This window comes from Salinivibrio sp. AR647 (assembly GCF_001995415.1).
Lineage (GTDB): Bacteria > Pseudomonadota > Gammaproteobacteria > Enterobacterales > Vibrionaceae > Salinivibrio > Salinivibrio costicola.
In genome coordinates this window covers 173015-230685 of the sequence record NZ_MUFE01000005.1, presented here as the reverse complement: position 1 = coordinate 230685, position 57671 = coordinate 173015, and the positions used below count along the sequence as shown (strand labels likewise).

43 protein-coding genes and 2 pseudogenes (2 of these 45 running past the window's edge) are annotated in these 57671 nt (G+C 47.9%); 22 read left to right on the top strand and 23 right to left on the bottom strand.

Features of this window, described 5'->3' with window-relative positions:
- Positions 1–539, bottom strand: partial view of an HAD-IA family hydrolase gene (locus tag BZG76_RS07810; protein ID WP_077460824.1) — the 5' portion only. 244 nt of this gene lie to the left of the window's left edge; the window shows 539 of its 783 coding nt (coding positions 1–539); the start codon lies at positions 537–539; its stop codon lies beyond the left edge, outside the window.
- A gap of 416 nt (positions 540–955) precedes the next feature.
- Here BZG76_RS07810 and BZG76_RS07805 point away from each other — a divergent pair, with 416 nt between their 5' ends.
- Entirely contained in the window at positions 956–3262 is a 2307-nt protein-coding gene (locus tag BZG76_RS07805) for a bifunctional diguanylate cyclase/phosphodiesterase (protein ID WP_198532310.1), read from the top strand.
- Here the strand turns inward: BZG76_RS07805 and BZG76_RS07800 are convergent.
- The 3 genes from BZG76_RS07800 to BZG76_RS07790 form a co-directional block, all read right to left on the bottom strand.
- Positions 3236–3862: a GNAT family N-acetyltransferase gene (locus tag BZG76_RS07800; RefSeq protein WP_077460822.1), complete on the bottom strand. Its 627-nt coding sequence runs from the start codon at positions 3860–3862 to the stop codon at positions 3236–3238. The genes BZG76_RS07805 and BZG76_RS07800 overlap by 27 nt on opposite strands.
- A 167-nt stretch (positions 3863–4029) precedes the next feature.
- A complete protein-coding gene (locus tag BZG76_RS07795; protein ID WP_077460821.1) occupies positions 4030–4908 on the bottom strand; it encodes a DMT family transporter in 879 nt (292 codons plus the stop codon).
- A 327-nt stretch (positions 4909–5235) separates the two neighbouring features.
- Complete coding sequence (locus BZG76_RS07790; RefSeq protein WP_021024047.1) at positions 5236–7215, bottom strand: replication initiator protein RctB domain-containing protein; 1980 nt, start codon at positions 7213–7215, stop codon at positions 5236–5238.
- Between the two features lie 1360 nt (positions 7216–8575).
- On the opposite strand from BZG76_RS07790, the gene BZG76_RS07785 reads away from it, so the two are divergent.
- The 4 genes from BZG76_RS07785 (at position 8576) to BZG76_RS07770 (ending at position 15112) form a co-directional block, all read left to right on the top strand.
- Positions 8576–9784 (top strand): ParA family protein, encoded by a 1209-nt coding sequence (locus BZG76_RS07785; protein WP_077460967.1) that lies wholly within the window; start codon positions 8576–8578, stop codon positions 9782–9784.
- A gap of 9 nt (positions 9785–9793) precedes the next feature.
- Positions 9794–10765, top strand: a complete 972-nt coding sequence (locus BZG76_RS07780; RefSeq protein WP_077460820.1) for a ParB/RepB/Spo0J family partition protein — start codon at positions 9794–9796, stop codon at positions 10763–10765.
- A gap of 102 nt (positions 10766–10867) precedes the next feature.
- The gene (locus BZG76_RS07775; protein ID WP_077460819.1) at positions 10868–12907 is read left to right on the top strand and encodes a GNAT family N-acetyltransferase; all 2040 of its coding nucleotides are present in this window, start codon (positions 10868–10870) and stop codon (positions 12905–12907) included.
- Between the two features lie 540 nt (positions 12908–13447).
- Positions 13448–15112: a DUF342 domain-containing protein gene (locus tag BZG76_RS07770; RefSeq protein ID WP_077460818.1), complete on the top strand. Its 1665-nt coding sequence runs from the start codon at positions 13448–13450 to the stop codon at positions 15110–15112.
- Positions 15113–15278: 166 nt separating this feature from the next.
- Here the strand turns inward: BZG76_RS07770 and BZG76_RS07765 are convergent, their stop codons facing one another.
- Both BZG76_RS07765 and BZG76_RS07760 read right to left on the bottom strand, forming a co-directional pair.
- Entirely contained in the window at positions 15279–17210 is a 1932-nt protein-coding gene (locus tag BZG76_RS07765; RefSeq protein ID WP_077460817.1) for a bifunctional diguanylate cyclase/phosphodiesterase, read from the bottom strand.
- 6 nt (positions 17211–17216) lie between these two features.
- Positions 17217–17882: a transglutaminase-like cysteine peptidase gene (locus BZG76_RS07760; RefSeq protein WP_077460816.1), complete on the bottom strand. Its 666-nt coding sequence runs from the start codon at positions 17880–17882 to the stop codon at positions 17217–17219.
- A 388-nt stretch (positions 17883–18270) separates the two neighbouring features.
- On the opposite strand from BZG76_RS07760, the gene pdxH reads away from it, so the two are divergent.
- Positions 18271–18909 (top strand): pyridoxamine 5'-phosphate oxidase, encoded by a 639-nt coding sequence (gene pdxH, locus BZG76_RS07755; RefSeq protein WP_077460815.1) that lies wholly within the window; start codon positions 18271–18273, stop codon positions 18907–18909.
- 59 nt (positions 18910–18968) lie between these two features.
- Here pdxH and BZG76_RS07750 read toward each other — a convergent pair whose 3' ends face one another.
- The 3 genes from BZG76_RS07750 to BZG76_RS07740 all read right to left on the bottom strand — a co-directional run bounded on the left by BZG76_RS07750 (position 18969) and on the right by BZG76_RS07740 (position 22387).
- Positions 18969–19685 carry a helix-turn-helix transcriptional regulator gene (locus BZG76_RS07750; RefSeq protein ID WP_077460814.1) on the bottom strand — a complete coding sequence of 239 codons (717 nt, stop codon included), beginning with the start codon at positions 19683–19685 and terminating at the stop codon, positions 18969–18971.
- Between the two features lie 498 nt (positions 19686–20183).
- The gene (locus BZG76_RS07745) at positions 20184–22037 is read right to left on the bottom strand and encodes an SUMF1/EgtB/PvdO family nonheme iron enzyme (protein ID WP_077460813.1); all 1854 of its coding nucleotides are present in this window, start codon (positions 22035–22037) and stop codon (positions 20184–20186) included.
- A 164-nt stretch (positions 22038–22201) separates the two neighbouring features.
- Complete coding sequence (locus tag BZG76_RS07740; RefSeq protein ID WP_077460812.1) at positions 22202–22387, bottom strand: hypothetical protein; 186 nt, start codon at positions 22385–22387, stop codon at positions 22202–22204.
- Positions 22388–22676: 289 nt separating this feature from the next.
- On the opposite strand from BZG76_RS07740, the gene BZG76_RS07735 reads away from it, so the two are divergent.
- The 4 genes from BZG76_RS07735 (at position 22677) to putP (ending at position 29091) form a co-directional block, all read left to right on the top strand.
- On the top strand, positions 22677–23450 hold the full coding sequence (locus BZG76_RS07735) for a helix-turn-helix transcriptional regulator (protein ID WP_077460811.1): 774 nt from the start codon (positions 22677–22679) through the stop codon (positions 23448–23450).
- A gap of 241 nt (positions 23451–23691) precedes the next feature.
- A complete protein-coding gene (putA, locus tag BZG76_RS07730; RefSeq protein WP_077460810.1) occupies positions 23692–26814 on the top strand; it encodes a bifunctional proline dehydrogenase/L-glutamate gamma-semialdehyde dehydrogenase PutA in 3123 nt (1040 codons plus the stop codon).
- A 22-nt stretch (positions 26815–26836) separates the two neighbouring features.
- Positions 26837–27547 (top strand): aldehyde dehydrogenase family protein, encoded by a 711-nt coding sequence (locus BZG76_RS07725; RefSeq protein WP_077460809.1) that lies wholly within the window; start codon positions 26837–26839, stop codon positions 27545–27547.
- A 47-nt stretch (positions 27548–27594) separates the two neighbouring features.
- On the top strand, positions 27595–29091 hold the full coding sequence (putP, locus tag BZG76_RS07720) for a sodium/proline symporter PutP (RefSeq protein ID WP_077460808.1): 1497 nt from the start codon (positions 27595–27597) through the stop codon (positions 29089–29091).
- Positions 29092–29175: 84 nt separating this feature from the next.
- Here the strand turns inward: putP and BZG76_RS07715 are convergent, their stop codons facing one another.
- On the bottom strand, positions 29176–32127 hold the full coding sequence (locus BZG76_RS07715) for a ligand-binding sensor domain-containing protein (protein WP_077460807.1): 2952 nt from the start codon (positions 32125–32127) through the stop codon (positions 29176–29178).
- 143 nt (positions 32128–32270) lie between these two features.
- Here BZG76_RS07715 and BZG76_RS07710 point away from each other — a divergent pair, with 143 nt between their 5' ends.
- Positions 32271–33005, top strand: a complete 735-nt coding sequence (locus tag BZG76_RS07710) for a GntR family transcriptional regulator (protein ID WP_108743660.1) — start codon at positions 32271–32273, stop codon at positions 33003–33005.
- Here the strand turns inward: BZG76_RS07710 and BZG76_RS07705 are convergent.
- The 6 genes from BZG76_RS07705 to BZG76_RS07680 all read right to left on the bottom strand — a co-directional run bounded on the left by BZG76_RS07705 (position 32985) and on the right by BZG76_RS07680 (position 36230).
- Positions 32985–33653, bottom strand: a complete 669-nt coding sequence (locus BZG76_RS07705) for an HAD-IA family hydrolase (RefSeq protein WP_077460806.1) — start codon at positions 33651–33653, stop codon at positions 32985–32987. The two genes, BZG76_RS07710 and BZG76_RS07705, sit on opposite strands and share 21 nt — an antisense overlap.
- A gap of 197 nt (positions 33654–33850) precedes the next feature.
- Positions 33851–34405, bottom strand: coding sequence for a DUF1415 domain-containing protein (locus BZG76_RS07700; RefSeq protein ID WP_077460805.1), 555 nt, complete (start codon positions 34403–34405; stop codon positions 33851–33853).
- 55 nt (positions 34406–34460) lie between these two features.
- Positions 34461–34928 carry a CreA family protein gene (locus tag BZG76_RS07695; protein WP_077460804.1) on the bottom strand — a complete coding sequence of 156 codons (468 nt, stop codon included), beginning with the start codon at positions 34926–34928 and terminating at the stop codon, positions 34461–34463.
- Between the two features lie 148 nt (positions 34929–35076).
- Positions 35077–35451, bottom strand: coding sequence for a hypothetical protein (locus BZG76_RS07690; protein ID WP_108743659.1), 375 nt, complete (start codon positions 35449–35451; stop codon positions 35077–35079).
- Between the two features lie 101 nt (positions 35452–35552).
- A complete protein-coding gene (locus tag BZG76_RS07685; RefSeq protein WP_077460803.1) occupies positions 35553–35798 on the bottom strand; it encodes a hypothetical protein in 246 nt (81 codons plus the stop codon).
- Positions 35799–35855: 57 nt separating this feature from the next.
- The gene (locus tag BZG76_RS07680; protein WP_077460802.1) at positions 35856–36230 is read right to left on the bottom strand and encodes a hypothetical protein; all 375 of its coding nucleotides are present in this window, start codon (positions 36228–36230) and stop codon (positions 35856–35858) included.
- Positions 36231–36603: 373 nt separating this feature from the next.
- Here BZG76_RS07680 and BZG76_RS07675 point away from each other — a divergent pair, with 373 nt between their 5' ends.
- The 10 genes and pseudogenes from BZG76_RS07675 (at position 36604) to BZG76_RS07630 (ending at position 47268) form a co-directional block, all read left to right on the top strand.
- A complete protein-coding gene (locus BZG76_RS07675) occupies positions 36604–37005 on the top strand; it encodes a GFA family protein (RefSeq protein ID WP_077460801.1) in 402 nt (133 codons plus the stop codon).
- A gap of 12 nt (positions 37006–37017) precedes the next feature.
- Positions 37018–37536 (top strand): GNAT family N-acetyltransferase, encoded by a 519-nt coding sequence (locus tag BZG76_RS07670; RefSeq protein ID WP_077460800.1) that lies wholly within the window; start codon positions 37018–37020, stop codon positions 37534–37536.
- Between the two features lie 185 nt (positions 37537–37721).
- Positions 37722–37979: a glutathione S-transferase N-terminal domain-containing protein gene (locus BZG76_RS07665; protein WP_077460799.1), complete on the top strand. Its 258-nt coding sequence runs from the start codon at positions 37722–37724 to the stop codon at positions 37977–37979.
- 647 nt (positions 37980–38626) lie between these two features.
- Complete coding sequence (locus BZG76_RS07660) at positions 38627–39145, top strand: Hcp family type VI secretion system effector (protein WP_077460798.1); 519 nt, start codon at positions 38627–38629, stop codon at positions 39143–39145.
- Between the two features lie 123 nt (positions 39146–39268).
- Positions 39269–40708 (top strand): annotated as a pseudogene (tssI, locus tag BZG76_RS07655) (type VI secretion system tip protein TssI/VgrG); the annotation flags it as partial.
- Positions 40707–41606: pseudogene (locus BZG76_RS07650) on the top strand (type VI secretion system Vgr family protein); the annotation flags it as partial. The pseudogenes tssI and BZG76_RS07650, both read left to right, overlap by 2 nt.
- Complete coding sequence (locus BZG76_RS07645; protein WP_077460796.1) at positions 41606–42496, top strand: DUF4123 domain-containing protein; 891 nt, start codon at positions 41606–41608, stop codon at positions 42494–42496. The pseudogene BZG76_RS07650 and the gene BZG76_RS07645, both read left to right, overlap by 1 nt.
- Positions 42493–45738 (top strand): T6SS effector BTH_I2691 family protein, encoded by a 3246-nt coding sequence (locus tag BZG76_RS07640; RefSeq protein WP_077460795.1) that lies wholly within the window; start codon positions 42493–42495, stop codon positions 45736–45738. Before BZG76_RS07645 ends, BZG76_RS07640 begins: the two co-directional genes overlap by 4 nt.
- Positions 45735–46469, top strand: coding sequence for a hypothetical protein (locus BZG76_RS07635; protein ID WP_077460794.1), 735 nt, complete (start codon positions 45735–45737; stop codon positions 46467–46469). Before BZG76_RS07640 ends, BZG76_RS07635 begins: the two co-directional genes overlap by 4 nt.
- Before the next feature lie 64 nt (positions 46470–46533).
- Positions 46534–47268 (top strand): hypothetical protein, encoded by a 735-nt coding sequence (locus BZG76_RS07630; protein WP_077460793.1) that lies wholly within the window; start codon positions 46534–46536, stop codon positions 47266–47268.
- Positions 47269–47305: 37 nt separating this feature from the next.
- On the opposite strand, the gene BZG76_RS07625 is transcribed toward BZG76_RS07630, so the two are convergent.
- From BZG76_RS07625 to BZG76_RS07600, 6 genes are all read right to left on the bottom strand, one after another.
- Positions 47306–49984, bottom strand: a complete 2679-nt coding sequence (locus BZG76_RS07625; RefSeq protein ID WP_077460792.1) for a bifunctional diguanylate cyclase/phosphodiesterase — start codon at positions 49982–49984, stop codon at positions 47306–47308.
- Between the two features lie 266 nt (positions 49985–50250).
- Positions 50251–51477 carry an OFA family MFS transporter gene (locus tag BZG76_RS07620; RefSeq protein ID WP_077460791.1) on the bottom strand — a complete coding sequence of 409 codons (1227 nt, stop codon included), beginning with the start codon at positions 51475–51477 and terminating at the stop codon, positions 50251–50253.
- 131 nt (positions 51478–51608) lie between these two features.
- Entirely contained in the window at positions 51609–52322 is a 714-nt protein-coding gene (locus BZG76_RS07615; RefSeq protein ID WP_077460790.1) for a LytR/AlgR family response regulator transcription factor, read from the bottom strand.
- Positions 52286–53956 carry a LytS/YhcK type 5TM receptor domain-containing protein gene (locus tag BZG76_RS07610; RefSeq protein ID WP_077460789.1) on the bottom strand — a complete coding sequence of 557 codons (1671 nt, stop codon included), beginning with the start codon at positions 53954–53956 and terminating at the stop codon, positions 52286–52288. The genes BZG76_RS07615 and BZG76_RS07610 overlap by 37 nt, the downstream gene beginning before the upstream one ends.
- A gap of 71 nt (positions 53957–54027) precedes the next feature.
- The gene (locus tag BZG76_RS07605; RefSeq protein WP_077460788.1) at positions 54028–54591 is read right to left on the bottom strand and encodes a PhnA domain-containing protein; all 564 of its coding nucleotides are present in this window, start codon (positions 54589–54591) and stop codon (positions 54028–54030) included.
- A 174-nt stretch (positions 54592–54765) separates the two neighbouring features.
- Positions 54766–56157 carry an L-cystine transporter gene (locus BZG76_RS07600; protein ID WP_077460787.1) on the bottom strand — a complete coding sequence of 464 codons (1392 nt, stop codon included), beginning with the start codon at positions 56155–56157 and terminating at the stop codon, positions 54766–54768.
- Positions 56158–56527: 370 nt separating this feature from the next.
- Here BZG76_RS07600 and BZG76_RS07595 point away from each other — a divergent pair, with 370 nt between their 5' ends.
- Entirely contained in the window at positions 56528–57484 is a 957-nt protein-coding gene (locus BZG76_RS07595) for an alpha/beta hydrolase (RefSeq protein WP_077460786.1), read from the top strand.
- Positions 57485–57581: 97 nt separating this feature from the next.
- Here the strand turns inward: BZG76_RS07595 and BZG76_RS07590 are convergent, their stop codons facing one another.
- A protein-coding gene (locus tag BZG76_RS07590) for a TldD/PmbA family protein (protein WP_077460785.1) crosses the window boundary here: on the bottom strand, positions 57582–57671 show its final stretch. 1263 nt of this gene lie beyond the right edge of the window; the window shows 90 of its 1353 coding nt (coding positions 1264–1353); its start codon lies beyond the right edge, outside the window — the gene reads right to left on this strand; it ends in the stop codon at positions 57582–57584.

The window sequence follows — 57671 nt, the reverse complement described above, 5'->3', positions numbered from 1 at the left end:
TCGCTGACCGAATCCCCCACCACCAGCAGTTCCAAGGGTGAAACGCCAAGTATGGCGGCCGCTTCGTAAATACCGTCCGGATCCGGCTTGCCAACAGACATTGCATCGGCACCCAATATCCGGGTGAAAAAATGCCCAACGCCAAGTGCTCGCAGTAAGCTGTTAGCATGCGCCGTTTGCATATCTGTGGTGCACACCATCGGGATGTGGCGCTGCGATAAGGTTTCAAGGCACGCAAGCACGCCCGGGTACAGTCGAGTTTTTGGCGGTTTACTGCCTAGGTATGAGGACAAAAAGAGCGCGCGCGCTTGGTTTAGCACGCGGGTCGATACGCGCCCGTCGATGTGTCGAGTTAACACGCGGTGGATCAATAAATCCGCCCCATCACCAATCCAATCTTTTATTGCATGAGGATCTTCATCAGGCAAGCTTAAGCCACGTAACATACCGCTAACCGCCTCATACAGATCGTCAAAAGGGTCTGCGAGTGTGCCGTCTAAGTCAAAGCATACCGCAGAGACGCTCTCTAACTTAACCATAAAAACCCCTTTTTATTCATAATTTTAATAAAATTAAAAAAGATAGAACTGGTTCATAAATCGAATCCAATGACGTTTCAACGTTAGCAGAGAAGCTAGCGTCGTCCTATCAAAATACGACGGATAATATTTGGGATCATGGAAAAGAAAATGGATAAATGACCGGTAAAGTACAAACTTCAGTGTTGAATCAAGCCACTAACATCGTGGTGATCAAAGTCACACTTTTAGATCTTGATTGGCGATGATACCGACGTTAAACCTGTATAAAAAACCGTCATATTTTTGACTTTTTATTTAAGGGTGTGGTGTATTATTACCTGATGGCTTTCACAAAAGTGACATACGTTTGCGTCGTGATTGTCATAATCGCGCCGTATCGTGTGGCACTCAGTAGTGACAGTCGATGTATTTTTATGCGATATCTGCCTAAGCAGCCTTTGTGGCGCTATCTCCTTGTGTTAGCCGTGGCAAGCGTCGCTAGCTGGTCAGTTTACACACTAGAAAATCAACGCCAGCAGAGTCGTTTCTCAGCCGAGGTTGAAAAATACCGTTATTCATTAGGTCAATCTTTTTCACAGCTCTATGAACTTCAGTTGTCAGCACAATTGTATTTGCAGCAAGAAAATGGGCCAACACGCGAAAAATTCCACGCTTTCATCGATAATCACACCCAAAAGCAATCTGGACTCAACAGCGTCATGTGGCTCCCTCGAGTTAATCGCGCTGAGTTAGCACAATTTGCGGCCCAACAAGATCAGTATCATCCTTTCCCTCCTTTAAACGAGCAGGTCTGTCGGTGGGTCATGCGTAGCGATACGTTTCCCGCTTTGTATGTGTCACCACAAGCCGCTGAAGAGGGCTATTTAGGCTGGCGAGCAGATTCTCAGTGTGACAATACCCAAACCATGGAGCGGGCATATTTTAATCGTCACCCTGAGGCGCGGCTTTTTCATGACGAGCAAGGCCACGGCATACGGTGGTTTGCACCAATTACTGAACGGGATGGAAAGCTACTCGGTTTTCTTTCTACCACCCTATATTTTGATAGATTTTTACCCGCGTTGTGGCAAAGCAAGACGCCTGGGCCTAGTGTCGGCATGGTCGCTCAGGAGGCATTTGGTCATCAATCTGTCTTTAGTACGCATTCATCAAGCACGCTCAATCAATGGTACAACAGCCATTCGTCGGCAATATCGATTCCTATTGCCGGTAGTGAGGAGGGATTACTCGTCACCTTTACCGATATTAGGGAGTTACACACGGATCTGATTTATGCCGGTGTGGTTGGTGTACTTGTTTTATCTCTCGGGCTATCGATTCTTGCTAGTTTTTGGTCCTATGCCAATCGCCTTTTACTGGCAAAACAGATAGTGAGTCAACAAACGCAACAGTTAACCCATCAAGCCCATCATGATAGCTTGACTGGACTTGCTAATCGCACTGCACTGGATAAAGCACTAAAGAGAGCCGTACATTCAATCAGTGCGGAACCTTCAGATAGCATCACATTATTATTTATTGATCTGGACAATTTTAAAGTCGTCAACGACTCACTCGGTCATGTAACTGGCGACACCTTACTCAAAAAGTTGGGGAAACGGCTTCAGAAAGCAGTAACAGACGATCGTGTTTATCGGTTTGGTGGTGATGAGTTTGTTGTACTGCTCCACGCTGATAGCTCCTTGGCCTTGGCGCAAACCAAAGCTAAGCAACTGGTTCAAACGCTAAGTACCCCCTATTACATCGAAAATCATGTGATAAATATATCTGCCAGTATCGGTATCGCTTCAGTCGGCCAATCAAATAAATCGGTGACTGATATTATCCAACAAGCCGATATTGCTATGTATCACGCAAAACAAACCCGTGAACGCGTGGCTATTTTTCAACCGGCGATGCTCGCAAAGGTCCAACAACGCTTTATTTTGGAGCAAGACTTAAAGAAAGGGCTCGAACATCATCAATTTCATCTTGTATACCAACCCATTTTTGATAGCCATAGCGAACAATTGAGTCATGCAGAAGCACTACTGCGATGGGAGCATCCCACGCTGGGCACAATATCACCGGCGGAGTTTATTCCAATAGCCGAAGAAACGGGTTATATCAATGAATTAGGTCAATGGGTATTGGAGCAAGTCGCTGAGGTGTTAGAGAATTGGCACTTGCGCTTACCTCCCGGGCAAAGCCCATCGATTACTGTGAATGTCTCGGCCAAACAGTGTCAATCTCCGACTTTTGCAGACGATATTGCCGCGTTAATTGCCGCCCATCGCTTTGATCCACATTGCCTTGGGCTCGAGATGACCGAGACTGCAGTGCTTGAACATTCTGACAACGTGCAGCGTAATTTGAAACGTATTCATGCACTTGGGATTTCGTTATATCTCGATGACTTCGGCACCGGCTATTCATCACTTTCTTTGCTAAGACAATATCCGTTTAATGTCATCAAAATGGATCGCAGTTTTATTATGGGCATTGACCAACCCCATGGAAAAGCGGCGCCTTTATGTCGAGGAATGATTGCGATGGCTCACGCGGTGGGACTGACTGTTGTCGCAGAAGGAGTAGAAACCAAACAGCAACTCTGTTGGCTACGCGAGCATCAATGCGACTACCTCCAAGGCTATGTGTTATCCCGCCCTATTGAACGCCAGGCAATTGAAACTTGGATTTCGCCCAATCTAAATTCATGTATTCGGCTGGTACGCAACTGATGCGGCCGATTGGAGAGAGGCTGTTTGGGCTGCCGTTTTTTGTTGCGCGACGGAGACCTGGCTTTGCAGCCATTCTTCACGTAAGACGCCATAGCGCAGTGAATCGTAATATTCACCTTGATAGTAGCGGACAGCACGTAAACGCCCTTCTTCGCGCATGCCTAGCGCTCTGGCGCACCGCATCATGCCAATATTCCCGGACCAGGTCGTTAGGCCTATGCGATTCACCGCGTGGCGGGCAAACAGTTGGTCTATCCATAGTGTCAGCGCTTGCCGCCCTGTTCCTTTTCCCCAACATGCGGGATCAAAGATGGTGATCCCCACTTCAAGCCATCGCGTGCGCTTGTCTTCCCAATAATAAGTGACGTAACCGACGGGCTTGTTATCAACGCAGATAACTTGAGCGGTATCTCCTGCAAGAAAACGCCGGAAAAGGCCAAACCGAAACGACCAATAGGATACCGGCTCAATAGGACTGTAAGGCGCGTCGTATTGCTTCCACGCACGGGAATGGTAGATATTATGCCAAAAATAGCGCGCTTCTTGACGCTGTGCTGCGCGAATACTCACCGCAGCGTGATGGGATAAGTCGACGTCCATGTAGGCTTATTGCTCTCCTGCTCCTTGTTACCATACGATCGGCGACGGCTCTGACACGTCAGAGCGACGCATGGTGGGGGTTACCCATAAAGGCATCCAGTTTAACTCAATTAACCACCACATTGGCTACCTCCGTCTCACTTTCTTTTTGAAAGTGTAGACGCTTATCAGCGTTGACGGACAGTTTGGCGCGTCGATTGCTGAGACAGCCCAACGCCCAATAAGACAAATCCTCCCCCGATAATATGATATGGCGTTAAGACTTCCCCTAGCCAGATGACGGCGATTATTGCCGTCATCACCGGTAATAGATTCATATACATTGCGGTGCGACTGGCCCCATTGAGCGCGATCGCCTGTAGCCAGATTGCCGGTGCCAGCACCGATGCGCCTAAGGCGGCAAATCCCACTAATGGGTAGGCTTCAGTCGCAATGTTTTGGCTGGGTGCTGCCAAAAGCACGGGGATCAGCATGATTACCGCGAATAAGGCCTGCACATAAACGGAGACCCAATTAGAAATCGCCATCGACCATCGTTTCAATAACACACAATACAGTGCATACGACGAGGCACAAATTAACATGAGCCCATCGCCAATGGTTGCCCCACTGGTCAACAACGTTAGTGGTTTTCCCATTGTCAGCATATAAATCAGCCCAGAGATAGATAACCCTGCACCGACAATGGCTCGCACTGTAAGTGGCTGAGACAGTAGTTGAATGCTCATAAAGAGACTGAGCATTGGGACCAAAGACATGATCAATGCCATATTCGTCGCTGTGGTGGTTTGCGCAGCAAAATAGGCGACAGACTGGTTTGTGACCATGCCAAGTAAGGCGAGTAAGGCAAGCCGCGGCGCGTAGGTTATCACCGCACGCCGCTGACGCCATAGGGTAGGTAGGCAAAAGGGAGTGAGCACCAAGATGGCAAAGAACCAACGGTAAAAGGCCATCGCACCAGGTGCAATGACCGCCACTGACATTTTGTTTACGATGGTATTCACCGACCAAATAAAAACCGCGGCAAATGGCAACAGAACCGGCATAACTGCCTCATTGAAACGCGAATCGCGTGTAATTAAAACAGGCAGTTTACAGTGTAAATAGAAGAATGAAACCAAGTCGATAGAAACAGTTAGGGGGGGGACTATGATAGGCGACCATGTCGAATGGGTTGTGCAAGCAATACAAGGTACAACTACGCGAAAAAACAATCGGAAAAAAAGCGGGCAAGGGCCCGCTCGGCAAGCATTTAGCCAAACGATGTCATGAAGACATCAAATAGGACAAAGGTATCTATCGGGAGCTATATTAACGCCAATCCGTGAATGCATGTCAGTTATGCGTCAAGCCTGTGCAAAATAACGGGGTTGTTAGCCACTCATTGCAATGTCATCTAACGCTCTAAGCACTTGCCCATCCAGGTGGCCGTCAAACACGCGTTGACACACTTTACGGCGCACCGCTAACCCTGAGATTAATTTCTCAATAGATAGGTGACGTTCCTGCTGTTGCTGATTAAAAAATTCAATCGTACGGCTGAGTGTTTCATAAGGCACCACTTGATCACCTACGCGTAACCAATCAAGCTTTTCTAGATAACCTTGACACTCTTCAGTGATCACTGAAGACGGATGCCCTGTCATTGCTGAGAGCGCGGTGATACTGCGTTGTAACGCCTCTTCTGAGGTATATTTAGAGAGAACGATGGTCAGCTCGTCAGCATTGATCTCAACCAGATGCTTGCGTTGCTTAACACGGCGCCCCAAACGGCCGCTGGTTTTCTCTTTGCGTTGGATAGGCTCAAACTCGCCATCGATGATCCCGGACAGTTGATCAAGGTCTTGGCTGGGTAAGATCTCGTTGCGCAATGGGTTTGGCATGGTTGGCGCTAGCGAGCGTTTACCTTCGTTATACATTTTAGCGCGGGAGTAACGGATCACTTCATCGACATTACATTTAATATCCATCCGGTAATCCGGATATTTTTTTTCATCGTCTTCGCGTGTCAGCGTTAGGTGATATCCCCAGAGGTTTACCGCAAAAATCGATTCAGTGACTTTGCCTTCTGCCAGTTTTCGAAGCTCTCTAATCAAATCACTCGAAAAACGTCGCCATTCAATGTTACGCGCCATTTTTTGGTTTAACTCGCTCAGTAGCATCGAATCTTCCAAACGACGTGACATACGGCTTCTGAAGAGCGAATAGAGCTGGAATACCAGTGTATGCTGACGCAAAATTTCAGGCGGGAACAAGAAGAAGTAATCACGCGTCATCAATTCTTCAAAAAACGACGGCTCCCACACCAGGATATACAGATTGGGTTTAATTTTAACTTCCCCATCTTCACCTTCTTTTGGTGCTTCCTCTGATGCGGTAATGGTCCGAGCTAAAAAGCGGAAGCGATCACTTTTAAACCCTTCAGGCATGTTTTCACTCAGCCAACGGCCGGTCAATTCGTGGAGTTGAAAATCCGTAAACTCGATTCTATCGATGCTTTCTCGGATTGCATCACGTGCCGGTCCACTGTCTTTTTTACCCCGTAGTTGCAAAATATCAGTGATGTAAATGGGGGTTTTATTGCCAATCGATTGGGTTTGTAGCTCGTAATTCGGTAAGTGGTGATCATGGTATTGCACGGTTAACGTAAATAATGCGAATAACGTCATCAGATCATCCACCGTCATGATCGACTTGGCTGATCGTGTCTCAATAATGGCTTTGGTCCCGCTGATCGCAACCATTGATTTTTGATAGGCTTTTTTTGTCCGTGGCGGCGCCAAAGCTTGATCAATGATCCCCGCCCAGCTTGTTGGAGAAACCAAAATCTGATCTTTTTCGCCAGGCATCATTGGGGGCGTTCCCAGTCCGTGCTCGCTCAGAAGTTGGCGGTTTACTTGCGTTTGTGCCAGCGCTTTAGAGCGTTTTTGTTTGACTTCATCTCGGCTTTTTTCTGTCATCAATCCCGCACTGCCAAGTGATGAAATGAGACGGCTTGGATTGACAAAGCGGTGGAGCATCGTTTTACCTGCCAGCCCTTCTTCAAAACGAACCGGCTGCTGAAGAAAAAGGCCTAATTGCACCGCCGCACGTAATCGTTGCTGAATGGCAGCACGTGTTAATTGACCGTCGGTGGCGTCAACAAGTTCTGTGGTAGAGACATAGCCATCTTGAGATGAAAACCCGCGCACTGAAATCAAATTGAGCAGTTCTAAGATGCTTTTGGTCACCCCTTTAAAATGCTCATATTGCGCAAGCCAGTCGACCAGTTGTCCATGCACTTCGAAGAGATGCCCGTCTTTGTGGGAACGAGGTGCTTTTATTAATATTTTTTCCGGTTTACTGGCACTCATGTCAGTTAAGATCCTTCATAGCAGGCGTACTCAAAGCGCATTATTCTTTAATGTTGAGGTGACGAAAGCCGTAAATCGATCACACTTCCAGGGAAATCCTAATAAAAATAGACCCAAAAAGAAAGATCTTTTTTATTGCATCTTTTAACTGATCTTTATGATTATTCTGATCTAATTTGATGATCTGATCTTATGATCCGGGCGATGAAAAATCTATAGGTGACTGATTTATAGGGATTATAAAATAAACCTTCTCGAAAGCATGATCAACAAAGCATTGGAGGCATGATCAACATACTTCACCAACGATGATCAAGTGAGGCCTGAACCAATGATCATCAGCGTATCGCATCAATGATCAAACAGTTACTGCATCAATGATCAAGTGTATTCCACACGTTATCCACAACCTCGGAATGCTTTTATTTGTTTGGATGGTGTTATCAGAGCCAAACAGCCGTGTTTTCATCATGGAACAATGATCAAGTGATGCGAATTTTGCTCAATCAGACGGAATGCTGCCTATGTTGTGAGCAATGTGGCGAGAAAGTCGTGTCTCGCCTGCTCAAGTTGAAATGACATTAACAGTATAATCGCCATCAGTCAGCATGTGTCCGGATGCGGAACAATGATCATGTATGATGATCTTGTTGTTCAAGAGTCAGCCCATTTCTCATCAGTCGTACGATCGGAAAAGAAAATCGCGACGGATCGTCCTGGATCCCTTGGTACGCCTGACATTGTCCGTAAATTAGCGGTTTGGATATATCGTTCCGGTTAAGATACTGGCACTATTCAATCAGAAATATAACTTGATCATCGTTCCCAGGCTTATTGAGACATTGCGGTTGAATTTGCTGGTGATTTCATCGCAATACGTACTTGATCATGCTTCCTATCTACTCATGTTATCAACGAAAGCATGATCAAGGCTATTGAATCCATCGCTTTATTTTCCTTGATCATGCTTTCGGGAAATAGGATCAAATGGCATTAATGTTCATCGCACATCGCCAAAATGTGTAATAGAGGGTCGATCCTACTGATGATATCGATGAAAAATGGTCAGTTTAATGTTGAAATATCGACAACCGTAAATTAGCCAACCAAATACAAGCTTCCGTATTTATTCGCCATTTACATTGTAAATAAGTGACACTGTGACATTTTAAATCTTACTATGATTGGCTCTGATAATATTGGTTGAGTTTGACATCAATGGTGGTGATATTCAGCCCCATCCTATAATTACAATTGTGAGCAGGATCTGTATTTGATTGGCATTTGTTCACCTTTTTATTGTCTTGGATGGATTATGCTGTACAATCGACAATTATTTCTCGTGATGGCGAAAAAGAATATGGATAGGGAAAAGACGATTGAGAACCTCCGCAATATCGCGGCGCAGACAAAACAAGTGCAGTCTGATCGTGTGGAGATTGTCATGGAAGAGCGACACGATCAGCTCTTTCCGCCCATGTCGAAAGCGTTAATGGAAACACGTTCAGGGCTTACGCGGCGCAAGCTTGATGAAGCGATCTCTCGCATGGAGCAAGACGGGCATCAATTTACCAAAAATAATGCCAATCATTACTCCATTACCCTGGATGAAGCGCATCAAATTATGGACGCCGCGAATGTTCCGACGTTTCATGAACGTAAAGGCAAGACGCACAAACCTTGGGTTGTGAACATTCAAAACCAAAAAGGGGGCACCGGCAAGTCTATGAGTGCGGTGCACTTAGCGGCTTGTATGGCGCTGAATCTTGAGAAACGTTATCGCATTTGCTTGATTGACTTAGATCCGCAAGGCTCGCTGCGATTATTCCTTAACCCACAAATCAGTTTGACGGAACAAGAAGGGATTTATTCTGCCGTTGATGTGATGTTGGACAATACGCCCCAGGCTGCTGACAAAGATTTCATGATGCGTAATGTCTTGCTGCCGACACAATATCCTAATTTGAAAACCATGGCTGCCTTTCCTGAAGACGCCATGTTTAATGCGGAGGCATGGCAAGCGTTAGCAACCAGCCAGTCGCTGAATGTGGTGGAGTTATTGCAAGAGAAGGTGATTGATCCAATCAGTGATGAGTTCGACATCATTATGATTGATACGGGACCTCATATCGATCCACTGGTTTGGAATGCGATGTATGCGTCTAACTCTTTAGTGATCCCCTGCGCCGCGAAGCGACTGGATTGGGCATCGACGGTGAACTTTTTCCAACATCTTCCCCAAGTGTATGAGATGTTTCCGGAAGACTGGCACGGATTAGAATTTGTGCGTTTAATGCCAACCATGTTTGAAGATGATAATAAAAAACAGATTTCTGTCTTAACTGAAATGAATTATCTTTTAGGTGAGCAGGTCATGATGGCGACGATTCCTCGAAGTCGCGCTTTTGAGACCTGTGCCGATACGTACAGCACGGTATTTGATTTGACGTCACAAGATTTTGAGGGCGGTAAAAAAACGTTATCAACGGCGCAAGATGCGGTGCATCGAGTCGGACTCGAACTCGAACGTGTGCTGCATAGCTACTGGTCTCAGCTCAATCAGGAGTAAAAAAGAAAAATGGCAATTAAAACCTCTGATTTAAATGCGCGCTTGTTTGCAAAGGCGGATAAACGCCGAGCAACAACATCACAAGAAGCGCAGAGCGCGGCGAGCGAGAGAGCGGCAGTGATCGAGTTAGCTGTGGCGGGTGAGCGTACCGTCGAGTTTGAACTTGTTAAAGTCCCAGCGTTAACGATCCGAGATAAAACAACAGTATTTGATAAAAATGCGCGTGAGCAGTCGTTTCTTAACGAATTGGCATTATCAGATATTCTGACCACCTTAAAAGAGCACGGACAACAATACCCGGCTGTTGGGCGGTGGCTTGATGACGGTCGTATCGAGGTCCTCGATGGCAGCAGGCGCCGTATGTCTTGTATTATTGCAGAGCAGGACTTTCTGGTATACGTCGCAAAAGGGATCAGCACGCGTCATGCTAAGTTTTTGTCGGATGTCGCGAATGCGCACAAACCTTTATCCTTGTATGAACGCGGTAAAGAAATGCAAGCCATGTTAGACAGCGGTGACGTCAGTGATCAAAAGGCACTGGCGAGCGCATGTCAGTGTAGTGAAGCATTAGTCAGTGGTGCATTAAAGGCAGCTGCCCTGCCCTTGCCACTTTTGCAAGCTTATCCCAGTGTCTCTGAATTGGGGCGCCCGACTATCGTCAAACTCCACCGTTTGTATTTTAGCCTTGATAGCCAATCGCAAGCGCAGTTGGTGGCCATGCTAGGTGAGACACCGTTATGGCAACAAGTTGATGCCCAAGGCGTGACACGCATTACGCGAGAAGTGACCCAGCGAATTGAGCAATATAAAGATGAGCTTGTGGCGCCGCAGCCGAGTGAAAAAGAACAAGCTCAAACCTTGTTAGAAGGACGCGCGTCTTATCGTCGTAAAGGCAATAATTTGAGTATCAATTTGAAAAAAGTGAGTGATCAAGATGCTGAGCAGATCTTGGCGCTGATAAAGGAACACTTTAACGGTTAACGCGTTCAAATCGAATAAAAAACGGCACGCCTTTGCGTGTCGTTTTTTTTTGCATGGTATCATCTTCTTTATCTGCTAAATCGACAAAACGGAACGCGTCCTATGGGGACATCAACGACCTCATCAACTCTGCAACAGTTTTTTGCAGATTTAATTCATTCCGCCACATTGCGTGCTCATCGACAATTGGTGTGTATCGATTATCCTCTCGATTTTATCGTGGCAGCCTTTGACGAGGCAGCTACCCCGCTGGTTATCGGTCATGCTGATGAAGGATTAAGTTGGCGTCAAGCGCGTCAAAAGCTGGGGCAAGAGTGCGGGCATATCGTGGTTGAGGTGGGCGCCGATTTTAATGCCGAAGCGTTTTGCGCTATTGCAGGCTGCTGTCGGGCGGGATCATTAATTCTTTTACGACTAGCGGCGCCAAAGGAGGCATTGCCGCCTTCTGTGCGGCGTTTAGTCAAACAGCTAGAGCTTAATGAATCGGTCGCCTTCTTTCTACGTCATCAGGTGCGCAGGCCCGCGGAGGTGTTGCCTTTGCCTGGCCAACATGAGGTGAGACAAGAGAATGCGATTGAGGCGGTCAAGAAAGTGGCCACGGGTCACCGGCGTCGTCCCTTGTTGTTAACGGCCGATCGTGGTCGTGGAAAATCGGCAGCGTTGGGAATCGCAGTGGCACAGTTAGTCATGAACAAACCACGAAAAATTTTGGTCAGCGCACCGACGCCCGCGCATGCCGCAACCTTATTTAGTCATATTAAGTCAAGTTTGGGTATGAATACCCAAGGTCAGGTAATTGATTATCAAGGCAGCGATATCCGCTATATTGCCCCCGATACCTTGTTACAAGAAACGCCGTTGGCGGACCTTCTTTTGATTGATGAAGCGGCGGCAATCCCATTGCCGATGTTGAGCCAATGCTTACATCAATATAGTCGCGTGGCCATTGCAACCACAGAGCATGGTTATGAAGGAACCGGACGTGCTTTTACGATAAGGCTGAAACAATTACTGGATGCAGAGCAACCACAATGGCGACCATTGAGACTAACTGCGCCAATGCGATGGGCGGATAACGATCCGGTTGAACGTGCGCTAAATGCATTATTCTTGCTCGATGTCGATCCGCCTGAGTTGCTGATCAGTGACGACCAAAGCCAACCCGTTAAGTTGGATAATATCGTCGTTCAGCGTTTATCTCCCGCACAGCTATTGAGTGATGAAGCCTTACTGCGTTCTTTATTTGCTTTGTTGCTGGCTGCGCATTATCAAACGTCGCCGAATGATTTAGCACGGTTACTTGATGACGATTCAATCATTGTTTGGGTGGGAAGCGTCGCGGGCGAGTTGGTCTCTGCGTGTGTGATCAATGAGGAATGCCGTCTTAGTGCCGACTTGAGCCGGGCGGTAGTTGCGGGGCAACGTCGCCTTAAAGGCCATCTTCTCAGCCAGTCGCTCGCTGCCCATCTCGGCGATCCAGCGATTTTGCACCAGAGCCTTTGGCGAGTTGAACGAATCGCGGTAGCCGAATCTTACCGATATCAAGGGTTAGGTCAGCAGCTTATTACTGCTGTGGCTCAGGAGGCAAGCAAGCTTGAGATGTCGTGTCTCGGGGTGAGTTTTGGTGCGACGGCTCGTCTTAGTCGATTCTGGTTGAAGCAGGGGTTTGAACCAATAAAACTTGGCTTGAAGCGCGATCAAGCCAGTGGTTGTTATTCTTTACAAATGGTAAAGCCAATCAAACGGCTAGCGTGGTTGCAAGACGGTGTCGCCTTGTTTCGTCATAGCTTACCAATTCAATGGATGACAACTCATCAGGCCATGGAGGTTGATATTGTTGGCGCTATGATGTGCTTCTTATCTGATAAGCCACTGGCAGGCTGTATAGACCAACAGATTAAAGGATTTATTGCCGGGGGCGTTGGCGTTGATGCGTCATTGGCAAGCCTACAAATGTGGTTACGTCAGCACGTTAAAGCCTTACCTTCGCATCCAGACGATAATGCGCTCTATGTATTGATCAGTCGGATTATTCTTGGCCATTCGTGGTCTACGGTATGTGCGCGGTACGGACTGACGGGTAAAAAACAAGCTGAAGCGATGATCCGTGACTATGTTATGCGCCATGACGTCAGTGAGTGAGTCAGGCCGTTTTGATAGAGCTATTGGTTCAATTTACAGTGTAAAGATAAGGAAGTGTCAAACGTATCAATTTACACTGTAAATTCACATAAGGCTGTTAATAGAAACATACCTGTTAATGCCAACATAGCTTTCACTACAAATACCACGCTCCACGTAAATACCACATTCCATGTAAATGCAGTGCTCCATGTAAATGCCGCGCTAAATGCAAACATAGCCGCCAATGAAACGAGGCTCGGATGAGATTTACAGTGTAAATCGTCCATCATAGAAACTGAGAAACTTACTAAGTAGTGATCAAATAAATCCTATCGTGCTCACGTTTTTACTAGAGATCCTGCTCCCAAAATGACTAAACCTGTATAATTTATTACAAATGAGACATTTGCCCTCAGCGATCTACGACGTAGGCTAACCTAATCGTTGTTAAGGTTGTGGTGAGGCGTGGCGTTTCGTTTTATGACGAGACGAAAACAATGTCATACGGTTGGATCATCATATCGATAAAGCCGTAAGGCGTTTTTGGCAGGGAGCGACATGCTAGACGATATCCTCCGAGTTTCTCAGGATGGGCAACGTGTGTATTTATCGGCCGGTAATACTCAGCACACGAGTGATCAACCGATAGAGAAAAAACAAATTAAGGATTGGTTGGTGCATCACCAGGCCGACGCCTTCTTTTGTTTCGACGATACGATAGAGTCGGCTTTAACCAAGCTGAATACGTCCAACGATGATAGCGAGTCAGAAGACTTTATTATCGCCGAGCGACGCGATGCCACAATAGAAGCCCGTATCGCAGATGATAAGATGACGGCCTATCTTATCGTTAATGGGGCGTGTGGTGGGCGAGGTCTTAAAGGTGATGATATTCTGTCGACACTGCGTGAAGCAAATATTGTTCGTGGTATCAAAAAACCAACCTTACAAAAACTGTTGTCTGCTTCTGGACGATTAAAACCCGGTGAATATCTGGATGTGCCCGTAGCCTTTGGCCGACAGCCAGTGGCAGGAGAAGATGCGCACATTGTCTACTTAATAGAAGACCCCGCCGATCGCGTCCGTCGTCCAAGAGAGCGAGAAGATGGGACGGTAGACATGCGCGACCTCGGTGAAATGGTCATGGTGAAGCAAGGTCAACCTCTCGCAAAACTCGTGCCCGAAACGGCAGGCTATGAAGGCTTTACCGTAACCGGTTCAGTGCTCTCAACGTCATCAGGTAAACCGATGACATTAGCGGCCCACGAGGGCAGCGCATTCAGTAATAAAGATCCTAATATTCTTATTGCGACCATGGCAGGTATCCCGCGTTTGCAAAATGACGGCGTTGCAGTTGACGATGCGCTGAGTTTAGATGTTGTCGATGTAGGCACCGGTCATGTCAATTTTGAAGGCAGCGTCGTCATTAAAGGCGATGTTGAAGTCGGCATGAAAGTGACAGCGTCGGGGACGGTGACAGTCGGCGGTGTGGTTGAGTCTGCCACGATTACCGCGGGAGCTGATATTATTGTTCAGAACGGTATTATTGGTCGACAAGTTGCTGCGGACTCAGACATCAACTGCATCTTAGTGGCTGATGGCAACATAGTGGCGAAATTTGCTCAATACGCGACCTTGTGCGCAAACAAAAACGTCGAGCTGACCTTGCATGCGATGCATTGTAATACGCAAGTGGGGCAGTCGCTTACGATAAGTGACACCACGAAGCGTAAAGGTACACTGGCAGGTGGGAAACATGAAGTCGGTGAAAAGCTTCAGGCGGTCATTGTGGGGGCCAGTGCGGGGGCACATACCTATATCCATTGTTTTCCGAGGTTACCTCTTCTCAAGCGGCAAATGGTTGAACTGAATAAAGATTGGGAAGATAAAACGGCGCAACTCGATAAAGTAAAAGCGGCGGAAGCGAAGCTAGAAGCGTTACCACCCGCCAAACGTGATGCGGCGATGGTCGAGCGCATTACCTCAACAAGAGATAACTTATTTGAAGCGCTTGATGAAATTGAGAAGGCGATAGAGGAAACAGATACCACGATAGAAGCGTCCTATCGTGCAGCCAGTATCACCGCCACTAAATCACTGCTAAATCGTGTACACTGCACCATTGGAGAAGAAAAACACAGTATAAACTCTGAGCATGGCCCTTCGGTTTTGTTTTATGATAATGCAGCGATAGAGCTGAAACCCTACCAGCAAAATAGCTAGCGTTGATTTACAGTGTAAACGCAATTTACAGTGTAAACCCAACGACGGTGTAACCCCAATTTACAGTGTAAATGTTTTATCTTCGGCGACGTATCGTTGCACAAAAAAATCGCGTTACTGAGGTAACGCGATTTTTGATTTGAACGCTTCGCATGCGTCTAACCCTTTAGTTCTCTTTGTCCGTATTACTGAAGATATACCCTTGGAAGCCATTAACGAACAGTTCAGAAAGATGAGCGAGCTGCGCTTCTGTCTCAACCCGTGTGGCAATGGTCGTGATATTTAGATTGTGCGCTGTACGACAAATGGAGGCCAGCACATTGTCTTGCGCATCGTCCTCAATATGGCTTGTATACGCGAAATCAATTTTAACGTAATCGGGCTTAAAGCGTTGCAGATAATCAAGCGATTGAAAATTACGACCGTAATTATCGACCCCGAATTGGAAGCCGGCTTGGCGAATTTGATCCGTGAGCAGACCGGTATGATCGGTATAGCGAACAAATGCCCCCTCTGGAATTTCAAAAAGTAGTTGGCCGGAAAGTCTACGGTGTTGATTCAAGATTGTTCCCAGCCAGCGAATAAAGGATGCGTTGGTTATACTACTCAAGGTCAAGTTCACGGCGAGAGGGCCAACACTTGGATCTTGGTCTAGAGTTTTAAGCACATGTGAAACGACGTGTTTATCTAGAATCTCGCCCATTTGAAGTTGTTCTACCGCCCCTAAGAAATGACCGGCGCCATAATAGTTGCCATCTTTTTCAATTGCTGAGAACACTTCCTGATGGAGGCGGTTGGACTGACTGTCAGTGGCTGACTGATATTTGAACACAAAGAGTTCTTTCGCGACGGCCTCATGAAGCAGTGCTTTCCATTGCTGTTTGCCCATCGCCGCATCACCAATAGAATGGTCGATTAAGGTCAAAGGGTGCTCAGGCGTATTTCGTGCCTGTGAGAGTGCGTTGTCAGCTTGTGACAGCAATACACTGGCCTTTTGGTTGCCGCCGCCATTGACCGCTAACCCGACAGCAACCTTGGGTTGTATCAGCTCTGATGGATCCGCTTGCATGTCGACGACTATGGCAATGACGCGTTCGCCTAATACAAGCAAATCCTCAGAATCGGTGTTGGGTGCCAATACGACAAACTCGTCTTTGCTCAACCTTGCCGCTGTCATGTTATCGTCGCTGATAATGGTGGTTGTTAAGTGGTTGGCGAACTGCTCTACGACAAGATCGCCGGCTTCAAACCCCTGGTTTTCATATGCGTCGCTGATAAGGTCTACTTTGATGAGCGCCATTCCACCAATGCCAGACTCTGTTAACCAAGAATTAAGTTGAGCGACATAAAAGCTACGGTTTCCAAGGCCTGAGACTGGGTCACGATAAGCGGCTTTTCGCAGGCGGTCTGCCTCGTTTGCTTGTTGTTCAAAATAACGCTTAAGTTGGTCTGTCATGACATTGATCGCATTAACGACCGTTTTGAGATCGGTCGTTGGTGGCAGCGGAATGGGATCGCCAAATTTGTTTTTTGCAATCTCGCCTGCTTTTGCGGTAATACGAGCAAGCGGTTTTAGGGATCGTTGCAGTTGCCAGCCGATTATTAATGAAGCAATAACAAAGATGATTGCCATGATTGTGCCGAGTTGAACAAAGGACTTCCATAGTTGTTTATAGGCGTAGCCAGGATGGGCAACGACTTCTACTTCAGCAAGTTGCATCCAGCCGCTGGTGATGGTTTGCTTTTCAGTGATGACGGGGAAAATATCTAGATTGATAAACCACTGCGGCACACCTTGGATTTGGACAGGATATTCTCGCGTAATCTCACTGTTATCAGACAACAAGGTAAGATTAACTTCACGATAGAATCCTCCATCAAAAAAAGCGTTTATCACTGATTCGGCTGCCACCTTATCATCCGATTCAAGGTAGGGTGCGAGCGCTAGCCCCATTGAGTTCACGGTATTGTTGACATCAGAGGTTTGTTGACTGAGTAAAAAATTCCGCGTGGTGTTGAGTTCTATACCGAAGACGCCCAGCACTATGCAGAAGAAAATCACCAGCATCCACGTAAATATTTGATTGAATAACGTCATCGGTGTTTACCTATCGTATTGTCTAATCGGTTTTTGCATTTCTAGCGACTCGACACGAGTGCGCAAATCATTCCAAAGGCCAAGCCTTGAGGCGTTGCCCGCTAGTTCACCTTGTCCACGCTCTTTCATTAACCATAATCGGCTACCATTAAAACTATAGATAGGTAACAGATCGCGGCGTAATGACGCGCGTTTAATCTCTGGATCTAAGTTGTCTAATAGCACCGGCTCGGAAGAAGGGGTTGGGTAATAAGCGACGACCATATGGAATTGGTCAAGGCGGATGGCTTTGACGTAAACAAGCCGCAACTTTTTATCATCGATTCCTAATTCTCGTAGCGAAAAATACTTAGCGATACTAAAATCTTCACAATCGCCAGCAGCAGCACCAAGAAATTCAAGCGGCGTTGCCCAGTAGTCTTTTTGGCCCCACAAGTCGATATCATCAACAAAATACAGTTGGTTGAAAAAATCATTGACGCGGTCGAGCTTATCGAGCTCTGATACATCTTGACTATTTTCGACCATATTCCGCCATGCGGTAACGCGTTTACCTGCACGATCACCGTAAAAGTTAGCGACTTTATCGACCCAGCGTGCTTCCTTTGTCGTCAGTCCAACCGTCCCAAATGAGATAAACAGGATCAGGACAATGATGTGCCATCGCTTCATTACTGATTGTCTCTCTCTTCTAAGGACTTAGTGACATCGCTTGATGCGTCGTTATGTCCAAACATAGTTTAATTTGACCAAGGTCTACTCAGTTTGCCATACCTTAAACATGAGTCATAGCAGTGCAAGATGGCTTTCTAAAAACGCAACTTACTGATATCAAAATAATGTCGAAAATACTGCGCCTCGATGGCCTTTTCCTCGTATCAGTGTGGGTACCTTCAAGTTTAGATGAGCGAGTCACTTTTCACCGTATTGCTAGGAACAGGGTGACTTTGGTTAAACCATAAAAAGTCGCCTGGTAGGCGCCATGTATAGATGAAAATCAACTTGTTAATCAGCGTTTTCCTGCGCAAAATAGTGGAAAGTAAATGAATGGGAGAGAGCAATGGATTTGTCCGATATTCGACGAGAATATACAAAAGGGGGATTGCGTCGCGACGACTTGCCGAGTACGCCAATAGATCTGTTTGAGCACTGGCTGCAGCAAGCGATTGATACTCAGGTGCCCGATCCGACCGCGATGACGATTGCGACTGTTGATGAGCATGGGCAGCCTTTTCAACGCATCGTGTTATTGAAAGATTTTAACCAAGATGGCTTTGTATTTTATACCAATCTAGGCAGTCGCAAAGCGCTACACCTCAAGGAAAATAGCCAAATTAGTTTGCATTTTCCCTGGCACTTTATCGAGCGGCAAGTCCACATTATGGGTGAAGCCGTGCCTTTGAGTAAAAAAGACGTTTTTAAATATTTTACGTCTCGTCCAAAGGAGAGCCAAATTGCGGCGTGGGCGAGTAAGCAGAGTGAACGATTGTCTGCGCGATCGGCGCTAGAGGGAAAATTTTTAGAGCTGAAAAAGCAGTTTGAGAAAGGTGAAGTGCCGGTCCCCACTTTTTGGGGCGGTTATCGTGTGATACCTAAGAGCATTGAGTTTTGGCAAGGCGGTGCGCATCGTTTGCATGATCGATTCTTGTATCAACGGCAAAAAGATGAAAGCTGGGACATTGAGCGCTTAGCACCGTAAACCTGCGGAAGAGGCCAATATAGCGATATATTGGCCTCTTTGTTTGTCGTTTTGTGTCATTAATCTCGAAGCACGATAGAGAGCTGTTGGGTTAACAGGCTTTCTGGTATTGCAGATCCAAACCCTTGCGCGAGTGCGCGTTCAAGTAGCGCCGCTTTGGAGTCAGCCTCGAACTTCTCGCGCAAGTGCGCAAAGTGGTTTTCGATGGTTTTGACGGAAACGGATAAGGTGTTTGCAATGCTCTGCGGCTTTTTGCCGTGTAAATGAAGGAATAGAACTTCCTGCTCACGCGCAGTGAGATGGATATGTGATTGGTGGTGGTGATGATCCGTTTGCGCTTCTTCCGGATGTGTCACCGCATGACATATCCAGTGACCCACTTCTAAAATAGCGGTATCACTCAGCTCTTGGCCACAAAACATCACACCGCATACTTCGCCCTTGTCATTATACCAAGGCGTTTTTGTAAATAAGTGCGCGTACCAGCGGCCGTTCGCGTAAGGATGAATGTCGAGTACACGAAGACGCTTACCCGTTTCCATCACGTAATGATCCTGTGCCTGAAATTGACGCGCAAACCGTGTGGTAGGGCTAGGCATATCGTAGTCAGTTTTACCGATACAGTCTTGTGGCTGTTCGAGGCCGATGAGCCGGCAATATTCAGTGTTGGCATAAACAAACACTGAATGCGTGTCTTTACAGCCCCAACAACCGGGGAGCTGCTCAAGCATAGACAAAGCTGGAGGCACGGGGGAGGGAGAGAGCGGGTGATTCATATAGCTTACCGACGCGTTATTATTGTTTTGAGAGTAACGATTCTGGGTCGATAGTGAAAAGTCGACAAGCTATTGGAGCATAAAAAAAAGCCGGCATAAAGCCGGCAAAGACAAGATTTCCCCGAAGGGAGTTATCCTGTACGACGTGTAGAAGAGGTTGTCTAGATAATTCACTCATACCATGAGGGTAGTTGATATAAGCTCCTTATCTGACTGCACCTAACAGTGTTAGGAACTGCAAACGCGTCTATCGGGACAAATTGCGTTTACAGACTTTACTATATCTAGAAGATTAGACGTTGGGTAGGGGGGCTTTGACCTATTGACACAGGATAAAGCAACTTAATATCAAGATTGTTATGCTGCAAGATGGCAGAGCCGGTAATAGGCGAGTTAACTTTGGGTGGGTAAACGTAGTAAGCGTAAGTAAGAAACGTCCGATATAAAAAACGCCGCTTTTTTAGCGGCGTTTGTTTTATATGTGGGTGAATGCTTAATTTAGCGAGTTTTAATGTGTCTGATAACTCGAAAACCAAGGTAATTAGCACTGGTGTTTTCACCCAACTCTAGACGCTCAGAGGCACGTGAACGCTGAGGAGAGAAGTTCCAAGCGCCACCACGTGCAAGCGGCGTGTCGCTGCCAACCCACTCCCAGACGTTACCCGCGGTGTCATAAACACCGAATGGATTAGGCGGAAAACTTTTCACGGGGGAGGTACGATCGTTAGACCAGACTGTGCCGCTCCAACCGGTGTTCGCATTTCCCACGCCAATGTCATTGCCCCACCAATAGTCACTTTCTGTGCCGCCGCGTGCCGCGACTTCCCATTCAACGTCGTTAGGAAGTGCATAATGTTGCCCAGTTTGCTGGCTGAGCCAATCAATATAGGCGTTGGCGTCGTCTTGGTTAACACACACAACGGGCGAATCAGCCGCTTGATCAAAGCCTGGCTGACGCCAATCTGATTCTAAACTTTGACTGATTTCACCGTTTACCAGCGTATTACAGCCATTGCCTTGTTCCGCGGCAGTGACATACCCAGACGCAGTGACAAAGGCATCAAACTGCTCGACGGTGACAGGTGTGGCGCCTATCGCGAATGATTGCTGAATTGCCACGTTTTCGCGCGCATCAGGGCCCACTTTGTACTCACCGGCGCCAATGACGACCATTTGCGGTGCTTCCAGGTTTTTTGCAACGGGATCAGTAAACTTTTTGCCTGGACTGGGCGGCTGGTTTGGCTGCTCTCTAAGCTTGGCCCATACCACTTGATCTTTACCTAGATAAATTTCTCGATCATAGGGAATAAAGCCGGGTTTGGTCACCGTCAGATCGTGATTACCAACCGGTAACATCAGCTCGACTGGTGTACTGCCATAAGTCACATCGTTGATGGTTACGTTGTCATCATAACGGTTAGAGCGGACAGTCACGTTTACCCAACGTTTTGCCTGCTGCTTACGCTGTGCTTGTTTCTGTGCTTGTGTCGTCTCAACACAGTATCTGTCTTCCAAATCAAGCAAACGGCATGAGGCTGTCTTATCCGGACGACTCACCAGCTCTGCTTTTATCCGAGTAGTGTAATCCGTGCCGCCGGTAAAGCCCGCGTCCATGATCTCGCTGTTGGTCACGTGAATATTGAACGCCACGTTATCAATATTTTGTTTCACAGCGTCTGATTCGGTAACAAAGTTGGTTACCTGACCACGGAACTCTCGAATGGCTTTCTGCATGGTCAAGGTCTTGCCTTGATTTGCACAGGAAGACAGTGTCATGTTTGGCGAACAAGTCAGGCTATGGACAACCTCAATGGTGTCTTTCTGCGTTAGCTCTTTGCGTAGACGCTCTGCACGGGCTTCGCGCATCGCTTCATGCAAGTTTTCTAACGTCGTTGCCAGCAATGCTTGCTCACGCTCGAGTTTTGCCAGATGTTTTTTCTGCTCAATAATCGCGGTTTCGTTGGCAGCCTGTTCGCGCTGCTGATCATTCACCTTCTGCCATGTTTGTTGGTAGGCCTGCTGATACGGGCTAATATCTGTGCTCGGATCGGCAATTAAATCCTGAAATTTTGCATCGAGCTCTGCTTTTGCATTGCTGCGTTTGCGCTTCAGGTTGCTCAGCTCATCTTCTAACGTCGCGCGCTTAACCAGAAGGTCATCCAACTTCGCCTGCTGCAGAGCCAGTTCATCGTTTCGAGACTCCAGTGAATCTTCTTTATCACGGAGTTTCTCTACCAACTCACTGACCGGATCGAGATTATCAGCGGAAGACGCGTTTTCAGCGAACGCCAACTCGGTTAGCAGTAGGGGAGGGAGCGCTAAGCATAACGCTTTTAAATATTTCGTTGTCATAGTTCCCTTGCTTACGCATGTCGCAATAATAATACCTATGTCCAAAAAGTAGACTATCACGGAAACCCGTGTTGCCACGCAAACCGTGTTAATTATTTGACGGCAGTCAGCATTCTGCGACGTGATCGGTGCAACTGTGCTCATGGTTTTAGGTTTATGGAAGATTACCTTAAGCGGTCCCATGCTTCAAATAAGATTGCATGATGACGGATTAAATCGGAAGAATGATCAAGGGGTTGATCGCCCGCGATCGCAGCGAAACGATGATCAAGAGAGGCTTGTCCCCATCGAACCTTGACTAACGCCTTGATATTAAATTGTTTAGTTAGATTTATATCGTCTTTTTTCATCTTGTTAGTCTTGCCTTTTCGATGATCAATCGTAAAAACATGAGGGATCCTTCGCATTTTCAAGGTCAAAATGACATTCGCCGTAAAAAATGCGGTACTTGATCATAGTTCCGTAAAATTGCCATGATGGAAACCACATCCTATGTGATTGGTCGTTTTAGCTATTAGTTAGCCGAGAACAATGGTTAGCCGAGAACAGAGAAGCATTCGCGAATGGGAAGAAAGCGTGCCAGAATAAAGAAGGGTTAACAGACGATGGGCCAAAGATCGTGAATAAGGGAGGAGCATAATGGCTGCATCACCGAAGGTTTCAGAAGTCATTGCCTTACCCAGACAGCCACGGCACCACAGTCATGACTACAAACAAGTGGTCATTGGGCTGCAGGGGCAAACGGAGTTTGATGTTGGTGGACGAGGAAGTCTTATTGGTCCAGGACAGGGCTGTTTGGTCGCGGAATCTCAAGAACATGCTTTTACTGGCGTGGGACGAAACGAAATTTTAGTGATTAACCTTCCTTCGCAAGAATGGTCAGAGCAAGCGTTAATGCATGAAAATATTGCGCGCTTATTTGCTCGTGAGCCTTATTTTCAATTGGATACTCACGCACAAATACTGATCAAAGCATTATCGGCAGAGATGATTGCCAGTCCCTCCGATCCTTTGCTCAGTCGTGCCTGTGCCGATACGTTAATGTGTGTGTTGCACCGTCACTTCCGGGATCATGTCTCTCCTCGTCGCGATGGCCATCGATTAAATATGGATATTATCGATCGCTATATTCATCAGCATATCAGCCGTAAGATCACAGTTGCGCAATTAGCGGGCAGTGTTTTCTTGGCAGAAAGCCAGTTTCATCAATTATTTAAACAACAAGTCGGGACCACTCCGCATCAATATGTACTGGATAAACGCTTTGCATTGGCAAAGCAGCTTATTAAAGACAGTGATCTGACCATGGCTCAAATTGCAGACAGTTGTGGTTTTTCTAGTCAAAGTGGATTTACTAATGCGTTTTCACGCTATTTTGGTCTGTCGCCCGCCAGGTTTAAATGCACACCTTAAGCCAAAGATTATCGCAATTTACTCAGCATTACGTTGCACCACATCGACTCAGCTGCCGATCATTTGTTACGCCTCTATAGCGATCGGCGGCTTTATTTGTTAATCATCGGAGGATTTTGCAATAATGCCGGTGTTTTTTGTAAGACCTTACTGATAGACCACGCATAGAATCGATCGCAGAGTAACAATGACGTAACATTTTCCTGCCCGAGTTTGGGAGGACGTGAGTGAGGATACCGCTATGTTTAAAGCCATCGATGCTATGCAGCCCTCGTTTATCGAGCGCCCATTAGCGAAGATTTGGTCTGAAATCTCTCCGCTTTATTGTGTTGACGAAAGTGAGTGGCTGAAAGAACTCATTCCGCTTGCGCAAGCTTCAGAAAATGAGCGAGAGCAAACACGTCGTCAAGCGACTCAGTTAATTGAGCGGGTACGTGCTGATAAAAAAGCCGTACAAATGATTGATGCGCTGTTGTTGGAATACAGTTTAGACACACGGGAAGGCATTCTGTTGATGTGTCTTGCCGAAGCTCTGATGCGGGTCCCCGACGCGCATACTGCTGATGCGCTTATTCGTGACAAACTCAGTGTTGCTGACTGGAAAGCACATTTGCGCCACTCTGATTCCTTGTTTGTCAACGCTTCCACCTGGGGATTAATGCTAACAGGTAAAGTGGTGACCTTAGATGAGAGCACCGAAGGCAAACCGGCGTCAGTGATCAATCGCCTTGTGAATAAAATGTCAGAGCCTGTGATTCGCCAAGCGATGCATCAAGCGATGAAAATCATGGGTCATCAGTTTGTGCTTGGGCGTGACATTGATGAGGCGCAGAAAAACGGCGAAGGCCCGCGCACGAATGGCTTTACGTACTCGTTCGACATGCTCGGTGAAGCGGCATTAACTCAAGATGATGCCAAAGCCTATCTCAACGATTACTTACAGGCGATTGAGTCCGTCGGCGAGGCGAAAGCCAGTTATCAAGGACCGTCACCATCCGTCTCAATCAAGTTGTCTGCCTTGCATCCACGTTATGAAGCGGCGAATCAAGATCGCATGATGACAGAGATGTTTGAGACGGTTCTGGTTTTGCTGAAACGTGCGCGTGAAAAAGATGTTGCGATCACCATTGATGCAGAAGAAGCGGATAGATTGGAGCTTTCGCTTGCGCTGTTTGAAAAGCTATATCGCGACCCTGTGGTGAAAGGTTGGGGTAAGTTTGGTTTAGTGGTGCAAGCCTACTCTAAACGCGCGCTACCTGTGATCACTTGGTTAGCGGCTTTAGCAAAAGAACAAGGTGATGTGATCCCAATGCGGTTAGTAAAAGGCGCTTATTGGGACAGTGAAATTAAACTGTGTCAGCAAACTGGGCATCACGGTTATCCGGTATTTACCCGCAAAGAAGGGACAGACGTTTCTTACCTCGCCTGTGCACGCTTCCTACTTAGCGAGCATATACGCGGTCTGATTTATCCGCAATTTGCCAGCCATAATGCCCACACGATTGCGGCGATTGCGTCTATGGCGACACATAATGACTTTGAGTTCCAGCGCCTACATGGCATGGGCGATGCGCTTTACAATCACGCCAAAGCCTTGTTCAACACCGACGTGCGTATTTATGCGCCAGTCGGCAGCCATAAAGATTTGTTGCCTTATCTGGTTCGCCGTTTGTTAGAGAACGGTGCCAATAGTTCGTTTGTACATCGTTTGGTTGATGCCCGTTGCCCGATTGACGATTTGATTGCCGATCCGGTTGATACTTTGTGTGCTAATCACACCTTGCACAACGATCGCATTCCTATGCCGCAAGATATTTTTGGGCCCGCCCGTAAAAACTCGCAAGGTGTCGCGACGGATATCGAATCAGAATGGCAACCCTTCCAGGACAGTGTTGTTCCCTTCATGGGCGAGTACCAATGGCAGGCTGGCCCCATTGTTAACGGTCAGCGTTTGAAAGGCGATACGCACGAGATAACCGCGCCCTATGATCGTAATGAGTCCGTAGGTCACGTTGATTGGGCAACGGCTGAACAGGTGAATAACGCCCTCGATATTGCGGCACAGGCTTATCCGACATGGCGAGATACCGAGGTTAGCCAGCGTGGTAAGTACTTACTTGACCTTGCTGATAAACTAGAAGCAAATCTGGGTGAGCTGGTGGCGATCTGTCATCGTGAGGCGGGTAAAACTATCCACGATAGCATTGATGAAGTCCGAGAGGCCGTCGATTTTTTACGTTATTACCCCGAGCAGGCTAAAGCGTTGCAAACGGAGCCACTGGCCTATCAAGGCTTCGATGGACAAGCACAATCGGTGACCTATCAAGGACGCGGTGTCTTTACATGTATCAGCCCTTGGAACTTCCCATTAGCGATTTTCCTCGGCCAAGTTGGCGCGGCGCTTGTGGCCGGTAATACTGTCGTGGCCAAGCCGGCCGAACAGACATCTATTATTGCTTATCGCGCGATTGAGTTGCTGTTAGACACTGGGATCCCTGCTGGGGTGATTCAGCTATTACCTGGCAGTGGCCCTGTGGTGGGAGCGCCTCTCACCGAGGATACGCGTATTGCAGGGGTCGCATTTACCGGATCCACACCAACAGCACACCGTATTACCCGCACCTTGGCAGAGCGCGATGCCGATCCTGTGCCAGTTATCGCGGAAACCGGGGGGCAGAATGCAATGCTAGTGGACAGTACGGCATTGCCCGAGCAGGTGGTGCGCGATGTATTGCGTTCTGCTTTCGCCTCTGCGGGTCAGCGCTGTTCAGCATTGCGTGTGCTTTATATTCAAGAAGACATTGCTGACCGCGTGATTGGCTTAATAAAAGGGGCGATGGCGGAGCTGTCTGTGGGACGCCCAGAGCGGCTATCAACCGATGTGGGGCCAGTGATTGATCAAACGGCGAAAGACAAGCTTCTTGCTCACATAGAACAGATGAAGCGCAGCGGTAAGTTGGTCACGCAAGTTCCACTCTCTGCAGATTGTGATAAAGGAACGTTTGTGCCACCAACGGCGTTTGAAATCCGCAGTATTGATCAACTGAGTGAGGAGCATTTTGGTCCCATTCTACATATTGTTCGCTATCGCGCGGATGCGCTCGATAAGGTGATTGATGATATCAACCAAACAGGTTTTGGCTTAACCATGGGGGTGCATAGCCGCAATGAAACGACCTGCGCCCATATTGAGCATCGTGCTCGGGTAGGTAACTGTTATGTCAACCGTGATCAGGTCGGCGCTGTCGTTGGCGTTCAACCCTTTGGCGGTCGCGGCTTATCGGGTACTGGGCCTAAAGCGGGTGGACCACACTATCTGTATCGCTTTACGCAAGCATCAGTAAACGTGCAACAAGTCGGTTGATATCAGGATCAGGAGAAGCGTCATGCATCAATTAAATAGCGTTTTAGAGCAGTGTGAAGCGGTTTGGGAAGACTGGAATGATCAAACTGTCGCCGGTCGCATTGCGTTATTGCAACGGTGGTCTGACACGGTCGCCGCTCGCGGCGATGACTTTGCCCACGCAGCGAAGATGATTCGTTTTCAGTGTGAGAACGCTCATCGCTTGCTCGATAAGGTACACGAATTGCCTGGCCCGACCGGTGAAACGAACGAGCTGTATACGGCAGGAAGAGGGACTATCGCCATGACAGGTGATGCGTCGCTGACGTCAGTTGCTTTGTGTGGTCAGTTAGCGGCAGCGTTGGTGGCGGGTAATTGTGTCGTCGTGAGTGTGGAAGGTTCGCATGCGGACAATGCCGACGCGGTCATGGCGGATCTTGTTAAAGCTGGATGTCCAGATAGAGTTGCTGTACGTGTCGATTTTGAGGTGTGCAGTGATCTATTTAAGCATCCGCAGGTCATTGGCGTAGCGACGACCGGAACCAAAGAACATGTGCGAGACGTCAATCGTCAGCTCGCACAACGACAGGGTGTGATTGCGACACTGGTTGCGGAAACCGACACTGAGCAGTATTCAGTGATTGGTAGCCCTGACTATGTGTTGCGTTTCGTGACCGAATGCACCCGAACCATAAATATCACTGCTGTAGGTGGTAATGCCACGCTTCTGGAACTCGGTAGTGGTGAACATTAACTTTCCAGACATGGCCCCAATTGGGGCCATGCAATTGAGGGACACATATGATAGACAATAGCTATGCCATCAGTGCAACCTTTCTGGCATATCTCATCATGATGCTTGCCATTGGTGTGTATGCCTACAAACGGACTTCTAACTCCGAAGATTATTTCCTCGGTGGCCGGTCGTTAGGCCCATGGCCCGCTGCGTTGTCAGCAGGGGCATCAGACATGAGTGGGTGGTTGCTGCTTGGGCTTCCTGGCTATGCCTACGCTGCGGGAATGGAATCACTTTGGCTTGCGGGCGGTTTGTTGTTGGGCACTTATCTTAACTGGTTAATTTGTGCCAAACGCCTGCGGACTTACAGTATTGAAGCAGATAACGCGCTGACGTTACCGGAATTTTTTGCTCGCCGTTTTGAGGATAAATCAAAATTGCTGCAAACCATCTCTGCTTTCTTCATTTTGCTTTTCTTCCTTTTCTACACCAGCTCAGGCTTGGTTGCAGGGGGTAAACTGTTCACCACGGTATTCGGGTTTGATTACACCACCGCGGTGGTGATTGGCACGATTTGTGTTGTGTCATACACCTTGTTTGGTGGCTTCTTGGCGGTATCTTGGACTGACTTGGTGCAAGGACTGTTGATGGCCGCGGCCTTGTTGATCGTGCCATTTGTTATTATGGACGGCAGCATTTTCAAATTGGGCCGTGATGTTGCCGCAATCAATCCTGAGCTGATGACGTTATGGCGTGATGTAGATGGTGAGCCACTCACTTGGATCAGTATCGTCTCTTTGGCGGCCTGGGGCTTAGGTTACTTTGGCCAGCCACATATCTTGGCGCGTTTCCAAGCGACTCGCTCCAATAAAGACATTACCACGGCGCGTCGTATCGCAGTGGGTTGGTCTGCATTATCCATGGTCGGTGCGGTCTTGATCGGTTTAGTGGGTATTTTGTACGTGCAGAATGATATGTCAGGCACCCTGGCTGACGGTGAAAAAATCTTCATGTTGTTGGTCAATGCGGCATTCCATCCAGTAATTGCAGGTATCCTGTTGGCGGCAATTTTAGCGGCGATTATGAGTACAGCAGATTCTCAACTATTGGTATCGTCGTCTGCGCTCGCGGAAGATTTTTACAAGCAAGTTTTCCGTCCGGACGCATCGACCCAAGAAGTGGTCATGGTCGGTCGTGGTGCGGTTATCTTGCTGTCTGCGATTGCGCTTGGCTTAGCCATGGACCCTGATAGCTCTGTTCTGGGTCTGGTGTCTTATGCTTGGGCTGGCTTTGGTGCCGCATTTGGTCCTGCCTTGTTGCTCAGCCTGTTCTGGCGTGAAATGAACCGCAATGGTGCGCTGGCTGCGATTCTTGTGGGCGGGATTACCGTGGTGGTTTGGAAACAAATACCTGGCGGTATCTTCGAGTTGTATGAAATCGTCCCTGGCTTCTTGTTTGCGGGCTTGAGTGCCATTATCGTAAGTAAGTTGACGGGCGGGCCAACTGATTCTGTTACTAAACAATATGAATCATATGAAAAGAGCTTAAAGACTATGCCTTAAACGCAATGAGCGTATAAGCCCATTGGTTTATCTTGCATGTAAAACTTATCAGGGAGCGTTTAACGCTCCCTTTTTACATCATCATCACGCAGTATCATTGCTTTGGCGAACACAGTTACGTCCATCGCGTTTGGCCCGGTATAAGGCTTGATCGGCTTTCTTTAACCCATCGACATAGTCTGATGCCTGGTGGTTACTTGCCACGCCAATACTGACGGTAATACTAAGCGAGGGAGCAATATCGTTTAGATCTAACGCCGCAATTCGGCGTCTTAAGCCGTCAAAATAGCGATAACCGTCTGCAGGCGTTCCCGCTAATAAAAGCGTAAATTCTTCACCGCCCCAACGAGCGATATGACGCAAATGTGTCTGCTCGCGAAGAAGTAAGCTACCGACTCGCTGAATAATTTGATCCCCCACCAGGTGAGAATAGTGATCATTAATGCGTTTAAAATGATCAATGTCTAAGATCGCGACTTGCAAATCTGTCCCGGATTGGCGCGATTCTTCGAATACCTGATGCCAATATTCATCAAAGGCTCGTCGATTGGCCAGTCCAGTGAGGGCGTCTTCTTTAGACATTCGTTCGAAGTCATCGGCTTGGGCTTGTAAGGCCTGGGTTTTCTCTTCGACTAACGCTTCGAGTTGGATAGCTTTTTTCTTCATGTGTCGAATACGCCACATAAACGCGGCGTAGGCCGCAAGCACAGTCAGCAAAAAGCCTAGCGCTCGCACATCAGCGCGTTGCCACAGTGATGGCATAACGCTGAAGTGATAACTGAGCACATCATCACTCCAGTCGCTATAAGGATAGCGAGCACTTACTTTAAAGGTGTAATCACCTGGTGGTAGGTTCGTATATTCGGCAATATGGTTTTCATGGCGGTATGCCCAATCAGATTCGAACCCTTCTAACTGCGTTCGATATTGGATTTGCTCCGGCATGGTATACCCGAGGGCGGCATAGGAAAACAAGATACGGTTGGTCCCCGCTGGTGCCTTTCCCGTCGTTTCAGGGTTCATGTCTTTGCTGTCGAATCGTACGGTCTGCATGACTATGGGTAAAGGGTGACTCAGTAGTTGGGATAACCGAGTCGGATTAACGCTAGTAACGCCTTTGGCAGTGGCAAAAATAATGTCTCCACGTGATGTTTTAGTTGCCGCAGGGTTTGAGCCACCGTTAGCTTGGCTGTTCAGCATGCCGTCACTTTGATCGTAATGTTCAAAGTCGATACGCGTGCGTGTTTTATCTGCAACTTGATGGGCGTGATCATAATTGATACGCCAGATACCTCGGTTACTGGATAGCCAAAAGCTTTGATCATCACCTTTCACAATTTGAAAGAACTTATCAATTGGTAGGCCCTGCGGTCTGCCGACTAAAGCTTGGTGGCCGTCAGCTTGTCGATAGCGCACAATACCGCGATCGGTGGCCATCCAAACGTACCCCGGCTCGTGGAAAAAGCCAAAAACATATTGGGCCTGCTCTTGTGCGGAAAAATCGAGTGTAGTGATTGTCTTTTCTAACAGATAGCTGGCGCCGCGACCGGTGCCAATCCATAGCTTATCGGTGTCATCAAATGCCAGCGACATAATGTAGCTGCCAGGTAACGCACTGTTTTGGCTATGATAGAGAGCCTGTTTTTGATAAGGCACTGATGCTGCGGTTGGTGATTTGCTTTGGTGTTGATCAAACTCGACTAAGCCACGTGGTGTTCCCACCCATAAGACGCCATTACGTTCGACAACTGCTCGTATTTCGCTATCTGGTAATTGGTCATTGATGGTGTTGGCCGCCGTGAGTGAGCCTTGGTGCCAGTAGTAGAGCCCTTTTTGATAAGTCCCTACCCATAGTCCGCCTTGCTGTCGATGCGCGAGACTAAGGACTGAAATATTATCGGCGAGTACGCGTGCGTTGCCCGCTATCGTATTAATCTGACTCAATCCTTCGCTGGAACCCGCCCAAACAGTATTGCCGTCACCTCCCAGTACGGTGCGCACGTAGTTACCTGCGAGTCCATTGTCTTTGGTTAAGGTGACAAAAGGGGCGTAACGAAGCCGCATTGCTCCGCCATTAGTGCCTATCCAGATACTGCCCTCATTATCCTCAAACCATGAAAGAATACGATTATTCGGGAGTCCTCGATGACCATCCAGGAAGTCGAGATGATTGTCACGCAGGTGTGCGATCCCACGGTTGAGTGTGCCAAACCAATAGGTCCCGCGGCTGTCTTGTTCGACCATGGTGATCGCTTGGTTGAGCAATGCGCTTGCCAGTGGCGTCCAACGTTCGTTTTTATAGCGCCATGCACCGCTTTCTGATCCCACTAACAATGCGCCATCTTGACTACTGGAAACATAAAATGCTTTGGTAAAAAGGTTATGAAACGAAAGATGAGCGGCGCCGGCGTGTTTGGAAAGCTGGTAAACACCGTCCTCAGTGGCGGCATAAACATGGCCTTGATCGGTTTGTGCTAAGTGGTAACTACTGGTCGTCTTAATAAAATGCTGAGGATCTGGGCTTGGCTGCCTCAGCTGTTTGGACGTGTAATAGAGCACGCCCATCCCCTCTATGGCAAGCCACAATCCTCCAGACTGGTCATGCAGCGCATCGTTAATTAAGCTTGGTGCCACCGGTAAGTTCTGCCAAGAAAAGCCGCTGCGCATCACTAGGCTGCCGCGAGCGCCCCCTGCGTATAATTGGTTATCAGGTCCAGTGGCGAGTGCACGGGTACCGGAGTCTTGCATGTGCGTGTTCGGGCCGCGATCAAACAGGACAAATTCGAGTCCGTTGTAGCGAGCGACGCCTTCCCACGTTGCAAACCACAAGTAGCCATCAGAGGTCTGTTCAATGGCATTGATGCTGTTATGCGGCAACCCGTTGGCCGTTGTCCATGTTTCAATAAAATAGTCAGAAAGCGGGTTATCATCCGCATAGCCTAACGGTGTAAAACCAAGCCAGCAAAAAAGTAAAGTGCATACAAGACGTTGGGCTAGTCGTGTGGGGAAAAGTTTTTGTACGTTCCTTGGATGCATCTTTTGTTCTTTGCTCCGATTGCAAGTAGACTGGCGATTCTATCTTAATCACTGATTGATTCTTGGACATTGTGGTCAGGTTTTAACAGCAAGTTGAGAGAGATCACACCAAAAATATGAACATCAAGCAGATGTGACCTTTGATGATGCAGTTTATGGCGATTCGCCAGCAATTATTAACACAAATCGATCGCGGGCTACTGGCTCCAGGGAAAAAGTTACCGGGGGAGCGACAGCTCGCGGAGACGTTTTCGACTACGCGCGTGACCTTGCGCGAGGCGCTTGCTGTATTAGAAGCAGAGGGGCGCTTGTATCGGCGAGATCGTCGAGGTTGGTTTGTCGCACCCACGCCGTGTTCTTATGATCCGACTCAGCTAAGCGATTGGCAGGAGTATTTTGGACCGTATGGTGGCCAGTTTGTTTGGCATGCTCAAACCAAGAAGATGGCTGATGCTGCGATCAGCGATCACATGTTACTTCCTCCTTTCGGTCAAGTGTATGAAGGCGAGGGGCGTGTATGTATCGAGCAATTACCGGTGGGGTGGATACGGACGTTTCTGCACCCTGATTTCTTCCCCGCTGTGTGGGAGACTGGTGACAAGGCGAGGCTAGATCATACGATACGCACTAACCGGGCGCTTGCAATGGCTGAGGTCAGTTGGTCAAGTGCTTGGGAGGCGCTCGCCTCGTCGCAAAGTGTTGGCTTAGAGGTCGCGCCAGGCACACCGACATTGACGTTGACACGCTATTGGCGGATACCGCAAGCAGACACGTGGCAAACCGTGCGTATTGATCAAGAATGGTGGCGGCAACATGCAGTTGCGCTGTGTGGACGATCCACTAACCAGAAGAGCGGATCAGCACAACAGGTCGATTAGGTCTTCAATACTGAATGCGCGCGTCACTAAAGGGTGATCAGTCGTCCGTACATTGGGGTTAGCGTTAAAATGAACAGTACGCATGTGTGCGTTAATCCCTGCTTGGATCCCTTTGTTGGTATCGTCGATAAAGATGCATTGCTCTGTGGGGCAGGCCATATTCATTGCGGCATAGTGAAGGAGATCAGGGGCAGGCTTCCAGCTGTTAGTGTCAAAGGCACTGAACAAGCGATGTTGGAAATAAGGCAGCAGCTTGGTGAGTGCTAATGCGTGTTCCATTTTTTCAACAGGGCCATTGGAGGCGACACAGGTATCAATACCTTGCTGATTAAGCGTCTTGATTAGCGTTTCTATGCCTTTAACTGGTTGTAGCTCCGCTTCAAAGTACTGATGGCATAAATCACGAAAACGCGGCTCGAGCTGGTCGATAGGGATATGTGCGCCGCTTCGCTCACACGTGCTTTGCAGTACATCTGAGAGCTTTCCACCTTCGAAGTGATCAAGAGATTCTTGTAAGCTAATCACGACGCCAAATGTCGCGAAAGTTTCCACCAAGGCTTTATGCGATAGTTTCTCTGAGTCAACCAGCGTGCCGTCGCAATCGAATATGACGCAGCCAACTGGGGCCTCAAATCTGTTGTAAGACATAGTCACTCCCTTGTTCCTCTCCTTGTATCCTTAGATGCGCACGGTCAATCAACAAGTCGATGACATCGGAAATGCCAACTGTGTCTTACATTCTTGCCTGTTTCGTTATCAAAGTTAGTCAGGGATCGACTTTTGCCATACCCAATATTGGCGATGGATGATCACCGCTGACACTTCAATTAAACGCAGGTCATCATTTAATTTTGATCATCGTTTATCCAAGGGAACAGTGTTTGACGTTGAGAGGGTGTCAGCGCTTCAACGCAGGCAACGTTGCGCTCAGGGATAAGTGCGGGATCTTGACCATAATGCTCAAGCGCACGCGACATGCTTGCTTCTCGAATTAAATGGAAGCATGGATAAGGAGAGCGATTGGTAAGGTTTTCGCTATCTTCTGGGGCGCAGCCGTCAAAACAGTATTCAGGATGAAAACTCGCGACCTGGAACCGGCCACGCCAACCGTAATGATCAATCAGCGTATCGGTGGCTTCAACCAGTGCAAGGTAGTGATCAAAGTCTGCTAGTGCATCGGGGACGACGACCACGGTTGTATCTGTGATGGTGGCGTCTGTCTGCGTCAGATGCACAAATGCGTGATAAATCGCTTCGAGGATGGCGTCATCATCCGTTGCATAACAGATATCTAGCCGAATTTGTTGGTTGCGACGGGGCTTGGCGGCGAATGGACAGAGATTTAGTCCAATCACGACATCATCGAGCCATGCATCCATTTGTGTTTGTACCGTATTCATAAAAGATCGCTCATAGGAGTGGCGTATTAGCAGATAACGACTACGTCTTGGGTTATTAGTGTTTTTGTGGCTGAGATTGGTAGGCTTTGGTTCCCCATAGTGGAACCGTAGAAAGACTATGTTTAAAGCTGCCTGACGTTTCTTTGGTCGAGTACGACAAATACATAAGCGTTTGATTTTTAGCATCGAAAATACGACGAATTTTCATTGACTTAAAAAATATACTTTTCGACTTTCTAAATACTATTTCGCCGGATGTACTTTTATCGATATTGGCAAGCATCTCGGGCGTAATCTCGCCAGTTTGTCGGCATGAAATCGCGCTGTCGCTTGGATCAGAAAAGCTCAAATCAGCCTCAACAGACGCAACATGGCATGTGACGCCACTGACCACAGGATCGACAAGGTGATTGAGTTTAATGTCTTTCATGGTGAACATGCCTAAGCTGACATCGCCCACTTCATCGTTTTCACAACCGACTAGTGTCGCCGTTAAAGCCAAAATCAATAGCGTTTTTCTCATCGTTATACCCCTTGTTAAGTTGTGGTCGAAGTGTACCACAGCCAATACTAGGTATGGGGTATCAATCAGCGTTTATCGCCGGCGTAGTAGATAAGGGGGGGCTAATTGGCTATCAAAACGAGAAGCTGAGTGCCACATTTATGGCACATCAGTTATCACGAAATTGCGCGTCGCCATCTTTACCGGACAGAGACTCTGGCTCGAATGTCAACAACACGTGTGCGGCATCACAATAGCTACCGGTGTCAGCAAATGTTTTGCGTGCTGCAGCAATCTTGCGTTCGGCAATCCGACGGATATTTTGCGTGTTCGTTTGGTTGCTGAATGTCATTTGCTGGCTGATCATTTCTTGTCCAAACGTCGATTTGCAAATAGCCTCATTCTTTCCTGTCACCAGCTGTTCGGCTTTTAGTTTATCCTCATTCTTTCCTGTCACCAGCTGTTCGGCTTTTAGTTTATCCTCTGTATTGGCGTGAGCGAAGACACTCATAAGGAGAATAAAAACCGCAAATGTTCTCATCATGCTTTCGGCTTCCTATGCTATTTGTTTCAATCTTAGCATTAAGCAGCGACGTCGCCCACTGGCGACGTCAAAACAAGATAAGTATTTGGGGAAGAGGGTGATTAGACTGAGATATCACTTTCGATTGTCGTTGAGCTTGGCCGAGTTTTTGGTACGAAACTCAACTTCTTTGCCTCAACAAGATACCCGAGAGCCGAAAGCCAAATGAGTGAATAAGCGACTAACTCAGTACTTTCTTCAGCGATATTTTTCACATCTCGCACGTAGTTGGCGCCCATCGCTTGTTCCCATAACTCGCCCATACCAAACAAACGCGAATACACGAGTAACAGCGCTAATGCGATCATTAAAACCGTGCTGTGTCTTGAATGGATTGCGTGCGCAAGGCTAGTGAGGGTTTCACGCTAGTGTTTCAATGCGGGCCAAATGGCGAGCCCCGTTACAATTAATGCCGGCACTTTCCAAAAACCATGCATCACCATATCAAGTGTGGCATCCAGCTCTCGGATCATTAATACCAAAAAAAAGGCACTCATTAGCCCAGCTGCGTGGTGAAGGGATTGACTGAGCTTAGCGACACGACGAAACGCAAATACGGTCGCGGCGAGTAGCCCCAGTTGGGAAAGCTCAATCAATGATGATTCGGAAGCAACGTTGTGCGACGCGACACTGTAATGAACAATGCCTGCAATACCTGCGAAGTAAAGGGCGATTGCAAAAAATTGTCCGGCGCCTTTAAGCACCGTACGCGCAGCAGATGAAGATCGTGGTAATGTCATATTATCCTCAAGTCGATAAAACGATCTGCCCGTCCGTAGCAGGTGTCACCACCCTATGTGTGACCCTTGTCCCAAAAATGTCATTTGGGTCGATAGTACGGCGGGCTTCATCAAACTGCAATAATTTATGTGATCAATGTCACTATATGTTCAGGAGTGCGTCAGGATTGTGAGCATTTATTCGTTAGGTGCCTGGTTAGAACGACGCGTTGTCAATAAATTTACACTGTAAATAGTAGTACGACGACGAGATAAGACAATTTCTCTGGGAAAGATTAATAGATAGCTATGACTATGAAATTAAACATTTTAATTGTTTTTTGTTAGGCAAGAGCAGACAATAGAGTCTGATACTTTAGATAGAGGTATGCTCATGTCCACTCTCTCTGCTAGCTGTCTATGCGGTGGTGTCCGTCTTACATTACCTGACACTTTCCTTTATATGGGAAACTGCCATTGCTCTGAATGTCGAAAGTTTACTGGTTCAGACTATTCATCAGTCGGCGGCATAGAGGCAGACAAAGTCTCGATCACGGCTGGTCAAACGCATATTCGTTATTATGAGAAAAGCGCAGAAACGGTGCTTGCTTTTTGTGGGCAATGTGGGTCGAGCCTTTTCTCTCATAAAATCAATAAGGGAATGTTCAATATTCGTCTAGGAATTTTGGATACCGCCCCACAATCCGCGCCAAATTTTCACATTCACACGGCGTCGAAGGCACCATGGCATACGCCTAATGAGGCATTAAAACAGTTTGAACATGGGCCGGATTAAATTGATCGTGTTATGCAGTTACTGATCCGCCCCCTTACCCTCGCCGATACGGACTTGCTGTTCCATTTTGAACAACAAAACCGTGCTTATTTTGAAACCTATATTGAATCGCGCGGTGAGGCGTTTTATTGCCGAGCAGGTGTATACGGTCACATCTGCGAATTACTTGCCTTACATCAGAAGGGGCAACACGTACCGATGTTGATCACGGATGCCGAGGGCCTGCTTTTGGGACGGGTCAATATCAGCCAAATTGATGCGGTATCTGCATCAGGTTCATTGGGATATCGCATTGCAGAACAACACACCGGGAAGGGGGTTGCCTCTCGAGCGGTAAAGTACGCTCTAGAGGTTGCGCGCGAATACGGACTTGTGAGACTCAACGCCATGGCGTCTACGACCAACATGGCATCGCAAACAGTGTTGGAGCGGAACGGGTTTAACCTATGCGATAAAAAATTCAACGTGGCACACGTGGCTGGCGAATTGATTGACTGTCTTTGTTATTGCAACAAATTATCCAGCGTTTGAGTGATGAGCAATATACCTTGAGGTGATAGATTAATTGTCATTTAGCTCTTAGTTGCTCATGTAGTGCCAATAAAACAGGCTAACGACTAGCGTTAGGACCAAGTTTAATGCCATCATTACGTAGAGTGAATTCACACAGTTGGTGGTATTTGAAGAGCCGCCCTGATGACCTAAAAGGAAACATAATGGCTGATTTGAACGGACTAAGCTTGTATCACAAAGAGCACTGCCCATTTTGCCATAAAGTGCGTGCAGTCATGACAGAGCTTAAGTTAGATATTCCGCTGGTGGATATGAACGCTAACGCCGAAGAATGGCAACGCCTACAGACCGAAGGCGGCAAAGGCATGGTGCCTTGTTTGCGTATTGACCAAGGCGGCGAACCCCAGTGGATGTACGAATCGGACGACATTATTGAATACTTGCGTGACAACTTTGCGTAATTGAACCAGATACTGGTAACGAGGGTCGCAGTTATCGATGCGACCCTCTTTTTAAGTATTATTATCTGTATGCCAGCCTCTCCGCCTTCTTCAACGCCCTGTGCACTGTGTCAGCACTCAAGGCCGCTGACCTTCCATCACTTGATCCCCAAAACTTGTCATAACAACAAATGGTTCACCAAGCGCTTTTCCCGACCCTACATGCGCGAAAACGGTATTTGGGTATGCCGGCCTTGCCATGCTTTTATTCATCGCCAATTCAGTGAAAAACACCTGGGTCGCGCATTACACAGCCTCGACCTTTTACTCGCTGAGCCTGTGATCCAAGACTACATCCACTGGGCCCGCAAACAGAGATCGTAACCAAGTAATAAGTGTGCGATGACCCACTAACAATGCCGAGTGGGTTCAAAAAAATAGCGATGAAAATGACAACACAAATACCAGCTCGTTAACCTGCTGGCTAAGCAACTTTTTGCTTGGCTTGGCAAGAAGTTGCTTGGCACGTGCAAAAAATTGGTCAGTCATACTATAAAGCACTGATTTTTAATGGTAAAAAACTTGGCATGCATTTCGCAGGATAAGAGAGCGAACAGGCACACCGCCACGGTGGCGATGTGTCTTCCATGACATACAAAGGAGCGATTATGCCAACGCCATGTTATATCTCGATTGAAGGCGAAACTCAGGGTTTGATTACTGCCGGTGCCTGCACCGCGGATTCTATCGGTGATTCTTTTGTCGAAGGCCACGAAGACGAAATGCTGGTACAAGAGTTTAACCACAATGTGACCGTGCCGACGGACCCACAATCTGGTCAGCCCTCCGGCCAACGTGTGCACAAGCCTTTCCAATTCACCGTCGCACTCAACAAAGCGGTGCCATTGCTTTATAACGCACTGGCGTCGGGTGAGAAGATGTCAACGGTCGAGCTGAAGTGGTACCGCACCTCGATTGAAGGGAAACAAGAAAACTTCTTTACCACCAAGCTGGAAAGCGCTTCGATTGTGGACATTCACTGCGAGATGCCCCATTGCCAAGACCCGGCGAAGTCAGACTTTACCCAGAACCTGACCGTGTCGATGTCTTACCGCAAAATCACGTGGGACCACGTCAACGCAGGCACCTCAGGCTCAGACGACTGGCGCAAGCCTATCGAAGCCTAATTCTTCATGGCGACATGAAGACACAAACAGCCTGCCTTTACGGGCGGGCTGTGGTGCGTTCAGCCAGACGGCAGGGTCTGGCTGAACGTATCAGGGTAAACAAGCAGGGCGAAGGATACACAGATGGCGACATTGCAAATAGCGTTAACCGTGGCGGGGCTCGACCCGCAACCGTTCGTGGTGGTGGACTACCAAGGGGACGAGTGCCTCTCTCACCAAGCTGGCCTGAATGGCAACCCGGTGTATGGGTTCCAGTATGAGGTGGCATTGGCGAGCCGCCATACCGACCTCACGCCAGAGCAAGTGGTCGACAAGCCCGTGCAGCTGACGCTGTGGCGCAACGGCGAGCTGGTCAAACGGGTGCAGGGCATTGCCAGTGCCTTTAGCCAAGGTGACATTGGTCATCACTTTACCCGCTACCGCCTAACCTTGGTGCCCGCCCTGTATCGGCTGTCGCTTCGCCAAAACAGCCGCACCTTCCAGCACCAAACCGTGCCGACCATCTTAGACACCCTGCTCACGGACATGGGCGTCACGGACGTCACCTTCTCGCTCACTCGCGACTATGCCGAGCGCGAATACTGTGTGCAGCACCGTGAAAGTGACTTGGCGTTCTTCCACCGCTTAGCGGCAGAAGAAGGCTTGGTGTATCACCACGAGCACGACGCCACCACCCATACCCTGGTGGTGACCGATGCGCCAAACAGCTTGCCCCAGCTTGAGCGCCCTGTGCCCTATAACGCCTTAAGCGGCGGACGCACGGATACGCCGTATATCTATGGTCTGACACGCCACACTGCGGCGCAGCCTAGCCACACGGCGTTAAAAGACTACAGCTTTAAAAAACCGCGCTACAGCTTCCAACAAGCGGCGCAAGCCGATGGCATTGATTACCAGCGTACCGACAGCTACGAGCACTTTGACTTCCCGGGCCGCTTTAAAGACGACGCCACTGGTCAGGCATTTAACCAAACCCGCCTCGAGTACTTACGCCGCGAGGCCGAGCATGCTAACGGGCAAAGCAATGAGCCGGCATTACGCGCTGGCTATCGCGTTACCATCAGCGACCATCTGGATGAGAGCGTGAACCAAGCGTGGCAAGTGGTGCGTGTGCACCACCAAGGCAGCCAACCGCAAGCACTGGAAGAAGAGGGCGGCCAAGGGGCCACCACTTACAACAACCAGTTTATGCTTATTCCTGCCACCACCCCGTGGCGCGCAACCCCCATTCCCAAACCCCAAGTGGATGGCCCCATGATAGGCACCGTGGTGGGACCGGATGGCGAAGAAATCTTTTGTGATGAGCACGGACGAGTGAAAGTCCACTTCCCGTGGGACCGTTATTCCAACGGCGATGACAAAAGCAGCTGCTGGATACGGGTGGCCCAAGGCTGGGCAGGCAGCCAATACGGCATGATGGCCATTCCCCGCATTGGCCATGAAGTGATTGTGTCCTTCTTACACGGTGACCCGGACCAACCGATTATCACCGGCCGCACGTATCACGCGACCAATGTGCCGCCTTATACCTTACCGGCACACAAAACCAAGACGGTTTGGCGCAGNCTGCTGGATACGGGTGGCCCAAGGCTGGGCAGGCAGCCAATACGGCATGATGGCCATTCCCCGCATTGGCCATGAAGTGATTGTGTCCTTCTTACACGGTGACCCGGACCAACCGATTATCACCGGCCGCACGTATCACGCGACCAATGTGCCGCCTTATACCTTACCGGCACACAAAACCAAGACGGTTTGGCGCAGCGAGAGCCACCAAGGCGAGGGTTACAACGAGCTCACGTTCGAAGACCAATCGGGCAGTGAGCAAGTGTATTTACACGCGCAAAAAGACTGGCATACCGAGGTAGAAAACGACCGCGTGACCGAGATAGGTCATGACAACCACCATCAGGTACACAACGACCAATTTCATCGTGTGATGGGCAATGCGCATCATACCGTGGAGGGAGAGAGTCGCACCCGTATTGGTGGCAACCACTCCAATCTCGTCAAAGCCAGTGAGCACTATAAAGTCGGTAAGGTTCATGCGGTGGAAGCCGGAAGTGACATTCACCTAAAAACGGGCGCCAAACTGGTGATCGAAGCCGGTGCAGAAGTTACCTTAAGTGCCGGCGGTAGCTTTGTGAAAGTGGATGCTGCCGGCGTGCATGCTTCTGGTGCCGCAGTGAACTTAAACTCAGGCGGCAGCGCAGGCAGTGGACCAGGCTTTAATGGCCAAATGGCGAAGCGTCCAAAAACTATTGATGCTTTAGCCGATCCCGAAGCCGCGCCACTCCCCGATATCCAAGCGGTTGATGTAATGACCACATCAGAAACACAGCAAGGGGCACCGACGCCATCGTGGGCGCCGAGAACAGACGATACGCCATCATTGGCGCCTAAACGTCAAGTAGAAGCGCTAAAGGGACAATCTCCTTTATGTGAGGAGTGCGAGAAGTGATGACTATTTTGGCGCATAGCAATCTTTTCGATAGCGTCCCTGACATGCAGCCGCAAGAGGGTCATCGTTTGTATTTGATGGTCGATGGTGGACAAATTGAAGACATGGCGCAGCAACTATATGGCTTGGAAGGAGAGTTAGACATTATGCCTGTCTATACTCAACCGCCTTATGACCAGCTGCTCGCGGTTTCTCCCTTTATTGTACGATTGACCGACGCAGTGTGGACATGGTTTACGACTCTCAATCAACCCACTGCAGGATATGTATTCGCGTCTTCACACCCCGGGCTTGATGTCGCACATCAGTTACGGGATTTCATTCAAGTGCTGTCACCCTATGGCAGTAAGGTGTTCTTAAAGCTGGCGCACAGTGAATGCATTGATGCGTTGCTGTTTAATGACTTTGGTGGCTTCTGGTCCTTGATGTCGGCACTTTGGCTGCCGACGCGTGAAGGTTGGCAAGTTTATCATGCCCCTGAGTCGGCCAAATCAGTCTCGTTGCCCTATCAGCTCTCCGACCCTCAATGGAGCGCGCTTGGTAAGGTGGTTTGGCGTAATCAGATACAAAGCCTTAAGCAACATATGCAAACTTACTTTCCTGAGCGTCTTACCTCTCAGTCAGATCCTGACCAATGGGTACAGACGTGGGCAGAAACTGCCTATCAGCAAGGATTTCATACCGGGCAAGACCTGACGCAATTTTTCAATGTGTTAGGTTTTGTAGGTGAGCAAGCGCTTGATGCATCTGTGCATCCCGATATAAGCAATATTGTTCTCAATCCATCGGCACTGACGCCCTCTCAGCGCATCGAGCAAGCGGCCTTATTGGCAAAACACGAATCAGAACAAGCCGAGTCTCACTTATCGAACCAGCAGGAGCAGCTATGAGTGACCCAATCTCAGCGGCCAAATGTGCCAACAATCAAGATAGCCGCGACCCAACCGGACCGTGTCCTTTAAAAGGTGGCAGCGTTGGTTTTGTTCCTGTGCGTTATGCGTTCGACAATGGCTATGATCAAGACGATTACACACCAATATTTGCTTTACCTAAAAAGTGGCAAGGTGAAGCGTGGATCGAGGCAGAGTATAGCCAGCGCACATTGCGCCAACTAAGGGACGGTTGGCTGTATGTCTACGACCAAGACGCGGAGCGTCTCGATGAATACCAAGTGTCTGGTACCAAACTCATTAAAAAGCTGAATGATGACAGCGATGGCGAAACATCAAGCCGTTTAAACTATCCGGTTAAACACACGGTCTATCTTGCGTTTTCGCATCTACGCTGGACGGTGCGCTTAAAAGCGCTGATGCAAGAAAAGGATCAGCTACGCAGTGCGTGGATGCGAGAGCTCGATCTTGATTATTATCGCGAGAATATGGCGCATCCACACACCGGCAGTTTAAAGCAACTCGGGCAAAGTGTGATTGATATTGGCGAGGACTCTGCGCCGACTGGGTTATTTGCAAGTACGTGCACACCGCTTGATGAAGTCGATGATCTAGAAACCGATGAGCAAGACGTTCAACAACACCAGCACGTTGCACAAAAGCCAGGTAGCACGGTCACTGACTACAAGGTGGACTTGGATAAACCCAATGAAGGCTTTTTTATTGCGCTGGATGATAGGTTGGCCGATGTGTCTGATTTGTTCTTGCCTTTATCTCAAGAAGTAGCGCGACAGAGTGTTATTTTAAAAGACGAAGAGAACATGCATAAGCTCCAAATGGCTGAGCTGACGCGAATGCTAGCAGGCGTGAAATTAGAGCAAGACGAAGTACCCAGCTCAGTGAAGGGTGACCCCATCAGAGAATTGGCATTCGAGCGCCATGTCATTGACTATCTTGCGACACAACGGCTTGCTGACCAAGAGCGAGCTGCGTTAGAAAGTAATCCCAATGTCGCGACTGTGCCGATGACACCACTGCAAGAAGAGGCCTTAAATAAAGGGGCGCTTCTTGAGGAACAATACGATTACCAACTCACTGAAGAGCAAAAACAGCGCTGGTCTATGTTCAGCGATGAAGTGGATTGGGAAGCGCTAGAGGCATTTCTCTCGGACCATTACAACCAATTACAAGGCCTTGATGCGCGCATCGCCACTCGCTACAAAGACTTTATGCATGGCTTTAAACAATTAAGCACCGATCCAGCCATTGTGGGTGTAGACAATCAAGACGCGGATCATTTGGTGTATCTGCTGAGCTTAGTGAGTCAATATTTGGTTGGCGTAAAACACGCGATAAATAATAAGGAAGCACAGGCTGAACTGAATAAAATTCTGGACTTTGATCAGCCTGATAATCTCTTGGCGCTGGCGTCAGTGGGGTTCTCCAAAGAGAATTGGCAAGCACTGAATGATGAAGTGCAGAAGATTGAGCATCATTTTATCGGCTTAGATAAACCGGGAGATATGTTGGCACTGTTTAGTGCGATTGCTAACTATGATGGATTCACGGGCGATGTTCGTATCCAAGAGAAGGAATGGTTTAAATCGCTTGCAGAGCCTGTGAAAAAAAGTTTTGCTGCGTTGCAACATGCGACATCAGGTGCGGTAGAACAGACGTGGCGAGCGATAACCAACCTGTTATTTCCTAGCCAAATGAATACCACGAATAGCCCTGCAGGCATGATTAGTAATTTACGGCTAGTGATATTGGAGGCAATCGTTAATCCAGAAGCGATTGTTGCACACAACCCAGACTATCCGGCACAAGTCTCGGCATGGCAGCGAAAGATGAATGCCGAAGTCGCGATCATTACACGTATTAGCCAACCACCGGTGGGGCAATCAACTCCCAAAAATCATCAGATTCAAACCATGCATGCAGCTCAGCAGAGGCTGCAGAAGTTATTGAGTAGTGAGTTACCTCAAATGGTCACGCTAAAGCATCAAGCGGCGAATGATGCAGCGAAAAAAATGCTCAATCAAGCCGTTGAGCGCATCTGGCAAAAAGGCGCACAAGCTGCTCAAACATCGTGGAATAAGCTCGGCAAAATGGGAGGTATTGTTGCGATCCTCAATATTTGGAATAGCGCATCCGTCTTGCATAATATTCGCTATAAAGCCGAGCAGCACCCAGAGACTAGCTTGTGGGCAAACCCAGCACTAAGAGAAGCGACCTACTCGACCGCCTATGCGGTGTCCGCGATCTCGGCGGTTTGGCGAGATGCGGCATGGGAAAAAATGCTTAAAGATGGAACACTACTGGAAGTGAGCCTTCGTGAAGCAATAGACGAGGGAGGTAAGTTAAAAGGAGCCACGCTAAAGACTTTTGCTAAAACCACATTGATGGTTTCTATGTTTGGCTTAATAGCTACGGGACTAGAAACGTGGGATAGTGGTGAAAAAGCCTGGAATTCAGACCATGCCCCAATGGAAAGGTTTGGTTATGGTTTAAAAGGTTTATCAACATTCGCTCAAGTTATAGTTTTTTCTGCACAGTTAGGGGCCAATACATTAAGCCGACTTGGCATATTCAATATTAGTATAGGTGCGATCATTACTCGTTGGATGTTGACCACACTGATGGTGGCAGGTTTCGTATATCTGATAGCAGTTGTGGTCATTAATATTTTTAAACGCTCAGAGCTTGAAAAGTGGTTACTTCATTCAACTTGGGGAAAGCAGACGAAACAATGGGAGTTTTTCGAAGAGCTGGAGAGTCTAGAGAATATTATTAATAAGCCTCAAATTCGGCTGAACTCGGTTCCTAATCGCCTCCCTTCGCAATGGATGGACGCTGGCACAGAGCAGTGGCAATTAGAATTAACCCTGCCTGCGTTTACTTGGGATACAAAAATTGGTTTACAAGTCACCCGCAAGCCTAAAGACAAAAACTACCACTACCGAGTCGCTGAGCCGAAATCTGCAGTGGTAGTCAATGAGCAAGGTGGTACATGGAGCACAGATGAGGCTTCAGGAAGTCCTATCTACCGACTAAATATGGGTGGTGCCACTGACGATATGGTGGCTGTACTTGTCAGTATGCCGTTTGCTTGGCAAGCATCAGAAAATGAGGCGCTTGGCTATGTGGCTACCGGAAACCACCAAGGTGAACTAACCGTAAAGTCAGCCCCGAGAGATAAAAAATTTGCCAAGCGTACCATTGAAGTGAGAGTTGAAAAATGAGTATTAGCGAAACTATAAACCCTATTGAAAAGAGGCTCTACGAGGTGGAAGTTCGCCACTATTGGGAACATAAAGGATGGGGTGGAAAATTTGATCACCTTGGAATTTGGGGACTATCAATTTTTGCAGGGCTAACTCCTTTTTGCTTTCTATGGTTTGTAATCGACGAGCTCACTATAGACTCTATTGCGTTTTGGGGATTATTTTCTTTCATGACGATGATGGTATTAGTCTCAAGGTATCTTTTTTTCCCCGACAAGCATCGCTGTTACCACTTAACGCCTCTGGGTATTCATTACACAGAAAAAGACATGATCCCCGATGTTGCGTATCAGGTGGTACGTGGTTTGGCGTGGGTGGGAATCGTAGTCTGTATTATTGCCGTGTTTGTGCTTGGTCCTCTTGCGTTTGTTGGGGCAGGTGGTTTTGCACTGATGTCGTTTGGGATGACGAACTTTCGTCCTAATGTAAACCAATCTTACATATTGATGGACGAACGAACTATTTTGTTTGACCTGATTAACGATAATGTGCTTTCTTTTACTATTCCAGAGAAAGATAACCTAGAATATAAACGTCGTGTATATACTCAAACGTATGAAGAAAAACTCACCGTTATAAATCACTTATATACTATTTTCCCTAATTTAGAAGTTATCAAAATCAATAGGGCAAATGATCAATATAAACACCCTATCTATCAGCAGGAAGAAGAGAGTGCTGCCGAATAGGATGATTTTTAACAGCTCACTTCAATTCGGGAAGAGTGAATGATGCGTACCATTGGATTGAGAATTGAGTTATAGCGAAACTATAAATCCTATTGAAAAGAGGCTCTACGAGGTGGAAGTTCGCCACTATTGGGAACATAAAGGATGGGGTGGAAAATTTGACCACCTTGGAATTTGGGGACTATCAATTTTTGCAGGGCTAACTCCTTTTTGCTTTCTATGGTTTGTAATCGACGAGCTCACTATAGACTCTATTGCGTTTTGGGGATTATTTTCTTTCATGACGATGATGGTATTAGTCTCAAGGTATCTTTTTTTCCCCGACAAACATCGCTGTTACCACTTAACGCCTTTGGGTATTCATTATACAGAAAAAGACATGATTCCCGATGTTGCCTATCAGGTGGTGCGTGGTCTTGCATGGGTGGGTATCGTGGTTTGTATTATTGCCGTGTTTGTGCTCGGTCCTCTCGCGTTTGTTGGGACTGGTGGTTTTGCGCTGATGTCGTTTGGGATGACGAATTTTCGTCCTACGATTAATAAGCATTCCATATTGATTTGTGAGCGTACGGTTGTGTTTGACCTAGAGAATGATGGTGTATTGTCATTCGCCATTCCCGAGAAAGGTGCGTATGCTTACTATGGTGATATATTCACCGCTACTCTTGACCAAAAGCAAGAACTACTTGCTACATTACGTTCACTCTTCCCTAGGATCGAGTTCGTGAAGATAAAAAGGTTGAAGGACCAGTATAAACACCCTGTTTATCAACAAGAAGAAGAGAAATCGGCCGAGTAGTATAGCTTTTATATAGGGTTTACTCTCGCTCTTACAATTAACCATTTTCACCAAAGGTGTTTAATGCCTGCTCTGCACTCATTGGTTTAAAGTGGTAGAACCCTTGAATTTCATCGACACGCCAGACGTTGAGAATGCGCAATTGAGACGCGGTTTCGACGCCTTCAGCAACGGTGGTCATGCCCAGCTCTTGAGCCATGTTGATGATGCTGCGGACTAAGGTTTTGGCCTTTTCATTGGTTTCAATTTCGCTCATATACGATTTATCCAATTTGACGATATCGAGCGGAAAATTACACAGCGAGCTAAACGATGAATAGCCGGTACCGAAGTCATCTAAGGCTAGCTGGACGCCTAACGCTTTGAGGGCATGCATCCGTTCAATTGTCTCCTGGTCGGCACCGAGTAGAATACTTTCGGTAACTTCTAGCACCAGCTGTCCTGGCGAAAGTTGATACTGCTTTATGAGTCGCTGCAAGTTATTAATCAGCGCACTTGCGCCAAAGTGAGGACTAGAGAGGTTGACATGAATGGTGAGACGGTGCTGCGATTTTTTACTCCAATACCTTTGTATGGTTTGTAAAAATGCGCAGGCTTTTTCTAACACCAGTTCGTCGAGCTCAATAATTAATTTGTGTTTTTCGGCCAACGGAATAAAAACCCCTGGCGATATCATCCCCAAATCGGGATGATGCCAACGCGCCAATGCTTCAAAACCGATCACTTGATTCGATGTCGCGTTAACGATGGGCTGGAAGAAAGCGGTAAACTCTTCGTTTTTCAGTGCAGTGATCAGGTTTCGATTAATTGTTAATGTCTCATTGGCAGCTTGCACAATCTCTTCATCAACAATCGTCACATTGTGCTTGGGTACCAACTGTTGCTCTATCGCGTAGAAACCACAGTGGACGAGGGGTTCAAAATGGGTAAACGCGAACTCAGGCCCTATCATTGCGGCGTTAAGGCCGATATCAAAGTCTGCTGTCGTCTCAGCTAGATGATTCGCACTGACTTTTAGCACGGTATTCGCGCGAGGAATAAATTGCTCCTCCTCTATTTGATCAGTAAAAACGATAAACTCATTTTCGCTTAGCCTACCGATTGCCGCTTGCGGGAACTGTTGCTTCAAAGCATCAGCGATGTGCTTTACCGCATTGTCATAGGCTTGATGCCCATATATCTCGTAAATTTCACGAAGACGTGTGGCAATTATGTAGAGGGTGATAATGGCCTTTTTGTCCGTGAGCGCTTGATTTAAGGCTTTAGTTGTCGAGGGCCGATTAAGTAAACCAGACAGGGTGTCATGGTGTGATAGTGTTTCTATTAAAGCGGCTTGTCGTTTTTGCTGGCTAATATCTTTCACCGCCAGCATCACAGTTTGAGACGTCTGATTGTCTAGCCGCATCGCTTCTACATTGCAAGAGATAGTTTGCCCAGTGACACTGCGTAGGTTAGTTTCAAAGTGAGTGACATCCTGCTCGTCTTGTTGCTGGAAGGCATTCAAATCAGACAGTGTACCATCTTTGTTATTTAACAGGATATCAAGTGGGGCATCAATAAGCTGTGTGCGTTGATGACCAAGCAAGTTAAGTAGTGCCTGATTCACGTCGACAATCTGGTTATTTTCTAAAAGTATCATGCCTAGATATTGGCTATGGTACAGCGCTTCAAATTTAGACAGTGTTTCTTTAAGTTTTTGTTCGGCGTAAGAAGACGTGCTCGCCATTGCCTCGATTTGTTCAGTAATGCGGGTAAACATATCTTTGGGCGTTGTGATAGGAGCTGTGTCACCGAGCAGAGCGTTCACATTTTTCTCAAAAGAGATAAACTGTCTAGCAATATTGTGTCGATAAAGCAGATAAACCACGAAAGCGATAAATGAGGTCATCGCCAGTAAAGCTAAGATAAGATATTGAAATACTTGCTTTCCCTTTTGATAGTAATGGCGAGATTCGGTGGTTTCTAAGGCCGCAATGGAGCGGTTGCTCAAATCATATAAGGGGGTATAGCGGGTTATCTTATTGTCAGTACGAACAATGCGTTCAACGCTCCCTTCTCCTGTTGTATCCCCCTTGTTAACGAGACGGTTGTTGCCCGCTAATATGTTATCGTAAGCGGAGGGAAAGCGACCTGTCAGAGCTTGCCCCCAAACCATCCAGCCGACGACCGGTGCAGTGCCCGCACTGTCTCGGACTGGGTTGACACTGATCACCCATATGCGGCCTCTAAGCTGGAGTAAACCAGCGAAAGGAGTCAGCTCTTTATCAGGAATGGGTTGATGAATATGGGCTGTGACGGCAGGGGAGCGATATATTGCATCAATAATCGACTTGTTGCCCGCATCTTCCAGTACTTTTGCTTCGACTACCTCACCACTTAAGTCGGCAAACCCCATCATATCTAAACTGAGTGCGAGTAATGTCTCGTCGCTTAGATTCCTCTGCGCATAGCGATTATTACCTGTTGTAAGTAGCGCGTAAGTATCATCCCAATAGGCCCAATCAATTGCATATTCAACTTGATTATCGATGACACGCTGAATCACCGCTTTGGCTTGCTGATTTGCGCGCGTGATTTCTATGTCTTCTAGGTGGTCAATACCGAAGAGGAAAAAATAGCGAGTCAATAAAAGGCTACTGAAAATAATGGCAAGTAACCCTAGGATAAAAATAAGTGCTGCTTTGCTGTGAAGCGTAACAAATCGCGTCCGTGTCATTTAACACCTAGCAAGAAAAGAGGAAGGCCCGACGCCGAGGCTTTAAATTAGGCGAGTACACCACAACAATCAATAGTGTTGTTAATGTATTGAGATGTTATTCAGTATTTAGGGATAGACTTATCAACAAGCGCCGATATTACGGGGTTTACAGTGTAAACTGGACCACTTTATGTGACGCTGTCACATTTTATTTTTGGTGTGTCGATTACAAACAAGAGCCCCTCGTATTATTGCTAAGACGAGGGGAAAGTGTATAACAATGCTTAGCTGGTCGATGACTCTAACTGCCAATGATGCTTAATCTTCTCTTGATTGTGCTTGGGCGAGTGAATAGTGAATGCAATACACAAGGATATAGTGATCATTACCAGCATCACACTAAACGCGGCAACAAAACCGCCAAATAGCGCCGCAATGACAGAGCCCATAAAGCTACCGACACCAAAGCCCAGGTACATAAAACCATAGTTTTGGCTGAGGTGGTTCATGCCAAAATAGTCGCTCATCAAGGTGGGGAATACGGTAATTGCTCCGCCAAAACTGAACGCGACACAAGCAACCGACAAATAGAAGCTGTATTGGTCCAGTGGCATAAAGCGGAGCATACCCACGCCTGCCGCGCAGACGAGGAGTGCCAAGCCAACCACTTTGCTGCGCGCCATGCGATCAGACAACACCCCCAGTACCAGACGGCCGCCTAGATTTGCCAGTGCGATAATGGCAACCGCTTCCGCAGCGGTGGCAGCATCAAGGTGGACATAAAGTTCACCCACATCTTTAGCGACGCCAATGACATAAAGCCCACTCATACAAATCGTGACAAATACCGTGGCAAGTAACCAAAATTGCGGGGTTTTAAAACATTGAGAAAGGGTGTAATCAGCAGGCGCATCGGCCTCAGATGCGTTTGTGGCGGCTTTTTGCTGTGGTGCATCGTGCATCAGTGCGCCGCCAATCACGACCATCACACAGGCCAGAATCGCCCACATTTGAAAACTTAGTGCTGCGCCGCCTGCAGCTAAAAAGTACAGATTAATGTATTTAAAACCTAAGCTGCCTAAACCATAAGCGCCAATAGCACAGGCTGAGGCAAGCCCTTTGTTTTTGGGAAAAAAGCGTACGCAATTGGAAAGCGTCATTAAGTAGCCGGTACCATCCGCTAAGCCAATCAGAAGGCCAGCGGTAAGGTAAAGTAGCCATAGTTGGCTGACCACCGAGGTTAGCGCGAGACTGGCGCCAAGCAGTATGCCTGCGCCAATGGTCACGCGGCGGACACCGAATCGTGCTTGTAGATGGCCCGAGACGGAAGAAGCCAGGGCCAATGCCAGTGTCATAATGCCAAAGGTGAAGGCCACTTGGCTGACTGGCTCGTCAAGCTGGGCTGCAAGGGGGGCATTAAACAGGCTCCACGTATACACAGAGCCAAGTGCAAACTGGGCCAATACGGTGCCGATAAGGGTTTTGATGCCGGGGGATAAACGTGCGTTCATGGTAACGCTCCAGGATTTTATCTATTGAGAACACCCCCAAGATACGACCCTGAATCCCCACATCAAGAGTAGGTGAAAAAGATAAAATGAGCTGCAGTTAGCGGGCATGAACTGCAGCGAGATGGCATGAATTACAATTGCATCCGTTCGCGAAACGCTTTCAGATTACCGCGACTGACCAACACAGGATCAGAAATGCCGGGGAGGAAAACGTGGTAGGTGCTGTTTAAGCCGGGTGCAATTTCGGTAACTTTATCTAAGTTGATGCAATAAGAGCGATGGCAACGGAAAAAGTTAGCGGGCAATTGTGCCATCAACTCACTGATGGTATAGGGCACATAGAACTCACCGTCGGGCGTATACACCAAGGTGGTCTTTTCGTTGGCAGCGGCATAAAGAATGTCGGCGGTATCAGTAATGCGGATCCGATTATCACGCATCAAATGTAAGGTATGGCGTTGATCGGTGATGGTATCGGTTGGCGCTACTGCGAGAGCAAGCTTATTGAGTACGCCTTTCACCCGTGTTTCGTTAAGTGGCTTAAGCAAGTAGTCGAACGCTTCAAGCTCAAAAGCATCTGCGGCATGCTCTTTGTAAGCGGTCGTAAAAATCACAAAGGGCGGGCGCGCATCGGCATGTAAACTCCGTGCGAGTAACATGCCATCAATCGAGGGGATATTGATATCTAAAAACAGCACGTCCACTGAATGGGTCTGCAGGTATTTTAGCGCTGCAAGCCCATCATCAAAGCTTTCGATGATCTCGAGATCACTATGCTTTTCAACTAAGTAACGTAGCTCTTCTTGCGCTAAGTATTCGTCTTCGACAATGACAGCGCGAAGCATGAAGGCTCCTTATGGTTAATCACAAATGATACACGTGTGCCGGGATTGCGTGGCTCAACAGTTAAGCCTTGTCCATAGAGCATGATTAAACGCTGATGCACATTCATCAATCCAATATGATGACTGTCGATGGTGCCATGATAAAGTTGCTCGACAATATTAGGATCGATGCCGATCCCGGTATCTCTGATGCTAATCTCCGTTCCTTGCGCAATTTCGCGCACCGCAATGATAACATCACAAGGACGACGAGAAGGTTGAAAACCATGGCGAATCGCATTTTCAACCAGCGGCTGTATCAGCAAGGGCGCAATATTGGTGTCGGTCGTTTCAATATCAAAGCGGATCGTAAGTTTGTCACCAAAACGTGCTTGCTCAATAGCGACATAGTCTTTGACTTGCTTAATGGCATCACTAATGGGGATCAGATCCTGCGTGCGCTCTAAATTGTAACGCATAAAGTCGGCCAAATTGGCAATCAAGCCACGGGCGTCATCCGGACGCAGGCGGATCAAGCTGGAGATCGCATTGAGGGCGTTAAACAAGAAATGAGGGTTAATTTTACTTTGTAAGGCAGAAAATTCGGCCTTACTCGCCATTTCTTTGAGGTTTTGTATCCGCGCAACTTCCATTTGGGTCGAAATCAATTGTGATAAACCAATCGCCATTTCCTGCATGGGGCGACGAATACGATGGGGCTGGCGATAAAAAACCTTTAAGGTTCCCGTGACCACGCCATTTTCCCATAGCGGAATGATCAACAAAGAGCGAAAATCATGCACATTGAGATCATTGCTGATAATTTGTTCACCGGTTCTTACCGCTTGCTGAGTAAGGCGGCTAATTTGGTGATGGGCATCAATGTATTGCTCCTCACCAATGCCAACATACGCCAAAACATCGGCGGTATCGGTAATAGCCACGGCATCGGCACCGGTGTCTTTACGAATAATACTGCACGCTTTGGTCAAACCTCGCGCCTCTCCGCGTCGAAAATACGGTAGAGTGCGGTTGGCAATATCTAACGCTTGCTTAGCCTGCTGGGCGGCTAAATGTTCTTTTTCATCATCGATGTACTGCACCAGTTGGATGATCAGGCCAATACAGACGGTACCCGCAATCATCGGGAAGCTAATGGTAGCAACAATGTGTTGGGCGAGCGTTTGATCGCGGGCAAGCAAAAGGATAAGCAGCATCGTCAGCGATTCGCAGAGCATACCCGCCAAAATGCCGTAGCGTGCATAATGCTGTTTATCTGCGCGATAATGAATCAGTGCCGACAGGCACCCAGCAATAATACTGGCGATCAAACAGGCTTGTGAGGTTGGCCCATCAATATCGATAAGATAGCGGTGAACGCCCGAGACGACGCCGGCAGTCACGCCAACCCAAGGACCAAACAAAATACCGCCGGCGATAATGGCGATGATGCGTACATTTACCAGCGACCCATCGACATTCACTCCCGTGTAGGTACTGAACAAGGCAAACAATACAAATAAAGCGGCAATGAGCGCTGTTTCCATTGGATGGCGCTGGGTCTTCTGTACGATGGTTTGGATCAGATGGGTGCGAGTGAGCCAAAATAAGGCCATGAGTAATAAGGCGGCACGTTCAAATACCGCCAACAGCATCAATAACTGGTCGTTATACGCTAACAAAAGAAAAGACCGTGTTTAAATAAAGGGCGACGGTATGCTGCCAATTACTTGCGGCGGCAGAACTCAGCGATCACGAACAACGTTTGGCCGTTCACTTTACCCTGCACATGGGTGGGATCATCGGTCAGGTTAATGCCACGGATCACGGTACCTTGTTTGATTACCTGGCTTGAGCCTTTCACTGGCAAATCTTTAATCACGGTCACGTCGTCGCCTTTTTGCAGCGCCACACCATTTGCATCCAGCACTTTAACTTCTTCGATATCTTGACCGGTTTCCGCCCATTTACGCACGTCATCTTCCATATACATCATGTCGAGATTATCTTGCGCCCAGCTTTCACTCGAAAGGCGAGAAAGCTGGCGATAAGCGACGACTTGCACGGCCGGCTCTTGGCTCCACATGCTGTCACTCAGGCAACGCCAGTGGTTCACATCCATATTGTCAGGATTACTTAGCTGGTCATGACAGGTGCCACAAACCAATACGCAGCTGTTCGCGGTGGTATCTGGTGAGTACGGGACGTCATATACAGATAAGTTGTCTTGGCGGGTACAAAGTTCACATTGGCCGCCGCTGCGTGCCTGAAGTGTTTGTTCAATACTCATAAATGTCTCGTGTAGGGCAGATCGAGCCTGCGTTAACAATGCGGCAGAGTGTAATCGCTGACATAAATTCTTACAAGTTATAAGGGATTAAGTCAGCGAATTGATGGATGATTATAGACACAAAAATGCCACGCCAATGCGGCGTGGCATTTTATAAACGATGGCACCGCGCCATTAAGCGTTTGCAGTGTCTTGTTTCACCACTTCGTGGTGCTCGAAGATAGTCTTATCTTGGCCACCGGTTAAGCGTGAGGTGAGCGTGCCAGCAGTCATTGAGCCGCTAACGTTAATCGCGGTGCGGCCCATATCGATTAACGGTTCAATTGAGATTAACAGACCCGCAAGTGCGACCGGCATATCCAGTGCCGAGAGTACAATCAGCGCGGCAAACGTTGCCCCACCACCGACGCCAGCAATACCGAAAGAGCTCACCGTTACGATGGCAACCAAGGTCGCGATAAACCCAGGATCGAGCGGATTAATGCCAATGGTTGGTGCAATCATCACCGCCAACATGGCAGGGTATAGCCCTGCACAGCCGTTTTGCCCCATGGTCGCACCGAAAGAGGCAGAGAAATTGGCACTGGCCGGATCGTTCCCCAAGTTCTTCATTTGAGAATCAATGTTTAGCGGAATAGTCGCGGCACTAGAGCGCGATGTGAAGGCAAACGTTAGTACCGGGAGTATCTTTTTCAAGTATTGAGCTGGGCTCATTCCTACTAGGCCGATTAAGATCAAATGCATCACCAAAATCGCGCCTAGGCCAACGTATGAAGCGACAACGAAGTTTGCCAGTTGCAGGATTTCACTGACATTTGATCCGGCAATGACTTTCGTCATCAATGCCAAGACACCGTATGGCGTTAAACCGATAATCATGCGCACCAGCGTACGTACAAGCGCCTGAGCAACATCCATAAAGCGTTCAAAGCGCTCACCCAGTTCAGGCTGTGTGCGTGAAAGCGTTACCCCGGCAATTCCCACAAGCGCAGAGAAAATCACCACAGCAATCGTAGACGTTGGACGGCTTCCTGCTAAATCTGCGAACGGGTTTTGTGGGAAGAAAGAGATCACCATATCAGCCAGTGACAGGTTTTCAACGGTACCCAGGCGTTCTTCAAGTGCAGCCCCGCGTGCCATTTCTTGCGCACCTTGCACGATATCTTGCGCAGACAATCCAAATAGACTGCTGACGAACACACCAATGAGTGCCGATGCTGCGGTCGTTGCCAGCAAAATCCCAATATTTAAGCTAGAGACTTTACCCAGTGAACCCGAGTCTTTCACCTTTAAGATGGCACCAATAATTGACACGGTAATCAACGGCATGATGATCATTTTTAACAAGCTCACGTAGCCTGAGCCGACGATATTGATATAGCCAATGGTTTCGCGTGTAACCGTGCCGTCAGCACCATATAACGCTTGCAGCGCAGCACCGAATGCCACCCCTAAGCCTAAGCCAGTAAAGACTCGCGTTGATAGGGATTTTTGTTGCTTGTGCAACTTCACAAGCACTGCCAGTAACAGCGCAAAAGCGATCAGATTTAAAAGGATAACTGTCATAGTTGGCGTTCCCACCTAGAGAATTATAATAATTTCAGCGTTAGATCCCGTGGATGTCGTTCAGGGATCGATATTGGTTCGCATCTTATGCCGACGGATACACATAATGAAGACATATGTCACATTACGGCTAGATAAAAAAAGCACTTATTAAAACTAAAAAGAATATGGAACAGTTATTGCACAATTTGCGGTGGTATATCGCGCAATGGCGACGACAAGTTATTCCGGCTGTTTTAAAACAAGCGTTCGTTCTAGGAATACACCTAAGGTTCCGGTAAGGTAAGGCCGCGCGTGTTGACTCACCCTCACCGTGTTTATTTTTGGACGCATACCAGGAGTGATGTGTTATTGATTTGAAGGATTCACAATGAGCAGAAAAATCTACTTCTCGACCCCGGGCCGGTTTAGTGCAAAACGTACGTTGATAGGCGCGGTTAGCCGTTGTCATCATCGACTTGCCCCCAGTCATGCAAGGAAGATTGCCCGCAAGCTCTTTCTTACCCCCACGCGCAGTCCAGCGGTGAACGCGGCCCCGAATGGCTTAGAGCGGTTTACTGCGCAAAGTCAACAAGGCGAGCTACAGATGTACAGCGTTGGCGCGGGCCCGACCTGGTTACTGACACATGGATGGTCCGGTTCGGCGAGCCAATTTTTTCCTTTAATGGCGCATATTGCCTCGTTGGGTTTTCGCGCTGTGGCGTTTGATCATCCGGCCCATGGTGAAAGTGGGGGGCACGAAAGCCATATTCCAGGGTTTGTGCAGGCAATCAACGATGTTTTGGATCAAGTAGACAACGTTTCTGGTATCGTCGCCCACAGTATGGGTGCGGCGGCCGTCCTCGAGAGCCAACATCCGCAATTAGATGACTTACCATTACTCTTGGTCGCGCCTGTGTTGAATTATCGTGAGAATCTGTATGCAACGGTGCGTCAGTCCGGATATTCACTCAAGCTGTTTGATGAAATTGTACAAGAAGTGGGGGAGCAGCATGGTTATCCGATCGAAACCATCGAACCCTTGACTAAACTCGGCGCGCGTCGTCATCAGGTGGTCATTGCGCATGACAGAAGCGATCGTTTTGCCTCGTTCAGCGTGACTGAAAAAGCAAACGACTATCAACATGTCTGCTTGCTGCCTACTGATGGGCTAGGGCATGGGCGGATTTTAAAAAGCGACGTGACTTTACAAGCGTTTACTGATCTTGCGGCTAAGACGGATCCAGCGGTACACAGTGTTGAGAGCGCAACGTCAAGTAGCGATATCGCAGCGCGGAAAAAAAACTGGCAGACAATTGAGACCAGCGCGTCAGCCATGGATGTGTGAGCCACCGGCAAATAATCTAAAAAAGGCACCGACGTCTGCGGTGCCATGTGGGTCTATAATATGTGGCTTATAAAAAAACGTATTACTCGCCAGCTATCTATTCGCCAGCTATCGACAAACGGGCAAACCGTATCCGAGGGGCGAAGAAGGCGCCATCGTAATTAGGCGTGACTGTGTTGCCAATCGC

What these genes read in the sequence shown, in the direction of transcription:
- BZG76_RS07805 (WP_198532310.1), top strand. Translation starts at nt 956, where the DNA reads ATGCGATATCTGCCTAAGCAGCCTTTGTGGCGCTATCTCCTTGTGTTA.
- BZG76_RS07800 (WP_077460822.1), bottom strand. Translation starts at nt 3,862, where the DNA reads ATGGACGTCGACTTATCCCATCACGCTGCGGTGAGTATTCGCGCAGCA.
- BZG76_RS07795 (WP_077460821.1), bottom strand. Translation starts at nt 4,908, where the DNA reads ATGCCGGTTCTGTTGCCATTTGCCGCGGTTTTTATTTGGTCGGTGAAT.
- BZG76_RS07790 (WP_021024047.1), bottom strand. Translation starts at nt 7,215, where the DNA reads ATGAGTGCCAGTAAACCGGAAAAAATATTAATAAAAGCACCTCGTTCC.
- BZG76_RS07785 (WP_077460967.1), top strand. Translation starts at nt 8,576, where the DNA reads ATGGATAGGGAAAAGACGATTGAGAACCTCCGCAATATCGCGGCGCAG.
- BZG76_RS07780 (WP_077460820.1), top strand. Translation starts at nt 9,794, where the DNA reads ATGGCAATTAAAACCTCTGATTTAAATGCGCGCTTGTTTGCAAAGGCG.
- BZG76_RS07775 (WP_077460819.1), top strand. Translation starts at nt 10,868, where the DNA reads ATGGGGACATCAACGACCTCATCAACTCTGCAACAGTTTTTTGCAGAT.
- BZG76_RS07770 (WP_077460818.1), top strand. Translation starts at nt 13,448, where the DNA reads ATGCTAGACGATATCCTCCGAGTTTCTCAGGATGGGCAACGTGTGTAT.
- BZG76_RS07765 (WP_077460817.1), bottom strand. Translation starts at nt 17,210, where the DNA reads ATGACGTTATTCAATCAAATATTTACGTGGATGCTGGTGATTTTCTTC.
- BZG76_RS07760 (WP_077460816.1), bottom strand. Translation starts at nt 17,882, where the DNA reads ATGAAGCGATGGCACATCATTGTCCTGATCCTGTTTATCTCATTTGGG.
- pdxH (WP_077460815.1), top strand. Translation starts at nt 18,271, where the DNA reads ATGGATTTGTCCGATATTCGACGAGAATATACAAAAGGGGGATTGCGT.
- BZG76_RS07750 (WP_077460814.1), bottom strand. Translation starts at nt 19,685, where the DNA reads ATGAATCACCCGCTCTCTCCCTCCCCCGTGCCTCCAGCTTTGTCTATG.
- BZG76_RS07745 (WP_077460813.1), bottom strand. Translation starts at nt 22,037, where the DNA reads ATGACAACGAAATATTTAAAAGCGTTATGCTTAGCGCTCCCTCCCCTA.
- BZG76_RS07740 (WP_077460812.1), bottom strand. Translation starts at nt 22,387, where the DNA reads ATGAAAAAAGACGATATAAATCTAACTAAACAATTTAATATCAAGGCG.
- BZG76_RS07735 (WP_077460811.1), top strand. Translation starts at nt 22,677, where the DNA reads ATGGCTGCATCACCGAAGGTTTCAGAAGTCATTGCCTTACCCAGACAG.
- putA (WP_077460810.1), top strand. Translation starts at nt 23,692, where the DNA reads ATGTTTAAAGCCATCGATGCTATGCAGCCCTCGTTTATCGAGCGCCCA.
- BZG76_RS07725 (WP_077460809.1), top strand. Translation starts at nt 26,837, where the DNA reads ATGCATCAATTAAATAGCGTTTTAGAGCAGTGTGAAGCGGTTTGGGAA.
- putP (WP_077460808.1), top strand. Translation starts at nt 27,595, where the DNA reads ATGATAGACAATAGCTATGCCATCAGTGCAACCTTTCTGGCATATCTC.
- BZG76_RS07715 (WP_077460807.1), bottom strand. Translation starts at nt 32,127, where the DNA reads ATGCATCCAAGGAACGTACAAAAACTTTTCCCCACACGACTAGCCCAA.
- BZG76_RS07710 (WP_108743660.1), top strand. Translation starts at nt 32,271, where the DNA reads ATGATGCAGTTTATGGCGATTCGCCAGCAATTATTAACACAAATCGAT.
- BZG76_RS07705 (WP_077460806.1), bottom strand. Translation starts at nt 33,653, where the DNA reads ATGTCTTACAACAGATTTGAGGCCCCAGTTGGCTGCGTCATATTCGAT.
- BZG76_RS07700 (WP_077460805.1), bottom strand. Translation starts at nt 34,405, where the DNA reads ATGAATACGGTACAAACACAAATGGATGCATGGCTCGATGATGTCGTG.
- BZG76_RS07695 (WP_077460804.1), bottom strand. Translation starts at nt 34,928, where the DNA reads ATGAGAAAAACGCTATTGATTTTGGCTTTAACGGCGACACTAGTCGGT.
- BZG76_RS07690 (WP_108743659.1), bottom strand. Translation starts at nt 35,451, where the DNA reads ATGATGAGAACATTTGCGGTTTTTATTCTCCTTATGAGTGTCTTCGCT.
- BZG76_RS07685 (WP_077460803.1), bottom strand. Translation starts at nt 35,798, where the DNA reads ATGATCGCATTAGCGCTGTTACTCGTGTATTCGCGTTTGTTTGGTATG.
- BZG76_RS07680 (WP_077460802.1), bottom strand. Translation starts at nt 36,230, where the DNA reads ATGACATTACCACGATCTTCATCTGCTGCGCGTACGGTGCTTAAAGGC.
- BZG76_RS07675 (WP_077460801.1), top strand. Translation starts at nt 36,604, where the DNA reads ATGTCCACTCTCTCTGCTAGCTGTCTATGCGGTGGTGTCCGTCTTACA.
- BZG76_RS07670 (WP_077460800.1), top strand. Translation starts at nt 37,018, where the DNA reads ATGCAGTTACTGATCCGCCCCCTTACCCTCGCCGATACGGACTTGCTG.
- BZG76_RS07665 (WP_077460799.1), top strand. Translation starts at nt 37,722, where the DNA reads ATGGCTGATTTGAACGGACTAAGCTTGTATCACAAAGAGCACTGCCCA.
- BZG76_RS07660 (WP_077460798.1), top strand. Translation starts at nt 38,627, where the DNA reads ATGCCAACGCCATGTTATATCTCGATTGAAGGCGAAACTCAGGGTTTG.
- BZG76_RS07645 (WP_077460796.1), top strand. Translation starts at nt 41,606, where the DNA reads ATGACTATTTTGGCGCATAGCAATCTTTTCGATAGCGTCCCTGACATG.
- BZG76_RS07640 (WP_077460795.1), top strand. Translation starts at nt 42,493, where the DNA reads ATGAGTGACCCAATCTCAGCGGCCAAATGTGCCAACAATCAAGATAGC.
- BZG76_RS07635 (WP_077460794.1), top strand. Translation starts at nt 45,735, where the DNA reads ATGAGTATTAGCGAAACTATAAACCCTATTGAAAAGAGGCTCTACGAG.
- BZG76_RS07625 (WP_077460792.1), bottom strand. Translation starts at nt 49,984, where the DNA reads ATGACACGGACGCGATTTGTTACGCTTCACAGCAAAGCAGCACTTATT.
- BZG76_RS07620 (WP_077460791.1), bottom strand. Translation starts at nt 51,477, where the DNA reads ATGAACGCACGTTTATCCCCCGGCATCAAAACCCTTATCGGCACCGTA.
- BZG76_RS07615 (WP_077460790.1), bottom strand. Translation starts at nt 52,322, where the DNA reads ATGCTTCGCGCTGTCATTGTCGAAGACGAATACTTAGCGCAAGAAGAG.
- BZG76_RS07610 (WP_077460789.1), bottom strand. Translation starts at nt 53,956, where the DNA reads ATGCTGTTGGCGGTATTTGAACGTGCCGCCTTATTACTCATGGCCTTA.
- BZG76_RS07605 (WP_077460788.1), bottom strand. Translation starts at nt 54,591, where the DNA reads ATGAGTATTGAACAAACACTTCAGGCACGCAGCGGCGGCCAATGTGAA.
- BZG76_RS07600 (WP_077460787.1), bottom strand. Translation starts at nt 56,157, where the DNA reads ATGACAGTTATCCTTTTAAATCTGATCGCTTTTGCGCTGTTACTGGCA.
- BZG76_RS07595 (WP_077460786.1), top strand. Translation starts at nt 56,528, where the DNA reads ATGAGCAGAAAAATCTACTTCTCGACCCCGGGCCGGTTTAGTGCAAAA.